The sequence below is a fragment of the Lentzea tibetensis genome, from assembly GCF_007845675.1.
GTDB classification, from domain to species: Bacteria; Actinomycetota; Actinomycetes; order Mycobacteriales; family Pseudonocardiaceae; genus Lentzea; species Lentzea tibetensis.
The window spans coordinates 172,464-229,190 of record NZ_VOBR01000002.1 but is presented as its reverse complement, the minus strand read 5'-3'; the positions used below and the strand labels follow the sequence as shown (position 1 = coordinate 229,190).

Sequence of the window (56,727 nt, the reverse complement as noted above, 5' to 3'; positions counted from 1 at the left end):
TACAACGCGGCGGCGGTCATCGGCGCGGACGGCACGCTGCTGCACGTGCACCGCAAGACCCACCTGTACGGCCAGTTCGAGCGCGACGAGTTCAGCGCGAGCGACGACCTGCCGGGCATCGTGGAGATCAACGGCATTCGGGTCGGCACGCTGATCTGCTACGAGACCGAGTTTCCCCCGCTGTACCAGCACTTCGCGGAGCAGGGCGCCCAGGTCGTCGTCGGCCCGACCGCGGCCGACGGCACGTACCGGCTCGCGGACGACCGCATGTCGCACATCCCGTACCCGGACATCACGCGCCACCAGATCCCGGCCATGGCGTGCTTCTGGGGCCTGTTCGTCGCGTACGCCAACCGGCGCGGCTGGGAGCGTCCGGCGCGCTGCACGTACGACTTCCTCGGCAACTCGGGCATCTGGGGTCCCGACGGCGAGGCGATGGTGGCGGTGACCGGTGCGGACAAGATGGTCGACAGCCTGCTGATCGCCGACTGCGTCCCCGCCACGCACCCGCGCTTCTCCCCGGAGGGCGACCGCGTGCGGGACAACAGGTTCCGCCTCGCGGCGACCATGAGCCCCGCAGTCTGACGATGGACGACCTGCTGTCGTTCGCACGGAGCTACGCGGACGAGTACTACCAGCACCGCGACACGGCACCGGTCCGCCCGACCACCGACGCGCAGCACCTGCGCGCGGTGCTCGGCGGGCCGCTGCCCGTGGCGGGCACCGACGCGATGGAGACGTTGCGCCTGCTGACCACCCACGGCCAGGCGGGCGTCGTCCCCTCCACCTCCGGGCGCTACTTCGGTTACGTGATGGGCGGCGCGCACCCGGTCGGCGTCGCCACCGACTGGATCACGTCGGTGTGGGACCAGGGCGGCACGATCCACGAGACGACCCTCATCGCGTCCGTGGTCGACGACATCTGCGCGGACTGGGTCGTCGACCTGTTCGGCCTGCCCGCGCACACCAGCGTCGGCATCACGTCCGGCTGCGCGCTGTCGAACCTCACGGCGCTCGCCGCGGCCCGCCACCACGTCGGCGGCGGGGACGTGCTGGTCAGCGAGGGCTGCCACGCCACGGTGCACCGCGCGCTGCGCCTGCTCGGCCTGGCCGACCGGGTCCGGCGCGTGCCCGTGGACGACCAGGGCCGGATGCGCCACGACGAGCTTGAGACGCTGCTCGGCGAGTGCGACGGCCCGCCGATCGTCTGCGGCCAGGTGGGCCACGTCGACACCGGTGCGAGCGAGGACGTCGAGCGCGTCGCCGCACTGACCCACCGCCATCAGGGCTGGCTGCACCTGGACGCGGCGTTCGGCATGTGGGCGGCTGCCAGCCCGGTGCTGCGCTCCCGCGTGTCCGGCCTGCACCTGGCGGACTCCTGGGCCACGGACGCGCACAAGTGGCTCAACGTGCCGTACGACTGCGGCATCGTGCTGACCGCGCACCCCGCCGCGCATCGCGCCGCACTGCACTGCCGCGCGCCGTACCTGCTCGACGACGAGCTGCCGCGCCGCGACCCGTTCGACTACATCATCGAGTGCTCGCGCCGCGCCCGGTCGCTGGCGTTGTGGGCGACGCTGCGCCATCTCGGCACGGCCGGTGTGGCGGACCTGGTGGAGCGGAGCTGCCGCCAGGCCGCGCACATCGCGGGCGCGCTCGCGGCGGCACCGGGCGTGGAGGTGCTCAACGAGGTGGTGCTGAACCAGGTCCTGGTGCGCTTCGGGGATTCGGACGAGCACACCGATGACGTCATCAGCTTCCTGCACGAGAGCGGCGTGGCGTTCGCGAGCGCGACGACGTGGCGCGGGCGCCGGGCGTTGCGCATCTCGGTGTGCAACTGGCAGACGACGGTGGCCGACTGCGACGCACTCGTCGGCGTGCTGCTGGCAGGCCACAGTGGACAAGTCCGCGATCTGACCGGGTGACGGCTCAACGCCACATCTGAGCGGTCTGTACCGTCGAAAGCCGGGACGGCCACATCTCGGACGAAAGGGGCCGACGTGCCGAGATGTCGGCGACGGACACTGATCGGGGCGCTGCTGGTGACGCTCGGAGCGTGCACTGCGACGCCGGCTCCCGCTCCCCCGGCCACGACGACGCCCCCGGCCAGCAGCACCCCGCCCGGTGAGCGCGTCTACGTGTCGCTGGGCGACTCGTACGCGACCGGGTACCGGCCGGCGCAGGCCAGCGGCACCGGCGACAGCTTCGCCCACCTCGTCGCCACGCGGTCGGGTATGCGGTTGATCAACCTCGCGTGCAGCGGCGCCACCTCCGCGCAGATGCGCGTCGACCCCGGCTGCGCTCCTGGCAACCGCGCGCCGGGCGGACCCGATCCGGCAGGCCGCACCCAGCTCGACGCTGCCGTGCAGGTGCTGCGCGAGAACCAGGGGCGAGTGGGCCTGGTGACGGTGGTGATCGGCGGCAACGACCTGGCACCGTGCGCGACGGCGCCGGAGCCGCTGGTGTGCACGTCCCGTGCCGTGGAAGAGATCAGGGCCAACCTGGCCGCCGTGCTGCCGGCACTCCGCGCGGCCGCGGGCGACGCCCGGATCGTGGGGCTGACCTACCCGGACGTGTTCCTCGGAGCGTGGGTGTCCCCCGACTTCCGGGACGGCAAGAACCTCGCCCAGCTGTCGGTGACGCTGTTCCGCGACGTCTTCAACGCAACGCTCAAGGCCGAGTACGAGAAGGTCGGGGCCGAGTTCGTCGACGTCACCGCCACGACCGGGGGCTACGGGCCGCTGACGGACGTGACCCAGGACCCGACCTACGGCCCGATCCCGACACCGGTGGCGAAGGTGTGCGCGCTGACGTACTTCTGCCAGCACACCGACGTGCATCCCACGCCGGCCGGCCACGAGGCGATCGCGTCCGCGGTGCTGGCGACCACCGGCCGCTGATCACGCGCATACGGCACCGCACACGAAAAGTGAGCAATGCTCACTCTCCGGGGTGGTTTCTAGACTGCAACGGCTCGTTTTCCTGTCCCGCACCGGCATTGTCCGAACTGCCAGGGAAGGAGAGCCATGGGAAGAACTCGCTGGTCGAGGTTCGTCGGTGTGCTCGGCGCCGGTGCCGTTGGTGCCGGGTTTCTCTTGTTCGGCATGTCGCAGGGAGCGCTGGCGGCCTCGTTCGCGGTCTCCGGCAGCAGTTTCAAGGTGTCGGCGGACGGCTTGCGCGGTGACGGGTTCGTCCAGTTCGGCAGCGTCGACGCGGGCTCGGGGCAGGCGCACGCGGTGGCGGTGAACGGGTTTCGCAAGGCGACGCTCGACTCGTTCTGCCAGTCGGTCTTCATGGGCAGCCTGCCGCTCGTCGGCGACGTCACCATGAAGATCACGGCGGCGGGTAACGGCAGCATGACGGCCGACAACCTCGTCGTCGGACTGACCGATCTCAACGGCGACCTGACGGTCACCAACCCGCAGATCGGCGTGGACGCGGGTCAGGTCGACAAGGGACCGGAGGGCCTGAAGGGCACGCCCGGCGCGTTCGCGCTGCAGGCCGACAGCGCGGTGATCGGGTCGGCGCGGCTGGTGGCGTGGAGCACGACCGCGCAGACGATCAGGTTCAAGGGCCTCGGCCTGTCCGTGCGCCAGGGGAAGCAAGAGTGCTTCTGACCGCGTGGCGCGCGTTTCTGCGGTGGCGGGCGGGCAGGCCCTTCGGGGCAGGCCTGCTCGTGACCGCTGCGGCATTGGTGATCCTCTTCCCTCCTTTCGCGAACGTGCGGCTGGGCGACGTGGTCATCTCGATCAGGACCATCGGTGGCGTTTCGGCGCTGCTGATCGGTGTCCTGCTGTTGATCTGCGCGTGCTCGCTCTGGCTGCGGCCGCAGTTCAGGCTGCCCGCGGGCGCGATGGCCGTGGTGCTGTCGCTCGTCGCGCTGGTGACCACGAACCTCGGCGGCTTCCTGCTCGGGTCCGTGCTCGGCCTGCTCGGCGGGGCGCTGGCCGTGGCGTGGACGGACCAGCCCCGCACACCGGTGGCCGGTGTCGCGGTGATCGCGCTGCTCCTGCTGCAGCCTGGCCACGCGGCGGTGACGCGGGAGTGGACGCTCACCGCGAGCAGACTGGACATCGAGGGCCTGCGCTACACCGGGATCGTCGACTCCGTTGTGGACGGTCGCGTCGTGAAGGTGCTGCGGTTCACCGCTTCCGTGCTGCGGGCGCGCGACCTCGTGCAGACCGGCGACCTCGGCAACGGCGCGAAGATCGTGACCCGCGCGGCGCCCGGTGCCGTGTCGACCGTGTCGCGCGGGCGGATCGAGCTGCTCGTCGTGCGGTTGCGGGCCAACCTGAACGTGCTCGGCGTGAAGATCCCCGTCGACTACTCCGCGAACTCACCGCCGCCGCTGATCGTGCCGTTCGTGATCTTCACCGAGGTGACGGTGCGGGCGACGGACCTGAAGGGCGGCGTGCTGCACGTTCCCGGTGCGGCGATCTCCGTGACCTGAGTCAGTCCGCGACGCCGAACTCCAGTGCCGTCCGTCCTTCGGCCACGGGACCTGAACCGCGGAGCGCGAGCCCGCAGCCCGCGGCCAGCCCGGCGAGCTCGTCGACCGTCCTCTCCCTGCCGCCGAAGCACACCAGCATGAACAGGTCGAACGCGGTGCTCGCGCCCTGCCCCCGCACCGGCTCGATCACCACCACGGTGCCGTTCGGCGCGGCGGCCCGGCGGCACCCGGTCAGGATCTTGCGGGCGTGGTCGTCGTCCCAGTTGTGCAGGATGTCGGACAGGACGTAGGCGTCGGCCCCCGCGGGCAGGGGGTCGAAGAAGCTGCCGGCAACGGCGCCGGCCCGGTCATCGAGCCCAGCCGCCGCGAACCTGCCGGCGGCAGCGGCCGCCGCCGGAGCCAGGTCCAGCAGCCGTCCGCGCACATCGGGATGGGCGTGCAGGATCGCGGCGAGCACCGGACCGTCGCCCCCGCCGACGTCGAGGATCTCGGCGAACCGGCTCCAGTCGAAGCGTTCGGCGATCTGCGGCGCCTGCACCTGGAACCGCCAGTTCATCTGGGCGTCGAACGAGCGCCGCAGCTCGGGCTCGGTGTCGAGGTCCGCCCAGAACTCGCGCCCGTACCGGTGCGCGTAGGCAGGTGCGCCGGTGGTGATCGTCCCGAGCAGGTCGACGAAGGCGAGGTCCGCGCGGCCGCCCGCGCAGTTGATGTCGAGCAGGGGCTTCACCCCTTCCGGGGAGTCCTCGCGCATCTGGGCGCCCAGGCCCGTGGGGCGATAGCGGCTCGACTCCGCGTCGAGGTCGAACACGCCGACCTCGACCAGGTGGTCGAGCAGGCGTCGCAGTGCAGGCGCGGAGGTCCCCGTCTCGGCCGCGAGCTGCTCCGCCGTCGCTCCCGCCCTCCCCGCGCGCTCCGCCAGGCTGAGCGTCGCGGCCACCCGGATGGCCATCGGGGTGGCGAGATCGGCCATGGCTCGAATCGACGGCGCCGCCGCAGGAAGATCCATTGGCCAAGGCTAGCCACGCGCCCCAGCCATTTCATCGAGCGAGCATCGCGACGGCGGCCTCGTCGAGTTGGCCGAGCAACTCGCTCGGGCGCAGCACGCGGCGGCACCCGTCCAGCTCGGCCGTCATCGTCCACCGCTGTTCGGCCGACGTGATGACGGCGAACCGGGTGTGCCGCGCCGTGCAGTCGAGTGCGGGCCCGGCGTTCTCCAGCGCGTCGGCCAGCCGGTCGTCGTCCGCGCGGCCGACCGCGCGTCCCGACACGAAGCGTCCGCGACCGTCGGAGGTGGCCACGTACTCGCACACGCGCAGGTGTGCGGGCCGCAGCCACACCGTCTCGGCGGGCCCCGGCGCGCGTGGCGTGAGGAACTCGTCAGCCAGTTCGTCCTCGCAGCCGAACTTGGTGGCCTCGCTGAACATCTGCTCGTCCAGCCGTTCGGACAGCGCGCGGAACGGCAGCGACTCCAACGCGGGGAGCACCCCGTCCGCCGGCCCGCCGTCGCACCAGTCCGCCGGCACCGTCGGCACCAGCACCCCGCCGTCGCGGTCGACGAGCGCGAAGTGGGGCACGGGCGCGAAGCCCGGACCGCACCCCATCCCGGCGACCGGCTGCTCCGTCGGCTTGCGCAGCTCGCGGAGCAGCGCCTTCGCCGTCGTGTCGGCCCGTTCCACGACCGTGACGCGCCACCGGCCGTTGCCGGGGATGTCGCGGATCTCCTCACGGCACCGCAGCACCCACGCCGCCTCGAAGCTCGCGGGGATGCCACCGCTGCGCGGCCTCTCCCCCGCGGCAGGGCATTCGGCCTTGCCCCACACCGGATCCGCCGCCGCCTCGAACGTCACCTCACCGCTCAGCGCGGTGCTCGCCGAGAGCGCGATCGCCAGGGCGAGCAACAGGAGGCGCATGTGCTGTAGACGCGACATGCGCACCCCTCGGTTCCAGCGCGCCTACGAGCAGCGCTTCCACGTGAAGTGATGTTCGGTCATGGGGCTGTCGGTCGCCAAGTAGCTGCTCTTCGCCGGGTTCGAACTGCCGAGGCTCACGCGCAGGTCCGTCCAGATGGAGACCAGGCTCGTCTGCCCGCACGGCAGCCCCGGCCCGTCGGGGTCGATCCGCTCCCAGTAGTCGTCGTCCGGTCCGGTGAAGCCGTAGCTGGTCTCGTGCTGTTCCCCGCCCTGGAACACGTGCGTGAACCGGGCGGTCGCCGTGGCGCCCGGTTCGAGGTGCACCCAGCCGCGGTACACGGCGGGGGCGAGTGCGTACGTGTAGCCCTGCGGCGCGTGGATGCGGAGCATGGACCGGCAGTTCTTCCGGGCGTCCGTCGGTCTCGCGGCGCCGCCGACCCAGACGATGACCTCGCCGTGGTCGAGGGTGAACCGGGAGTTGTCCGCGGCCACCGACACGACGGTCCCGCGCCCGCAGCCGTTGCCGGAGATGGTCACGACGTCGATCGGGACTCGTCCGGGCGGAGGTGGGTCGGCGTGCGGTGCGACGAGGGTGGCCAAGGCGAGTGCGGAGACCGCCAGCAGATGCATGACATGCCTTTCTGCGTCATGCGGCGGCGGTGACTTGAGAGCGTATCGCCGGGCCGCTGCACGGGTACCGGCAATGCGGCTAGGGCGGGTGTCGAAAGCGCCGGTCACAGCCACCCGTTGCTCTGCGGCAGGGGTAAACCGCTACTTCAGCGATGGATGTGGCCAGTACGGTGTGGCTGCGGCCGGTGATCGCGTGCAGCGGCGGTCACGGAGACGGACGCGCGGATGCGAAGGAGCGAATGGTGCCAGGCGCTGTACTGCGAGGGGTGACTCTGGACTGTGCCGACCCGCAGACGCTGGCGGGCTTCTACGGTGCACTGACCGGGATGCGCGAACTCTTCAGCACGGACGAGTTCGTCGCTCTGACGGACGACTCCGGCTGTGATCTGGGATTCCAGCGGGTTGACGGATACCGGGCTCCGCGGTGGCCGGGCCAGGACGTGCCACAACAGTTCCACCTGGATTTCCGCGCTGACGACCTCGACGCGATGGAAGAGCTGGCCCTGGAACTCGGCGCGGCCAAACCGGACCATCAGCCCGGCGACGGACGCTGGCGGGTACTCCTGGATCCGGCTGGCCACCCCCTCTGCCTGACGTCTTCCTGACATCACCGGCGTTGACAGGTATCCCCCGTCAGACGCGGTAGCGCTCAGGCTTGGGCGAGCGGTTCATCAGCTGCTGGCCGCCCCGGAGATGGCATGGCGTCAGATGTGCTGGTCACAGCCACTCGTTGATGGCCGCTACCAGGGCGGTTGCCCTAGCTGCGACCGAACCGATCAGGAATCGAGAAGCGCCGGTCAGCGAGCCGCACCTAGCGTGATCGCCGTGGACATCGCGTCCAGCACCGTCGTTCCGAGGAGGTCTCCCTTGAACAAGTGGACTCGACAGATCCACCGCTGGCTGTCCATCACTTTCACGGTGACGGTCATGGTCTGCTTCGCCGCACTGGCGCAGGAGGAGCCCGCCGCCTGGGTGTTCTACCTGCCGCTGCCGCCGCTCTTCTTCCTCCTGGTGTCCGGCCTGTACCTGTTCGCTCTGCCGTACACCACCAAGTGGCGCACCAGGCGACGCACCGCTTCGTGATCTTGACATTCCTCGAACATCCCTCGAACCAAAGGTGAGCCTGAACCCGGCATCGTTGTGCCCCGAACGACTTCCGACTGTGAGGGGCGATGACGTGAGGTTGACATCGGCAAGCAGACCTCGACGCAGGAGAGCCGCGGTGGGCCTGATCACCGCCGCTCTGCTGCTGGCCTGCGGCACACCGGCCAGCACGGCGAGCGCGCTCGCGCCCGGCCGTCTGTCGGTCTCCGGCGCGCAGGTGCTCGATCCGAGCAGGAACCCGATCGTCCTGCGCGGCTACAACTGGGGTCAGTGGGGCACCGTGCAGCCGCAGGACCCCGGCGACAACGCGGCCGCGGGCGCCAACTCGGTGCGGATCCCGTTGCGGTGGTGGGGTGTGTGGAAGGACGGCGTGGACAGCCGTGACCCCGACGCGCCGGGCCACATCGATCCGGACCACCTGAAGGTGCTCGACCAGACCATCGCGCAGGCGAGCAGCAACCACCTGTGGATCACGTTGTTCGTGGACTCGAACTACGGCCAGGGCGCGGGTGACAGGCCGGACAACTTCTGGACCAACCCCGAGATGAAGCAGCAGTTCGTCGAGGTGTGGCAGTTCCTCGTCCGGCGCTACCTGCGCACGCCCTACATCGGGGCGTTCGAGATCCTGCCCGAGCCCAACCCGGCCGGGGTGAGCGACGACGGGGTGCGGGAGTTCTACGACTCGATCATCCCGGTGATCCGCGCCATCGACCGGCGCACACCGGTCGTGGTCGGCCCCAACGACAACTACAACCTCAACCGCCTGCCCGCCGCACACACCACAGTGGACTCGAACGTCATCTACACCGGCAACTACTTCATCTTCGACAACGCGCTGAGCCGGATCCCCGACATCCTGGACTTCCAGCGCCGGTTCGACGCCCCGGTCTGGATCAACCAGGTCGGCATCCCCAGCGGCAACACCGACAGCAAGCCGAAGGCCCGCAGCGTGCTGAGAGCGTTCAACGACAACGGCATCGGCTGGGCGTGGTGGACCTACCGGATCAGCGGCACCAACCCGGACACGCACGGGATCTACTACCTGGACGCCGCCGACCCGGACCACTGGCTGGTCAAGAAGGACTGGCTCGCACTGGTGAACGGCTTCCTCCCGCAGACGTGACCGACCCCGCGGCGCGCGGATCTTAGCCAGTGCGCGCTACTCCGTACGGGTCTGTTTTTCCGGTCGTTGCAGGGGATTCCGGTATCGCACAAGACTGGGATCCCCTGCAACGAAAGGAAGAACCTGATGCGCAAGATGCTGTTCGGAGCGGTGGTCGCCTGCCTGGTCGCCCTCAGTCCGCCCGCGGGCGCCGACGTGAACCCGTCCATCGTCGGCGGCCGGGACGCGACCGAGAAGTACTCCTTCGTGGTTCACCTGGGCGGCTGCGGCGGAGTCCTGATCCACCCGCAGTGGGTGCTGACGGCGAAGCACTGCCTCGGCCTGGCACCGGTCGGCAAGTCGCTGCGGGTCGGCTCGATCGACCGCACCGCGGGCGGCACCATGGCGAAGGTTGTCCGTGCGGTCGGGCATCCGACGAACGACCAGGGTCTCGTGCAGCTCGCCGCGCCCGTGTCGCACCAGCCCGCCCCCGTCGCGGCGTCGGCAGCCGTCGGCACGCCGATCCGGCTGCTCGGCTGGGGCCGCACGAAGAGCCCCGGTCCCTCGCCCTCACCGACGATCCTGCAGGAGGTGGACACGAAGGTCGTGACGAGTCCCGAGAACTGCAGGCCGGACCCGGCGAGGATCTGCACCGACAACCCCGACGGGTGGCGAGGCGCCTGCTCCGGTGACTCGGGTGGCCCCGCGGTGACCAGGACCCGCACCGGGTGGGAGGTCGTCGGCACGACGATCGGTCAGCGCTACGTCGAACCGTTCAAGTGCGCCAACGTCCCCCAGCTCTACTCCAACGCGCCCTTCCACCGGGACTGGATCAAGAGCGTCATCGGCTCCTGAGGTGGTCCCTCAGTAATAGCCCTTCTGACCGTCGAGAAGCTCCCGGATGGTGTCCAGGTGACCGACGTGCCGGGCGGTCTCCTCCACCATGTGGATCAGCATCCACCGCAGGTTGGCGGCGGCGGAACCGAAGTCCGGGTGCTGACCGGTCTCGTCCAGTGCATGCGCGGCGACGATCTCGTTGGACAGCGCGCACTGCTTCGCGTACTCGTCGAGCAGCTGAGCGAGAGCGACGCCGTCGACCATCATGTCGCGGTCCTCGACGCTCTCGTCGAACTGCGGTCCCTCCGCCGGCCTGCCCAAGAAGAGCACCTCGAACCAGCAGTGCTCGACCCAGCGCAGGTGGGAGACCACACCCGCCATCGTCATCAGCGGCGAGGTCTCGAGCACCGGCCGGTGGGCGTCCGCTTCGGACAGTCCGTCGCACTTCCAGTGCACCAGGGCGCGTTGCAGATCCAGCCAGCCGACGAGCTGGGTCCGCTCGTCTGCCGCGAAGGGAGGACGGGTACGGGGAGGCATCATGCGCGCCGACGCTACGGGGTTTCGGCCAGTCCGTCGCGCGGGTTCTGGAAAGCTGGACGTGTGCGCGTGGCGTTGCTGGGCCCGACGAGGGTGGAGGCCGACGACGGCACACCGGTCGACATCGGTGGTGCCCGGCTCCGCATGCTCCTCGCCCGCCTCGCACTCGACCCCGGCCGTCCCGTCCCGGCCACCACGCTCATCGACGACCTGTGGGGCGACCAGCCGCCCGCGGACGCGCAGAACGCGTTGCAGTCGCTGGTCTCGCGGCTGCGCAAGGTCTGTCCGGCGGTCGCGCTGGAACCCGGCGGGTACCGGCTCGAGATCGCCGCCGACGACGTCGACGTGTTCCGGTTCGAACGACTGCGGGCCGCGGGCCTGCTGGACGATGCGCTCGGCCTGTGGCGCGGCGACGCGCTGGCCGACGTCCGGGACGCGCCGTTCGCGCTGGTCGCGGCCGCGCGGCTGGACGAGGCGCGCCTCTCCGCGGAGGAGGACCGGTTCGCGGACGGCGACCTCGACGTCGCCGAGCTCACCGCGATGCACGAGCGGCACCCGCTGCGGGAACGGCTGGCCGGGCTGCTGATGCGGGCGTTGTGCGCGCGAGGCAGGCAGTCGGAGGCGCTGCACGTCTACGCGGAGGTCCGGCGGGTGCTCGCCGAGGAGCTGGGCGTCGACCCGTCCCAGGAGCTGCGGGACGTCCAGCTCGCGGCGCTGCGCGGAGAGCTGGGACCGCGGGCCGTGGTCGACCGGTTGCCGGTGCGGCTCACCAGCTTCGTCGGGCGCGAGGACGCACTCGCCCGCGTGGCCGAGCTGCTCGGCGGGTCGCGGCTCGTGACCCTGGTCGGGCCGGGCGGGGCCGGCAAGACGAGGCTGGCCACCGAGTCCGCGGCCCGGCATCCCGCGCACGCCAAGGGCCGGGTGTGGTTCGCGCCGCTGGCGGGCGTGCGCGCGGCGGAGGACCTCACCGTCGCCGTGCTGGGCGCGTTCGAGCTGAGCTTCGCGGCCGATCCGATGCGCCGGTCGGCCGACGGGATGAGCCGGATCGTCGAGGTGCTGGCGGCCGGTGAGTCGCTGCTGGTGCTGGACAACTGCGAGCACCTGGTGGACGCGGCCGCCGAGTTCACCACGACGCTCCTGCGGCGCGTGCCGAACGTCCGCGTGCTCGCGACGAGCCGGGAACCGCTCGCGATCGACGGCGAGTCGTTGTGCCCGGTCGGGCCGCTCGCGGTGCCCAACGGGCAGACCGACGTCGCCGGGTTCGGCGCGGTGCGGCTCTTCCTGGACCGGGCGACCGCCGTGCGGCCGGGCTTCCGGCTCGACGAGTCCACCGCGGACGACGTGAAGCAGATCTGCCGCAGGCTGGACGGGATGCCGCTCGCGCTGGAGCTGGCGGCCGCGCGCCTGCGGTCGATGACGGTCCGGCAGATCACCCAGCGCCTGGACGACCGGTTCCGGTTGCTCACCTCGGGCAGCCGCACGGCCCTGCCGCGGCAGCGCACGCTGCGCGCGGTCGTCGAGTGGAGCTGGGACCTGCTGACCGACCCGGAACGCGAGCTCGCCCGGCGTCTCGCGGTGTTCCCCGCGGGCGCCGACCTCGCGGCGATCGAGGAGATGTGCCTTCCGGACGCCTTCTACGTGCTCACGTCACTCGTCGAGAAGTCCATTGTGGACGTCAGTGAGCACGGCGAGCCGCGGTACCGGATGTTGGAGACGATCCGGGTCTACGCGGCCGAACAGCTGGCGTCGTCCGGGGAGAGCCGGGAGATCACCGCTCGCTTCCGGCGGTACTACCGGGAGCTCACCGACCGGTGGGAGCCGCTCACCCGCACCGCGAGGCAGATCGAGGCGATCAACGTCTACGAGGCCGAGCACGACAACGTGGTGGCCGCGTTGCGCGGCGCGATCGACGACGGTGACGCGGAGCTGGCGGCGGGCCTGCTCGGCGGCATGTTCTGGTACTGGCTCGTGAAGGGCGACAGCAACCGCGCGTCGGCGTCGATCCGCGAGGTCCTCGCGTTCGGAGACCGGCTGCCCGCGGACATCTCCGCCGCGTTCGGCGCGCTGCGGCTGATGATGGACGCGGTGCCGGGCACACCGCCGAAGGACGAGGCCGCGGCCGCTATCGAGGACTGCGTGCGCACCGGTGCGATCACGAGCTTCCCCGCACTCGGCATGGTCCTGCCCATGCTCGCGTTCCTCAGCCAGCACAAGGAGCTGGCGTACCGCGAGGTGCGCCGGGCTGCGAAGAGTCCCGACGCGTGGACCCGAGCGGGCGCGGACTGGGCGTTGAGCTTCATCCTCAACGAGGACAGCGACCTCGACGGCGCCGAACAGGCCCGCGACCGCGCGTACGAGGGGTTCGCCGCCGCCGGTGACCGCTGGGGCTCGGCGATGACGCTGGGGATGAAGGCCCGCAGCGTCTCGGAGACCGGCGACAACCGCGCGGCGATCGCGCTGTACGAGCAGGGCCTCGCGCTGGCGCTGGAGCTGGGCTCGCAGGACGACCTGATCCAGCACCAGTGGCGGCTCGCCGTCGAGCACGCCCGGCTCGGCGACCACGCCGCCGCCGCGCGGGTGGTGGACGAGGCCGAGCGGTTCGTCCGGGAGATCGGCAACGACGAACTGGCGGCGATGGTGTTGTACGCCAAGGCAGAGGTCCGCCTCAGCTCCGGCGCGCCGGCTGACGCGCACGAGCTGAGCGTGCGCTTCAAGCAGGCCGCGAGCACGTTGTCGCTGCCGAGCGAGTTCGCCGCGGAGTGGGCGGCGACGCTCGACGCGCGCATCGCGCTCGCCGAGGGCAGGTACACCGACGCCGAGGAGGCCGTCGCGGTGGTGATCACGACGACCTCCGCACGCGGTGACATCCCGGACCTCGCCGCCACCACGGAACTGCTGGCCCAGATCCGGCACGCGCAGCAGGAGAACGACGTCGCCGCGCGGCTGCTCGCGCTGGCCCGGCTGGTGCGCGGCAGGCTCGACCTCGGCGACCCGGCCGTGCGGCAGCTCGTCGCCGAGCTCGGTGACCCGAAACCCGTTGACCTGGCGAAGAAGCAGGCCGTCGAAGAGATCCGCCGGGTGGCGGGCGTCGAGGACTGACGCCCGCCACCACGGTCAAACGCGCTTGCGGTAGGCCAGGGTCGCCAGCGGGAAGAACACCGCGACGGCGGCGACCATCCAGACCACCGAGCCCGCGAGCGGTCCGGCCACCGGGCCGCCGTTCAGCAGCCCGCGCAACGCGTCCGCCAGCAGGGACACCGGGCTGATGTCGGCCCACGCCCGCAGCCAGCCCGGCATCGTGGAAGTCCCGACGAACACGTTGCTGCCGAACGTCAACGGCATGATCAGCACGAACATCATGCCCTGCACCGCACCGGGGGTCTTCAGCAGCATGCCGACGAACACCGACGCCCAGCAGAAGCAGAGTCCGAACGCGAGCACCAGCGCGATCGCGATCACCAGCTCCACCGGGCCGGTCTGCACCCGGTACCCCATGATCGTGGCGACGACGAGCAGCACGACGACGCACATCAGGTATCGCACGACGTCCGCGAGCACCGCCCCGACCAACGGCGCCGAGCGGGCGATCGGCATGGAGCGGAACCGGTCGAACACCCCCTTGGAGACGTCGGTGTTCAGCTGCACGCCCGCCGTCATGCTGGCCTGCAGGATGTTCATGACCATGATCCCCGGCACGAGCATCTGCAGGTAGTCGTCGGTGCTGGACGCCAGCGCGCCGCCGAACAGGTAGGTGAACATCACCAGGAACACGATCGGCGCGATCGTGACGTCCGCCAGCTGTTCGGGGTTCTTGCGGATCTTCAGAATTCCTCGCCAGGCCAGCGAAAGCCCGTGCTGCAAGCCCTTGTCCAAGGCCACCGCGCTCACACCAGGCTCCCTTCTTCGGCCTTCCTGCCGGTCAGCGCGAGGAACACCTCGTCGAGGCTCGGCAGCCGCAGCGCCAGCTCGTCGGCGGTGATCCCGGCCTCGTCGAGTTTGCGGACCAAAGTGGACAGCAGCACCGGATCCGAGACGGCTGCGGTGAGCAACCCGGTGTCGTCGTCGCGGGTCGGCCGCATCCCGGTGAGGTCACCGAGAATCCGTTGCACTGCATCGAGATCGGCCAGCGACGTCGGCCGCACCTGCAACGTCTGCCCGCCGACGCGCCGCTTCAGCTCGTCGGCACGCCCTTCGGCCACCACCCGGCCGTGGTCGAACACCGTGATCGTGTCCGCGAGCTGGTCGGCCTCCTCGAGGTACTGCGTGGTGAGCAGCACGGTGGCCCCGTCCGCGACGAGCTTGCGCACGACCCGCCACACCTCGTTGCGCGCGTGCGGATCCAGCCCGGTGGTCGGCTCGTCGAGGTACAGCACGGCCGGGTTGCCGACCAGGCTGGCCGCGAGGTCGAGCCGTCGCCGCATGCCCCCTGAGTACGTGCGAGCGGGCCGTCCCGCGGCCTCGGTGAGCTCGAACTGCTCCAGCAGCTCGGCCGCCCTGGCCCGAGCCCCCGCTCGTGAGTGGTCCAGCAGGCGGGCGATGAGCACGAGGTTCTCCGTCCCGGAGAGGTCCTCGTCCACCGACGCGTACTGCCCGGTCAGTCCGATCAACGACCGCACCCGCACCGGGTCCTTCACCACGTCGTGGCCGCCGACCGTGGCGTGCCCGGCGTCCGGCCGCAGCAACGTGGCCAGCACCCGCACGGCCGTGGTCTTGCCCGCGCCGTTGGGCCCGAGCACACCCACGACCTTCCCCACCGGCACCTCGAGATCCACCCCGTCGAGGGCTTTGGTCTCCCCGTAGTGCTTGACCAGGCCTTCTGCCCTGATCGCTAGCGACATTGTGCGTTCCTCCCTGTGTCGGGACGAACTGTCCACGGTGGCGCTGGCAGGGCGCGCACAGCGAGCTGTCAGCCGCTGTCAGGCCAGCCACACGATCAGGACGGCGACCAGCACCCAGTGGAACAGCGCGGCGACTCCGAGCCGGGCGATCGGCCCGCGGGCGAGTGCCACCGCGAGGCCCGCGCTGGCGGGGACGGCCAGCAGCCCCACGAGGAAGTACGTGAGCGGCAACGGCCACAGCCCCTCGGCCACCGGGTGGTCACCGGCGGCCGTCACGAAGTAGGTGGCGATGAGGCCCAGGATGAACGCGCAGAGGTGCGCGGCGTACCTCGGCGCGACGAGGAGGAGCGCGGCGGGCAGTGCCGCCAGCGCCCAGCCGCTCAAGGCGAGCGGCAGGGCGTAGCAGTCCGCGGGCCCGCAGTACAGCGTGCCGAACAGTGCGCCGACGGGCACGTGGGCGAACCCGCCGATGATCACGCCGGCGAGCAGGAAGCCGAACGCCAGCCAGACGACGCCGTCGTACGTCTCTTGTTCGGGGTTCTCCCTGCGCATGCGTTCCCGATGCGCGCGTCGTCGTTCACCGAGGTCCACGACCATCAGACGCGCGGTGGCCGGGTTTTGTGCAGTTCAGCTGGTGATTCCGTCGACGTGCAGGGTCGCGCCCGCCACCAGACCGAAGCCCGCCAGACGTCCCCTCGGCACCTCCACGGCGTAGCGGTACGACCGGGGCGGCGGATGGCCGGGACAGTCGGCCCGGTCGCCGCAGGGCTCCATGTCGGCGGTGAACACGACGCGGCCGAGCGCGTCGAGGTAGGCGATCGACAGCGGCATCGGGGTGTTGCGCATCCAAAGTGAGAGCGTGTCCACGACGCAGCGGCACGTGCCGATCGGCACGTGACCTCCGGCCAACGCCGGGTGCGGACAGGCACTGATGGCGGGCACTCCGCGGCTCCTACGGTCGGGCTGTCCCCGACCCCAGGAGTCCCCATGTTGTCGCGATTCAGCGCGGTGTCCGGTGTCCTGCTCGGCCTGTCGATCGCGGTGCCGGGCGCGATCGAGGCGTTCACCGGCGAGACGGCCTCGACCAGCCTCGTGCTCGGCATCGGCGCGGCGTTCGGCGCGCCCGCCCTGCTCGGGTTCCACGAGCTGCAACGCGAGAGATCCGGGAGGTTCGGCGCGTTCGCGTTCGCGGTCAACCTCGTGGGGCTCGGGCTGTTCACCGGGGTGGCGTTCACGCTCAACGTCACGCTGTTCTTCCTCGACGGCGTCACCGTGCCCACGACCACCAAGGCCGTGCTGCTCGGCAGTGCCGTGGTGTTCGTGGTCGGCACCGTCCTCTTCGGAGCGTCCATGGTGCGCGCCAAGGTGTTCCCCGCCCTGCCCTCGTGGGGCTATCTGGTCGCGCTCTCGCTGATCGCCGTGCTCGCGCCGCTGCCGGACAGCGTGTGGACGAGCGCGCTGCACGTGCTGGGCGGCGCGTCGCTCGTCTGGCTGTCGGCGGTGCGCTGGGCGCGGCCGTAACGTGCCTGCCATGTCCTCGACGCGACCGGCGGCCTGGGTGTCACCGGTGCTCTGCGCCGCGGTGCTGGCGGCCGGGTTGTACGCCGGGTTCGCGGGCCTCGGCACGACGCGGCTGCCGCTGTTCCTCGGCGGGCTGGCCGCGCTGGTGGTGCTCGATCTGGCCGAGCACCACCGCTACCCGGCGGGCACTCCGCGGTGGCCGGCTGCCGCCCTGCTCGCGGCCAGGACGGCGTTGTTCTTCGTCGTGGTGTCCGCGGACGGGGCCGGGGTGTCCAGGGCGTTGTTCGTGCTGGTGCCGTTCACCGCGTACTTCGCGTTCGGGCGGACGGTGGCCATCGGGCTCGGCGCCGCGTGCGTCGGGCTGGCGGCGGCCACCGCGCCGCACTGGTACTCCGACGCCGAGCAGGTGTCGGACCTGGTGATGCTGTCGCTCGGGCTGGTGCTCGCGATCGCGATGGCCGCCGTCGCGGTCGAGGAGCGCCGGGGGCGGGAGCGGCTCGCCGAGCTGTCGGCGACGGCCGAGCGCAACAGGGTCGCGCGGGACATCCACGACGACCTCGGCCACCACCTCACCGCCGTCGTCGTGCTGCTGGAGAAGGCCTCCGCCTTCCGTTCCCGGGACCCGGAGGCCGCCGACCGGGCCGTCACGGACGCGGAACGGTCGGCGCGACGTGCGCTCGACGACGTCCGACGGTCCGTCCGGGCGTTGCGCGCCGAGCGGTTCCGGCTCTTCCCCGCGCTGCGCGAACTGGTCGCGGACCAGGCCGACGTCGCGCTCGACCTGACCGGTGACGAGGAGGGCTTCTCCGCGACGACGCTCGGCACGCTCTACCGCGCGGCTCAGGAGGGCGTCACCAACTCGCGCAGGCACGCCGACGCCCGGCGCATCACGGTGACCGTCGACCTCAGCACCTCGCACGCCCGGCTCGTCGTCGGCGACGACGGCCGCGGCTATGCGGAGGGCGAGGGTTTCGGACTGCTCGGCATGCGCGAACGGGTCCAGCTCGCGGGCGGCAGCGTCGACATCGCGGGCTCGCCTGGCGAAGGCACCCGGCTGACCGTCACCATTCCACGGTGAACGTTCGCGTGCTGGTGGTCGACGACCAGGAGCTCGTCCGCGAGGGCATCGCGTCGCTGCTGGCCATCCAGCCCGGCATCGAGGTGGTGGGCACCGCGGCCGACGGCCTCGGCGCCGTCGAGCAGGCGGTCGCGCTCGCACCGGACGTGGTGCTGATGGACATCCGGATGCCCGGCGTGGACGGGGTCGAGGCCGTCGCCCTGCTGCACCGGCAGGCGCCCGCGTGCCGGGTCGTCATGCTGACCACGTTCGACGACGAGGAGTACGTCGTGCAGGCGCTGCGCGCGGGCGCTTCGGGCTACCTGCTCAAGGACCTGCCGTCCGCGGAGCTCGCCGCCGCCGTCCGGCTGGCCCACGCGGGCGTCGCGCAGTTCGACCCCGCGGCCACGGCACGTCTGGTCACCGCGCTGTCCCGGCCGGCGGGCGGCGGTCCGGCCAGGGGGAAAGTGCTGACGGACAAGGAGACCGAGGTGCTGCGGCTGGTCGCGGGCGGCTCGACCAACCGGGAGATCGCCGGCCTGCTGCACCTGAGCGAGGGCACCGTGAAGAACCACCTGTCGCGCATCCTCACCCGGCTCGGGCTGCGGGATCGCACCCAGGCCGCGCTCTACGCCCGCGACCACGGGCTGCTCTGACCCGTCCGGCAGTACCGCTGAACGGAACGCCGGTCACGTCAGCGCCTCCGCGCCGTGAGGGCCCGTGAATACTCGGCGCAGCGCCCTGACCTGGAGGAGCCCCCGCATGGATCCCTCGCCCCGGCACCCGGTCGACCAGGTGCTGCCGCCCGCCCGGCTCGGGTTGCTCGGCCTTCAGCACGTGCTGGCGATGTACACCGGATGCGTGACGGTTCCGCTGGTGTTCGGAGCCGCCGCCGGGCTCGACACGCACACCATCGGCCTGCTCGTGAACGCCGACCTGCTGGTGGCAGGTCTGATCACGCTGCTGCAGGCGCTCGGCATCGGCCGCGTGCTCGGCATCCGCCTGCCGGTCGTCGCGGGTGCGACGTTCACCGCGCTGACGCCGATGATCCTCATCGCCGGCCAGTACGGCGTGCAGGCGGTGTACGGGTCGATGATCGCCGCGGGCGTGTTCGGGCTCCTGATCGCCGTGCCGTTCGCCCGCGCGGTGCGCTTCTTCCCGCCCGTGGTCACCGGCTCGGTGATCGCCGTGATCGGCTTGTCGCTGATCGGTGTCGCGGCCGGACTGATCACCGGCCTGGACCCGGCCGCCCCGGACTACGCCGCGCCGAAGCGTCTCGCGCTCGCCGCGGGCATCGTGCTGCTCATCATCCTGGTCGGCCGCTTCGCCAGGGGCCTGCTCGCTCAGCTGGGCGTGCTGGCGGGTCTGGTCGGCGGCACCGCGGCGGCGGTCCTCATGGGACTGACCGACTTCTCCTCGGTCGGCGGCGCCGACTGGCTGGGCGTCGCGGCACCGTTCCACTTCGGCGCACCGCAGTTCCCCGTGGCGGCGGTGATCTCGATGTGCGTCGTGATGCTGGTGACGTTCACCGAGTCCACCGCGAGCATGCTGGCGGTCGGCGAGATGACCGGCCGTCCGGTCACGTCGCGCGACCTCGCCCGAGGCCTCGCGGCGGAGGGCGTGTCGGGCGTGCTCGGCGGTGTCATGAACGGCTTCATGGACACCGTGTTCGGTCAGAACGTCGGCCTCGTCGGCATGACGAAGGTCCGCAGCCGCTACGTGACCGCCGCCGCGGGCGGGTTCCTCGTGCTGCTCGGTCTCGTCCCGAAGCTCGGCGAGGTCGTCGCGTCCTTGCCCGGCCCCGTGGTCGGTGCGGCGGGGCTGGTCATGTTCGCCACCGTCGCGGCCGTGGGCATCGGCATCCTGCGCGCGGTGGAGTTCGAGAACACGGCCAACCTGCTCATCGTCGCCGTGACCATCGGCGTCGGCATGCTGCCCGTCGTCACGCCGAAGATCTACCACGCGTTCCCGGCGTGGGCCCAGGTCATCGGCGGCAGCGCCATCACCAGCGCGGCGCTGACCGCCTTCGTCCTCAACCTGCTCTTCAACCACACCGTCAGGCAGCGCGAGCCCGCACGCCGGACATGAGCGCTGCCAGGCAGAACACACAGGCGAGCAGGCCCACCTGAGCCCACGGCACGCGCACGCCCAGTCCGATGAGCGCCATCGGCGGGATCGCGATGACGCAGGCGAGCACCACGCTCACCACTACGGCCACACCGCTTTCGACGAGCAGCACTTGCCGGATCCACCGGCGGCTCACCCCGATCGCGGTCAGCCGCGCCGAGTACCCGCGCGACGTCCGCGCCTGCGTCCTGGCCACCGTCGCGGCGCTCACCACCGCGATCAGTGCCAGCCCGATGACGACCGCGTAGAGCGATGCCGGGATGAACGCGGGCTCCGGCGGCCGGTGCACCAGCACGAAACCGTGGCCCAGCCGGGCATCCAGCACGGCCTGCTGCGCCGCGACGGCGTCGTCGTCGGGCACGTTCGTGAACACGACGGCCGCGTCCACCGCTCCCCCGGCGTGCTGGGCGAGCACCACGCCTGCCGCCGATGCCCGCCACGTCGGGTCGGTGAACGTCAGGATCCGGCCAGCGCGCAGACCGTCCACTTCGGATGGTGTGAGCGGGCGGCCGTCCAGTGCGGCGACGTCTTCTGCCGAGTCGACGACGAGCAGGTGGTGGTCCGCGACGAACCGGGTGCGGATCGCGGTTCCGGAGAGCCGGGTGGTGACCGCGGCGAGCACCTCGGCCGGTGGCGCGTGCCCGATGCCGTTGCGTCCGCTGACCACGACCTGGTGCGGCGCCGCGTCGGGCACCGTCTTGGCTTCCTGGTTCGCGATCTCGGTGGCGAGCAGCGTCATCATCGCCAGTGGTGGAGCGAGCACCGCGGTCAGCACGGCGACGGCGGACACGCCGCGGTCGCGCAGCCGGTGACCGCCCAGCCGCAGCCGCGGGTCCCGGCGTGGCAGCAGGCCCGCGAGGTAGCGCACCACGTCCGGCGCGAGCAGCAGCACGGCCGCGCCGACGGTCGCGGTGAGGAGCATGGCGCCGACGACGCCGCCGGTGCGCGCGATCTGGAAGACGATCACACCGCCGAGCAGGATCGCGAGGCAGCGGCGGGTCGTCGTCCACGAGCCCGCGGTCCGCGAACGCGGGCCGGTCCGGAAGTACAGGGCACACGCGACGAGGGTGACCAGCAAGATCTGGGACACGGGTGCCAGCAGGCCGGGCAGCGGGGAGAGCGGTTCGTCCCGGTCCCGCGCGAGGATCGGCCGCACAACCATCCCGATGCCCACCCCGGCGAGCGAGCCGAGGACGGTCCAGATCATGGTCCACGCGGTCGCCGCGACACCGACGGCGTACGTCTGGCGCACGCCGATCGAGTGCAGCAGTGTCGCGGTGCGCCGCGACCACGCGAGGGTGAGCCCGAAGATCGCCAGCACCGACAGCAACGGCAGCGCGAGCGCCGGAATCCGGTACGCCAGCGGGTAACGCTCGACCCACGACCGCGGCTGGTGCCCCTGCCGGGTCACGACCGGACCGCCCAGCGCGGCACCCGCGTCGGCGGGCCCGTTCCAGTACACCGACCGCGTGGCGCTGACGCCGGCGGCGCTGAACCCGGCCCAGGTGCCCGGAGCGGCGAGGATCGTGTTCCAGCCGGAGTACCGGTCGTGCACGACACCCACGACCCGCAACGTGGCGGACGGCACGGCCAGCGTGTCGCCGCCCTTCCTGTTGAGCACCACTTCGCCCGGCTGCTCCGGCCAGCGCCCGCTGACCAGCGAGTACCGCACGGGGAACGGCTCGGCCGTCCAGTCCGTCTCGACGTAGCTCGTCACCGGCGCGTCGACCACCGACGGCCGGATGTCCAGTGAGGACAGGGAAACCGCGACGTCCCGCCCACCGGCCCCGCGCACCGACGCGAGGTCGGGTGACGCCTCCGCGCTGAGATCGATCTTGGCGTCGAACCGGCCGAGGTCGCGTTCGGCGACCTGCTCCTGGGTGAGCGCGAACGCCTGCACCGCGATGAACAGGCCGACCAGCACCGCCGCGGTGACGAACATGATCGCCGACGACCACGTCAGCGTCCTGTTGCGCATCAGCCTGACCGCGAACCTCATGCCGGCACCCCCGCGGCGGCGTGCAGCCTGCCGTCGACCATCTCGTACACGGTGTCCGCGATCTCCCGGCACATCGGGTCGTGCGAGCACACGACGGCCAGCACGCCGTCGTCGCACAACGACCTGATCAGCTCGAACAGCTCGCGGGAACCGCGGGAGTCGAGCGCGCCGGTCGGTTCGTCGGCCACCAGCACGCGCCGGTCGCCGACCAGCGCCCGCGCGATGCCGACCCGTTGCCGCTGCCCACCGGACAGGTGGCGCGGCAGCCGGTGCGCCACGTCCGCGAGGCCGACCCGGTCCAGCTGTTCGAGCGCCCGCCGCCGTCCTTCTCGACACTGTGCCCGCGAATTTCGGGTGGCCTCCAACGGCAAGGCGACGTTCTCCAGCGCGGTGAACTCCTCGATCAGGTTGTGGTCCTGGAAGACCACGCCGATCGTGTCCAGCCGCAGCCGGGCGCGCCGGCTCTCGCCGAGCAGGCCGAGTTCGGCCTGCCCGACGAGGATCCTCCCGGCGTCCGCGGTGTCGAGTCCCGTGATCAGGTTGACCAGCGTGGACTTGCCGGACCCGCTCGCCCCGAAGACGCACACGAACTCCCCCGCGTGCGCGACCAGGCTGGCGTCCCGCACCGCCGGAACAGCGTCGGCGGCGGAGACGAACGTGCGGCTCACGTTCTCGACCACGAGCAACCGGGAGGACATGTCAGCACCGACCCTGGGTGTTCCAGGACGAGAGCTTGTTGTCGTCCCGGACGCTGATGTCGTTGTCCGACGTGCCGGCGTTCATGGTCACGCACCGGCCGCGGCCGCCGCCGTCGTGGTACCAGCGCGCGTCGACGTTCGTGAGGTTGCGCCACGACGACATCAGGTTGTCGAAGGTGCTGGACACGGTGTAAGTCGGCTTGAGCGGCTCGCGGACGCCGAACCGGCCGATGAAGTTGTTGTCCTTGTAGATGCAGACGCGGTCCGGCGTGCAGGCCTCGGCCTGGATGCCGATGTCCGCCGACGCGACACCGATGCCGCCGAGCACGACAGCCCCCACGACGGCCGTTCCGACCGCCAGTTTCGTGAACTTCATGGATCCCCATTCCTTCGATCTGGCCTGCTCTCCCGGCAGGCAGGTGAACTTTCGCCGGCACGTTGCCCAGATCCCGCCCAGATCGAGTAGCGGAGCGGGCACAGTGTGTACGTGGAATTCCGGGTACTGGGGCCTCTCGAGGTCCGCGACCGAGGTACGGCCGTCCCGGTGGGAGGTTCGCGGCAGCGGGCGGTGCTGGCGGCACTGCTCCTGCGGGCGGGTGAGACGGCGAGCATCAGCTACCTGGCCGACACCGTGTGGGACACGCCGCCCGCGACACCCGCGTCGAACCTCCGCACCTACGTCTCCGGGCTGCGGCAGTGCCTGGGAGCGGAGCGCGTCGCCACCCGGCCCGGCGGATACGCGCTGGTCGTGGCGCCGGACGAGCTGGATCTCAGTGAGTTCACCGCGCTGAGCGCCGCCGGTGACGAGGCGCTGCGCTCGGGCGATCTCCCCGCTGCCGCCGCCACGTACGGACGGGCGTTGAACCTGTGGCGCGGCAACGCGCTGGAAGGGCAGCCGGTGGGCGCGGGGCTGCGGGCCGAGCTGACCCGGCTGAACGAGCGGCGGCTGGTCGTCGTCGAGCGGCGCGTCGACGTCCGGCTGGAGCTGGGCCTGCACGCCGACCTCGTCGGTGAGCTGCGCAAGCTCGTGGCCGACCACCCGTTGCGCGAGCAGCTGTGGGGGCAGCTGATGGTCGCGCTGCACCGGTCCGGCATGCGTGCCGAGGCGTTGCGCACCTACCAGGAGGTCTACCGGCTGCTCGCAGCCGAGCTGAGTGTCAGACCAGGTCAGGAGCTGCGTGATCTGCACGCGAAGCTGCTCGCCGACGCCCCCGCGCGGCCCGCGCCGACCGACCGGTCACCCCGGCAGCTGCCGCCGGAGGCCGATCACTACACCGGCCGCGAGGACGCGCTCGCCGAGCTGGCCGAACTGGTCAGCCGGTCGCCTGTGCTCCCGGTGGTCACGGTGACCGGCAAGCCCGGTGTCGGCAAGACGGCGTTCGCGGTCCGGGCCGGTCACCGGCTCGCCACGGCGTTCCCGCACGGGCAGCTGTTCGTCGACCTGCGCGGCGCGGACTCGCGGCCGCGCTCGCCGGACGAGGTGCTGGCCCGGTTCCTGCGCGACCTCGGGGTGTCCGGTGTGGACGTTCCGGGGTCCGCCGAGGAACGGGTGATCATGTTCCGCGACCGGCTCGCCGGCCGGAAGGTGCTGATCATCCTGGACAACGCGGCGTCCGAGGAGCAGGTCAGGCCGTTGCTGCCGGGTCACGCGGAGTGCTGCGTCGTGGTCACCAGCCGCAGCAGGCTGACCGGGCTCGACACCACGAAGCGCATCGCGCTGGGCGCACTCGGCCCGGCCGATGCCGTGCGCCTGCTGGACGAGCTGGCGGGCGCGGGCGAGGACCCCGAGGCGCGGCGCCTCGCCGAGCTGTGCGGCGGACTGCCGCTCGCGTTGCGGATCGTCGGCACGAAGCTGCGGTCGTTGCCGCACCTCACGGCCGGTGCGCTGGCGACGAGGCTCGAGGACGAACGGCACCGGCTGGACGAACTCGTCGCGGGCGATCGCGAGGTCCGGGCGGGCTTCCTGCTCAGCTACTCCGGCCTCGACCCGGCGACGCAGCGGGCGTTCCGGCTGCTGGCGCTGCTGCCGGGACGGACGTTCCCGTCCTGGGCGGCAGCGGCGGCGCTCGGCGTGGACCTGCGCGCCGCCGAGCGGCTGCTGGACCGGCTCGTCGAGGCCAACCTGCTGGAATGCGCGGGTCGCTACCGGTTCCACGACCTGCTCCGGCTGTTCGCGGTGGAGCAGGCCGGTTCCGACGAGGAGCGCGCCACGTCGTCGCGCCGGGTGGTGGACGCCTACCTGCACATCGCGCAGCAGGCGGACGCGCGGCTCGAGTTCGGCGGCCTGCACCGGTTCGACGCGCCCGCACTGGATCTGGGCGCACCCGGCCTGGTCGACTCGCTGCTCACCGACGCGGGCCGCTGGCTCGACGCCGAACGCCGCTGCCTGGTCGACCTCGTCGAACGGACCGTGCGCGACGGGCTCGACGAGCTGACCTACCACCTCGTCGCGACCTTGGGCGCCTACTGCGAGCTGCGCGGCCGCTGGGACGACATGATCGCCCTGATGGAACCGGCGCTCGCCGCCGCGCGCAGGCGGGGCAGCGCCTACTGGCAGGCCTACGCGTTGTTCGGCTGGGGTTTCGCGGCACGGGAGAAGCACGAGTTCTCCCTTGCGGAGCAACAGTTCCGGGAGTGCTTCCAGGTGCTGCCCGCCGCGGGCGACGCGCGGCTGGAGGTGGTCGTGCTGCTGTCCGTCGGCGTCGGGCACCGGCTGCAGGGCAGGTGGACCGAGGCGGCCGCCTGCTTCGCCGACTGCCTCGCCCGACTGGACACTTTGGACGAACCCCGGTGGCTCGCCTACACGTTGCGCGAGATGGGTGTCCTGTACCGGTACCAGGAGAAGTGGGACGAGGCCGAGGTGTGCCTGCGGCAGGCGGTCGACGGCTTCGGCCGTCTCGGTGACCGGCGCTGGCGTGCGGCGTCGTTGCGGGACCTGGCGATCGTGCGACGGGAGAACGGCGACCCCGACAGCGCGCTCGAGATGCTGACCGTCTGCCGCGACGTCTTCGTCGACGTCCACGACCAGCGCCGCGAGGCGGGGAGCTGGCGCAGCCTCGCGTTCCTGCACCTCGGCGCCGGCGACCTCGACCAGGCGCTGGCGTGCGCGGTGCGCAGCCGGGAGCTCTTCGCACTCACCCTGGACGAGCACGGCTCGGCGTGCACCGAGGTGTGCCTCGGCGAGATCCACCTCGCACTCGGACAGCACGAGCGGGCGCTCGCGTTGCTGCGCGGCGCTGTCGCGTTGTTCCAGCTCCTCGGTGACGCCCGCTGGCACGCCAGGGCGGCGCGCAGCGTGGAGCTGTGCCTCACCGGTTCGTGAGGCCGACCACCAACGCACGAGCTCGCCCTGGTGCGGGACATGTGTCCGTGAGATTCGTCGGGACGGCCGGCCAGGAAGGTGCTCAGCTGCGACGCCTCATCCGTTTCGTGAGGTCCAGGTCGTGCACGTAGCCCGGATACGGGTCGTCGCCCGCGGCGGCGAGCCGGTCGGCGATGCCTTTGGCCGCGGCGAGTATCGGCGGCGCCAGCCGATCGGGTTCCACCCGCACGGTGTGCACGACGACGCCGACCGCCGCGATGGGGCGCCCTTCGGCGTCGAGGATCGGGCATGCGACCGAGCAGTTGCCGAGCGTCATCTCCTCCTGCGTCGTCGCGTAGCCGCGTGATCGGATGCGCTGGAGGTCCTTGCGAAGCCTGCCCGGCTCGGAGATCGAATAGCGCGTCAGTCGCGCCAACGGGTGTGCCAGGTACTGGTCGACGTGGTCGCAGGTCTCCCACGCCAGCAAGGCTTTGCCGACACCGGTGGTGTGCAGGGGCAGCCTGCCACCGGTGCGCGAGACGATCGGCACCGACCGGTGTCCGCTCAGCTTCTCCACGTACAGCGCCTCGTTCCCGTCGCGGACGGCGAGGTGGACGTTCTCCCTGGTCGCTTCGTAGAGACCTTGCAGGAACGGCATCGCGATCTCACGCAGCCGGGTGTGCAACGGACCGAGCAGACCGGCTTCCCAGAGCCGCAGGCCGATGCTGTACCGGCCGTCCTCACCGCGCTCGAGCGCACGCCACTCGGTGAGCTCACCGACCAGCCGGTGCGCGGTCGTCAGCGAGAGGCTCGCGCGCCGGGCGATGTCGGACAGCGTCAGCCGGGGGTGCTCGATGTCGAACGCGTCGAGGATGCCGAGCACCCGCGAGGTCACCGATCGTCCGTCGTCGCCGGTGTTGCCGGACATCGTCGGCCTTCCGCTGAGTGGAAGAACTGTCTACCACCACCGACGTGACGACGGCCACCATTCCTGCATTCGCCGCAGGAACAGGAGCGTCACATGTCAGCGACGACCCCGACGACGTCCGCTCAACGCACGCACGGCCGATGGCCGGTGTTCCTGTGCTGGCTCGCCGTCGCGCTGGACGGGTTCGACCTCGTCGTGCTCGGCGCCGTGATCCCCGTGCTGGACAAGAACAAGGCCCTCGGCTTCGACGCGGCGTCGCTGACGCTGGTCGCGACGGTCGGCCTGGTCGGCGTGGGAATCGGTGCGGTCGCGGTCGGACCGCTCACCGACCGGTTCGGCAGGCGAACGACGCTGATGGCCTGCATCGCGGCCTTCTCCGTGCTGACACTGGCCATCGCGTTCGCGCCGAACGTCGCTGCGTTCGGTGTGCTCCGCTTCCTCGGCGGCCTCGGCCTCGGCGCCTGCCTGCCGACCGCTCTGGCGTTCATGACCGAGTACGCACCACGAGGCCGCGGGGGCTCGGCGGTGACCATGATGATGACCGGCTACCACGTGGGAGCGGTGCTCACCGCGTTGCTGGCGATCGTGGTGATCCCCGAGTTCGGCTGGCAGGCGATGTTCGTCATCGGCGGGGTGGCCGGCCTGCTCACGCTGCCGCTGATGTGGATCAAACTCCCGGAGTCCGCGGCCTTCCTTGCGGTGGAGCGGCGGCCGGACGTCTCGGCGACGTCGAAGGTCGTACGCGGTCGCTACCTGCGCATCGGCATCGGCATCTGGGTCGCGTCGTTCATGGGACTGCTGCTGGTCTACGGCCTCAACACGTGGCTGCCCAAGATCATGGGGCAGGCCGGCTACTCACTCGGCGCCTCGCTGGGCCTGCTGCTGACGCTGAACCTCGGCGCGGTCACCGGCCTGCTGGTGGCAGGGCGGGTCTCCGACGCGCGGGGGAACAAGCCGACGGTGCTGGTGTGGTTCGGCGTGGCCGCGGTGTTCCTCGCCCTGCTTTCGATCAGGATGCAGACGCAGGTGCTGGTGTACGCGGCGGTGTTCCTCGCGGGCGTCTTCGTGTTCAGCGCCCAGGTGCTGGTGTACGCCTTCGTCGGCCACCTGTACCCGAGCGAGGTCCGCGGGACCGCGCTCGGCCTCGCCGCGGGGGTCGGGCGGATCGGCGCGATCATCGGCCCGTTCCTCGGCGGCGCACTGGTGTCAGCGGGACTAGCCTATCCGTGGGGCTTCTACGCGTTCGCGTTCGCGGCCGTGCTCGCCGTCCTCGCGTTGCTGACCGTTCCGGCACACGGGCACACCGCGTGAGCGCGCCACGTTCCCGTTGAAGGAAGGCACCATGTCCCGCATCGTCTCCAGCACCACGGTCGGCATCGTCGGGGGCGGACCGGCCGGACTGATGCTCTCCCACCTGCTCCACGTCGCCGGTGTCGAGTCGGTCGTCGTCGAGTCCCGTTCCCGCGACCAGATCGAGCACACCCACCGGGCGGGCATCCTCGAGCGCGACAGCGTGCGACTGCTGGTCGACTCGGGTGTGTCGGACCGCGTGCTGCGCGACGGCCACGAGCACCAGGGCATCGACCTGCGCTTCAACGGGGTCAGCCACCGGATCGACTTCCAGGCCCTCGTCGGCGCGTCGACGTGGCTGTACCCGCAGACCGACGTGTTCGCCGACCTCGCGGCCGCGCGTGAACGCGACGGCGGCGACGTCCGGTACTCCGTGACGGACACCGCCGTGGTGGACGTGACGAGCGACCGCCCCGCGATGCTCTTCACGGACAGCAAAAGCGTGCGGCACGAGGTGCGGTGCGCGGTGCTGGTGGGCGCGGACGGTTCGCACAGCACGACGCGCGCTTCGGTGGCGGACCGCAAGGAGTACTTCCGGCAGTACCCCTTCGCGTGGTTCGGCATCCTGTGCGAGGCTCCGCCGAGCGCTCCCGAGCTGATCTACTGCCGGTCCGAGCGCGGTTTCGCACTCGTCAGCCGGCGCACCGACGCGATCCAGCGGATGTACTTCCAGTGCTCGCCTGACGAGTCGGCCGACGACTGGTCCGAGGACCGGATCTGGTCGGAGCTGCAGGCGCGGCTCGCGGGCGAGGACGACTTCGCGCTGACCGAGGGACGGATACTCGCCCGGACCGTGCTGCCGTTCCGGTCCTACACGTGCGAGCCGATGCGGCACGGGAACCTGCTCCTCGCCGGCGACGCCGCGCACACGGTGCCGCCGACCGGCGCGAAAGGACTCAACCTGGCGCTGGCGGACGTGCGCGTGCTCGCCGAAGTGGTGGAGCGCGCGGTGCTCAAGCACGACTGGTCGGCACTGGACACCTACACCGGCCGGGCGGTCGACCGGGTCTGGAAGGCGCAGCACTTCTCCTACTGGATGACCACGATGCTGCACGCGTTGCCCGGCGCGTCGGACTTCGACGTGCACCGCCAGCTCGGCGAGCTGGCGGCGGTCGTCGGGTCGGAGCACGGCAAGCGCTACCTCGCCGAGGCCTACACCGGCTGGCCCAGGTCGTGAACGAGCAACCGAAAGCCGGCGCAGCGCGATCGCCGACCAGCTCGGCCTCGAGCTTGTCGACCAGGCGCTGGTGAGCCGCCTCGGGATCACCGGCGCCGAACGCGCACCCCGTTGCCCGGCACCAGTCGAGGAACCGCCCGAGCGCCTGGTCGAGCGCGCCGGTCCTTCGCCGCCCGCACGACGTCCACAGCGGACCCTCCTGGCCCGCCGGGGTTGACGAAGAGCGAGCCGATCCGCCGTGCGGGATCGGCCGCGGGCAACCGGATGACCGGCAACGCCGTGCTGCCGTCCTTCGGTTTCTTGTAGTCGAGCGCCGACCGTTCGTTTCCTCATGTCATCCCCAGTTCCGTGCCGCGCGGCACCTCAACTGCCGCGAACCGAGCGCGAGGGTAGGGAGGCCGTCTTTCAGAACGCTTGCAGCTGGTTCAGGCCCACCGCCCAGCGGTGTGCCCCGTCGATGACCTCCTGCAGCTCCTCGGCACACCAGTTCCACGACGGGTCCGGCGTGCCGCAGGCACCGTCGGAGAACCCCAGAACCGTTGGGGCGTCAGCGAAACCGAGCGGCACGGGCAGACCGATCCGGCGCCGCAGGGTGTCCCAGCCCCGCGTCAGCTCACGACTCCGCTCCCCGTCACCGAGATCGGCCGCGACGAGCGCGGCCGCCAGCGCCCCGGTGAACCCCACCCGCAGATGCGTCCGGCGGACGGCCTGCGAGAGCGCCTTGGCGAGGGAGTCGCGGGCCTGCTCGGGATCGCCTGCCCGCCGTTGCGCCTGCGCCAGCAGCACACCGAGGTGCGCACTGCCGCGCGCGTGCTCGGGCGGGTAGCGGCGGTCGAGCTCGGAGATCGACTCGGTGAGGAACTCGGCGGCCGCCTCGTTCTCGCCGGTGGTCAGGAGAATCAGCGCGATGGCACGACGGGCGGGCTCCTGTTCCAGCGGACTGCCCGCACCCGGCAGCTGCTCGGTCAGCAGGCGCGACCAGGAGACCGCCTCGTCGATCGCGCCCGTCCCCATCGCGATCTCGGCCCTGACCACCTGATGGCTCACCGAGAACGGCGTGCCGCGCCGGGCCGCTCGGGCCGCGTACCTCGCGCACAGCTCGACCGCGTCGGCGAAGCGGCCCCAGGTGCCGTACGCCCCGGCGCAGGCGGTGAGAGCGGTCGACGGCTCGTCGCCGTCCAGGTCCCCCGGCAACGCGACGAGCGTGGCCGGGATCTGTTCGAGGACAATCGGGTTCAGCACGAACCGGCCGTTGGTCACGAGGGACACCAGGCCGTCGCGGTACTCGCGCTGCCGGTTCGCGGCGATCCTCGGCAGCGCGGCGGCCATCTCCTGCCGCGCTCCGACGTAGTCCTCGCGCAGCGCCCGCCGCACCGCCGACTGGTAGGTCAGCAGACCGCGGACCTCCGGTGTGCAGAGCCCGGCGTGCTCGATCGCCTGCCGCATGCGGACTTCGCTGCTGCCGAGGTGGGCGCGGTTGGCCAGCCAGAACGACGCCAGCCTGACCACGGTCTCGGCGGCGTCGGCCTGCCGCGTGCCACCGAAGCCGTGGTCGAGCGCGGCCCTGATGTTCTCGCCGTCGTCCATCAGCGCCCGCGCCCGCTCCATGCGGTCGCGGTAGTGGGGCAGCGCGTCGACCGCACGGCCCTCCGCGAGCCAGTGGTCGAGCAGGCGGTCGTGCGTCGCGTCGCGGTCGGCCAGGCGGTCGGCGGCGAACTCTCGCACCGCGGCCAGCAGGACGTACCGGCGTTCGGATCCGTTGGTGTCGCGGGCCAGCACCAGTGAGCGTTCGACCAGGGAGACGAGCACCGGTAGCACGTGGTCACCGCACACGGCCTCGGCTGACCGCAGTGAGAAGCTGCCGCGGAACACCGACAGCCTGGTGAGCAACCGCTGCTCGTCCTCGGTCAGCAGCCGGTAGGACCAGTCGATCGTCGCGGTGAGCGTCCGCCCAGGACCGTCCAAAATGGACAGGTTGTCCGTCAGCCGGTGCACGAGCTGGGCGATGGACAACGCCCGCAGTCTGGCCGCCGCCAGCTCGATGGCCAGTGGCAGGCCGTCCAGCCCCCGGCACAGTCTGCCGACCAGCTCGAGGTCGGAGTCGCTCGCGTTCAAGGTGGGCAGCGCCTCGAGCGCACGCCGGAGGAAGAGAGCCACGGCGGGTGTGCCGGGATCGACCCGCGTGCCCTCCGCGGGCACCTCCAGCGTGCCCAGCGGCCAGACCCACTCCTCCACGACGCCCAGCGGCAGTTGTGAGGTCGCGAGGACGACGACCCGCGGTGCGTGGTCGGCGATCAACCGCGTGAACCGCGCGCACTCGGCGGCGAGGTGTTCGCAGTTGTCCAGGACGATCAGCAGGTGCCGCTGGGCGAGCGCGTGCGTCAGCGCCGCCGCGGTCTGGTCGATCGTCGGGGCGGACACGTCCATCAGCGACGCGAAGGCGGTGACGATCTCGTCGAACGACCTCAACGACGCGAGGCAGACGACCGCGACGCCGTCGGTGAACCGCGGCTCGGCCTTCTTGGCGAGATCCATGGCCAGCGCGGTCTTGCCGCACCCACCGGGTCCGGTGACCATGACGAACCTGCGGTGGCCGAGCGCGTTCTCCAGCGCCTGGCGATCGCGGTCCCGTCCGACGAGCGCGGCCACGTCCGGCCGCGGACCACGCCAGCGGACCGCGGGCGGTGTCTCTCGCACGACCCGGACCTCGGGCATCGCCTGCTGGCGGAGCACCAGCAGTTGGGCCTCGCGAAGGTGCTCGCCCAGGTCGATGCCCAGCTCGCTGGCGAGCCGCTCGCGGGTGCGTTCGATGAGGTGCAGCGCCTCGCTCTGCCTGCCGCTCCCCGCCAGCAGCAGCGCGCATGCGGCGTGCAGCCGTTCGTCCAGCGGATGCGCGGCGGCCAGTTCGATGACGCACGGCAGGGCCCGCTGCGGCCGGCCGGTCGCCAGCGCGGCCTCGCTGAACCCGAGTGCGGCCCCGACCCGGAGCGCGTCGGTCTGCACGGTCAGCGCGTCGTCGTGCAGCGCGGCGGCCACGTCGGCCAGTGCGGGGCCGCGCCAGAGCGCCAGCGCCTCGTCCCACAGGTCGGCCTGCCTCGCCGAGCTGTCCGCCGCGGTCGCCTCGGCGTGCAGTCCGCGGAACGTCAGCAGGTCGACGCACTCCTCCGCGGCCCGCAACAGGTAGCCGTCCGTCTGCCGGGACACGGTCACCGTCTGGTCGGTGGCCTTGGCCAGCCACGTCCGCAGCCGGGACACCACCACGTGCACCCATGCGCGCGCGTCGTTGAGGCCGTCCCCCTGCCGGAGCACGGCGACCAGGCGGTCGGTCGACAGCGGCCGGTTCTCCGCGAGCAGCAGCACACCGAGCAGGGCGCGCTGGGTGGCCGACGTGGGCGTGATGACCTCACCGTCGCGCCAGACCGTCACCGGCCCCAGCACACCGAATCGAACTCCACGCATCTCTCCCCCAGATGACCGTCACGAGCTTCGAGTCGACTACTACTCCTGTTCGAGCCCGGCGACACGCGCCAGCAGGTCGTCGAGCAGGTCTTCCACCGGAGGCCACGGAAACGACGGGCGGGCCTGGGTGAGGGTCGCAGTGCCGTGCAGCGCGATCCACAGCAGCCTGGCCACGTCCTCCGGGGCACCCGGCGGGATCGCTCCGACCCGCTGACAGCCGGTGACCCCGCGGACGAGCGCGCCGAAAGCCGGTCCACCCGACTGGGCGCCCAGGTCCGCGTCGTCGAACGACATCGCCGAGCGCCCGCCGAACAGCACCCGGTACGAGCCGGGGTCCTCGGCAGCGAAGCGCAGGTACGCGAGGCAACCGGCGCGCAGCGACACCACCGGGTCCGGCACTCCGGCGGTCGCGTCGCGCAGCCGGATCAGCAACGCGGTGAAGCGATCGGTGAGCACGGCGTCGACGAGCGCCTCCTTGTTCGGGAAGTGCAGGTAGACCGCGGGCGGCGTGACACCCACCCGCCGCGCCACCTCGCGCATGGACAGGCCGTTCTCGTCCCCCGTCTCGCGCAGGGCCGCCGCGGCCGCGTCGATCAGCTCCTGGCGGAGGAGCTCACCCTGCCCCTTGCGGTTGCGGCGGCGTGGTTCGGTGCTCATCGGTCGACACTATAACTGAACACCCGTTAACTTAACGCCTGTCAACTCAGGGGGGGCGTCATGCTCGTTCGCATCACCGCGCTCGTGCTCGGCGTGTTCTTCGCCGGGCTCGGCGCCATCAGGCTGTTACCCGTCGAGTTCGACCAGGAGATGTTCGCCGGGTGGGGTGTGCCGATGTGGCTGCGCACCGGCGCGGCCATCACCCAGCTGCTGTCGGGCGTCCTGCTGCTCGTCCCGCGGACCCGAGCCGTCGGGGCGGTCGGCATCTTCACGATCATGGTGTCCGCAGGCACGGTCCACGCGATGCTCGGCCACGACATGGCGTGGGCGACGCTCTACTGCGGACTCCCCGCGGTGGCCGCCGCAGCGGTCGCGTGGGCGTGCCGCGGCGATCTCGCGACACTCGGGACGGCATCGGCCCACGCGTGATATCCACTGCCGTGTGATCGTGCGAGTGCAACGCCAGGACATCTGGCACCGCAAGCCGGAGAACGGCCACCCGGACCAGGCGTACCGGGTGATCCGCATCCAGATGGACGTGGTCGAGGAGCTGCGCGACACGCCTCGCGACACCTGGCCTCAGCGGGATGCGCTGCCCCGCGCGCTCAACTTCCTCGGCGAGTCCTACGAGGAACTGGGCTGGGACGATCTCGCCCGGCGCGCGTACTTCGAAGAGCTCGAGCTGCGGCGTGCGTTCGAAGACCGGCAGGCCTTGCGGTCGGTGCTCAAAGCCTTGCGCACCACCCTGATCCGGCTGAAGTTGTACGAAGAGGCGTTGCCGATCGCCGAGGAGGAGCGGCGGGTCAGCGTGGAGCTCTCCGCCCCCGGAAAGTACAGCGTCGAGACCGCCAACTCGGCCAAGTACTGGATCACCCACATCCTCGGCGAACTCGGCAGGCACGAGGAGTCCGCGCGGTCGGCCGGCGAGTCGGTCGCCGAGCTGCGCGAGCAGAAGCCGATCAAGAAGGGCGCGCCTCCCGGCTACGGCCTGGCGCACGCGCAGGCCGAGCACGCCCGTCGGCTCGTCGTCATCGGCGAGTACGCGCTGGCGTGCGATGCGGCGGCCGAAGCCGCGGCGTTCTGGCGCCAGCAGCCGTGGGAGGAGGCGGTCCGCTGCTACACCGCGCTCGGCGAGCTCAGCATCCTGCAGCTGCGCCTTGGCAGGCTCGACGAGGCGCGGACGTCGCACACCGAGGGCGTGCGGATCATTCGGCAGCGAGCCGAGCGCAAGGGTGAGCCGGAGTTCCTCGGTCATCTCGCCGGCGTGCTCAACAACCACGCCAACCGGCTGCGCGCGCTGGGACTCGACCACGAGGCGCTGGCCGCGGCGCAGGAGTCGGTCGACCGCTACCGCGCACTCGTCGCGAACGCCGAGGGCCGTGCCGTGGTCATGAAGACCGAACTGCGGCTGGCAGTGGCGCTGATCGGCCTCGGCTCGCGGCTGCACGACCTGGACCGGCTCGACGAGGCACTCGCGGCGAACACCGAGGCCATCACGATCGCGCGGAAGTACGAGCACACCTCGATGGGACGCACGGAGCTCGCGCGGGCGTGGACCAACCGGGCCAGCGCACTGCTCAGCCGCAACGCGGACCAGGAGGCCGTCGACGCGGCGGCGAAAGCCGTTGAGCTGTACGAGAAGCCGGAGAGCCTGGCATTGGCGCGCAACACCTTCGGCGTGGCCGCGGCGCGGGTCGGCAGGCTCGACGAGGCGCTGGCCGCCTCGCTGCGCTCACTCGCCGAGTACCGGGAATGGCACGCCGCCGACCCGTACGAGTACGCCCCGCTGCTCGCCGACGCGCTGACCGACCACGCCATCGTCCGGTCCAAGCGCGGAGAACACGCCGAGGCCCAGGCGGCCGCCGCCGAGTCGGTCGAGATGCACCGGCGGCTCGTCGCGATCAACCCCGACCGCTACACACGCGAACTCAACCGCGCGACCACGACCGCGAACGAGGTCCGCACAGCGCCAAGTGGACACTGACTGCGACTGTCAACCGGTCACCGCTCGGCCGCTGCGGCGGGAACGGACAAGCGCCAGCCCACCGAGGCCCATGCTGATGAGCCCCACCACCAGGGCCACGAAACCCCCGACTATTCCGTAGCCGGTGCCAGGACCACCCTCGGCGGCGGCCACGACCAGCCCACCGATGACCGCGCCTGCCAGCCCGGCCACCAGAGCCACGACGGCCCGGCGCCGCCAGGAGGCGGGACGCGCCAGCGCCAGTACTCCGACGACCACCCCGGCCAGCCCCAGCAGCGCGGCCACCAGTGACCAGAGACGCCCGGCGGTCAAGGTGTAGGCACCGACCCCGGCCGGCTGGACCAAGGCCTGCGCGGCCGCCGGTGTGGCGAGCACGAGAAGTCCGACGAGGGCGACGGCGGTGAGCAGGCGACGGACGGACATGAGGTGCTCCTTCTCCTCCTACGACTGGACGCCCCTGATCCTGTCCGCGGGCACCAACGCTCGTCGTTGTGCGGACGCAGGCAATTCGCGCTCCCACCGACGCCGCAGGAGCCGCGAAAGTACTGCGTGCGCGGTATGCGGTTGATCATCCGCGCGCAGGAGTCGCCCGCCCGGACATGTGGCTAGGGTGCACGCATGAGCAGGGGACGGATCGCCGTCAGCGACTGGGCGATCGCCGTCGGCGTGGCGGCGATGCTGCTGTTCTCCGCGCTGTCCGGCCACCACCCCGCCACGAACTTCGCCCCGCTGGGCTACGTGTTGCTGACAGCCGGCGGCCTGGCGCTGGCCGCGCGCCGGTGGGCTCCGATCACCGTGCTGGCCGTGACCGCGGCGTGCGCGCTGGGTTACCAGGCCATCGGCTTCGACGTGCCTGCCGTCGCGTACCTGTTCGCCGTGTACTTCGCTGTTCGGGCGGGACACCGCGTCGTCGCGGTGGCGGGTTCGGTGATCATGCTGGCCGCGCTTCCGCTCGCGCTCCTGCTCTCGCCCCGCGGCCTGCCCGTCGGCGAGGCGTTCACACAGGCTCGCGACGCCCTGCAGCTGGCCTGGCTGATCGCCGCCGGTGCGGCGGGTGAGGCGCTGCGGCAGGCCGAGCACCGGGCGGACGAGGCCGAGCGCACCCGCGAGGAGACCGCGCTGCGGCGCGCCGACGAGGAGCGGCTGCACATCGCGCGGGAGTTGCACGACTCGCTCACCCACCAGATCTCCGTCATCAAGGTGCAGGCCGAGGTCGCCGTCCACCTGGCCCGCAAGCGGGGTGAACAGGTGCCGGACGCCCTGCTGGCGATCCGGGAGGCCGGTCGTGAGGCGGCCAGGGAACTGCGCGCGACCCTGGAGGCGCTGCGCGACGACGACAAGAACCCTCCGCACGGGCTCGACCACGTCCCGGAACTCGTGCAACGGGCCCGGACAACCGGCCTGGACGCGACGCTGACGATCGAAGGACACCGAAACGACGTGCCGGCCGCGGTGGACCGGACCGCTTACCGGATCGTCCAGGAGTCGCTGACCAACATCGCCCGTCACGCCGCCGCGGCCACCGCGTCGGTCCGGATCGACTACCGTCCCGGCGCCCTGGTCATCCAGGTCGACGACGACGGCAGCGCCACTCCGGACACCGCGCCGGTGCCCGGCGTCGGGCTGCTCGGGATGCGCGAACGGGTCACCGCACTCGGTGGTGACCTGCGGGCGGCACCGCGCAGTGAGGGCGGCTTCACCGTCCAAGCCGAACTCCCCGTGGATCCAGCGCCGTGATCCGCGTCCTGCTGGTCGACGACCAGCCGCTCATCCGCAGCGGATTCCGCGCACTCCTCGACGTCGAGGACGACATCGAGGTGGTGGCCGAGGCAGCCGACGGCGGCCAGGGCCTGGCGCTGGCCAGGGAACACCTGCCCGACATCGCGCTCATCGACATTCAGATGCCCGTCGTCGACGGCATCGAGGCGACCCGGCGCATCGCCGCGGACCCGGCCCTGGCCGGTGTGCACGTGGTCATCCTGACCAACTACGGCTTGGACGAACACGTCTTCAACGCGCTGCGCGCCGGCGCCGCCGGGTTCCTCGTCAAGGACATCGAGCCGGAGGACTTCCTGCACGCCATCCGCGTCGCCGCGCGAGGTGACGCCCTGCTCGCACCGTCGATCACCCGCAAGCTGATCGACCGGTTCGTGAGCCAGCCGCTCGACACCGGTACCCGCGCGGGGCTGAAAGAACTGACCAACCGCGAACGCGAGGCCGTCGTCCTGGTCGCGCAGGGCCTGTCCAACAGCCAGATCGCCGACCGCATGGTGATCAGCCCGCTGACCGCGAAAACCCACGTCAACCGAGCCATGACCAAGCTCCACGCCCGCGACCGCGCTCAGCTCGTGGTCCTCGCCTACGAGTCCGGCCTCGTGGTCCCGCACAGCTCCTGACGTCCGCAGCGTGTCGCCGCCGTTGTTCCCGCCCCGCCGCTACTGTCCTGGCCGATGAAGACCTCGCTGCTGCTGTCGGCCGTCAACCGGCTCGCCGCCTCGGTGGTCGTCGGCACGCTGACGGGTGTGCTCGTCGGCGTCCTCAACGACGTGCCGCTGGGCGTCCTCGCCGGTATCGCCGCGACCGAGACGATCTTCGTGGTGGCGGGCTGGGTCGTGCTGTGGCCGATGAACGCCACCGCCACCCGCCGCACCGTCGAACGTGAGGACTTCAGGCCCGTCAACGATGAGATCGCCGTGGTCGCGGTCGCTCTCTGCGGCCTCGTCGGCATCGTGGTGCTGCTCTTGCGCGGTCACTCCGCCACCGCTCAGGCCGCGGCGGGCACCGCGCTCGCCGGCGTCTTCATGGCGTGGGCGGCGCTGCACCTGATGTACGCCACCCGCTACGCGCACCTCTACTGCACGTCCGCGGGCGGGATCGACTTCAACTCCCACGCCACGCCGGCCTATCGGGACTTCCTCTACTTCAGCTACAACCTCGGCATGACCTACCAGGTCTCGGACACGGCCGTCTCGAGCTCGACGATCCGCGCCGTCGTGCTGCGGCACACGCTGCTGTCCTACGTGTTCGGCACCAGCATCCTGGCCACCACCATCAACCTCGTGGCCGGCGAGGTCGCCCGCTGAGCGGGCACACGGGTTAGGTTGGCGCACATGGAATCCCGGCCGACGCTGTACGAGTTCGCCGGTGGCGGGCCCGCGTTCGTCGAACTGGCGCGGGCACACCACGCGCGGTGCCTGCGCGACCCCGAGCTGAACCACCCGTTCTCCCACCCCGACCAGCACCCCCAGCACGTCGAACGGCTGGCCGCGTACTGGGCGGAGGTCATGGGCGGGCCACCCACCTACAGCGCGGAGTGCGGCGACCACTCGGGCGTGCTCGTGATGCACTCCGGCAACGGCGACATCAGCGATCTCGGCCGCCGGTTCGTCGAGTGCTTCGTGCTGGCCGCCGACGACGCGGGCCTGCCCGGCGACCTCGAGTTCCGCGCCGCGTTGCGGGCGTACATGGAGTGGGCGGTGGCCGAGGTCCTGTCGTATCCGGAACCGGACACCGTGTCGCCGGGCAGGCCGATGCCGCGGTGGTCGTGGGACGGTCAGGTCCCGAACACCTCGATCTCGTAGATCCGGGCCGCACCTCCGCCGTCCTGCTCGGGCGCCAGCACGCGCACCCGGACGTACCGGCCGCTCGCGGTCACCGCGTGCGTCGAGACGTTGGCGGAGTTGCCGCGCACCGCGGCGATCGTCGTCCACGTCGTGCCGTCGCCGGACGCCTGGACGTCGAAGTCACGCGTGTTCCACTCGGCAGCTTCGCCACCCGCGGCCGCGTGGTGCAGCCGCACCGAGGACAGCGTTCGGGTCTGTCCGAGGTCGACGCGCCACCACTTGTCGGCGCCCAGGGAGCACCACTTGTCGTTCACGCTGCCGTTGTTGGCCATCGGCGCCGACTCGCTCGACGCGCACGCCGAGTCGGCGGTCGCCGGCTTGTTCAGCGCCAGGTTCGTCGGAGACGGGCCACCGCCGGTGTCGAACGACGGGGGCGCGTCGGCGGGCGCGCTGCCCCACGACGTGTCGGGCGTGGTGCCGAGCGTGAAGTCGGCCGTGCCGCCCGCGAGGAACGACTCGGGCAGCCACGGCTTCGTGGACACCGCGCCGTTCACCCGCAGCCCGCGGATGTACTTGTTGTTCGGGGCCGCTCCAGGAGCGGACAGGGTGAGCGTGGCCCCGTTGCCGCGGTGCACGACGATCCGCGGGAACAGCGGCGCGGCCAGCAGCATCTCGGCCCGGCCGGGCGTCAGCGGGTGCATGCCCATGGCCGCGAAGACGTACCACGCGGACATGGCGCCGAGGTCGTCCTGGCCGGGGATGCCACCGGGGCTGTTGGACCACAGCGTGTTCACGACCTCGCGGATCGTCTCCTGGGTCTTGTACGGGCTGCCGGAGAAGTTGTAGAGCCACGGCGCGGTGACCGACGGCTCGTTGTCCATCTCCGCCTTCAGCCCGCCCTTCCCGGTCAACGCCCAGCTGCCGTCGACGTCGTGGAAGAAGTTGTCCAGCCGCGTGGTCGCGGCCGCGTTGCCGCCCATCAGGTCGAACAGGCCCTTGGGGTTGTGCGGCACCATCCATGTGTACTGCGCCGAGCTGCCCTCGGCGAAACCGTTGTCGCTCGCCGGGTTGTGCGCGGGCCACGTGCCGTTGGTGTTGCGGTTCTGGATGTAGCCGCGGGCCGGGTTGAACGTGTTCTTCCAGTACTGACCGCGGGCCAGGAACTCCTGGTGGCGCGACGAACCGAGCCGTTGCGCGAGCTGGCTCAGCGCGAAGTCGGCGACCGAGACCTCCAGCGTCTCCCCCGCGCCGCCCCACGCGTTGCCGTTGGTCGGGATGTAGTGGATCGAGAGCCACTTGTCGAGCGACGGCCGTTCGCCGACGACCATGACGTTCCAGCCGTCGCGGCTGAGGTCCTCGGGCGTGACGTTGGTGGCCGCGTGGATCATCGAGTTCAACGCACCCGACGCGTCGAAGTTCGTGCCGCCGAACGCGTAGATGCTCGGCAGTGACGCGTGCGCGGGATCGCCGGTCATGACGTGCGTGCCGCCCTGGTTGTGCGTCCACCTGTCCCACACGCCGTTGTTCTGGGTGGCCTGGTTCAGCAGCGACTGGGCGACGTCACCACCCACGTCCGGCCGCAGCAGCGTCACCAGCTGCAGCTGGCCGCGGTAGACGTCCCAGCCGGAGAAGTTCGCGTACTGCGCCCGCTGCCCGCCGGACACCGCGTGCACCTGCTGGTCCATGCCGGTGTACTGGCCGTTGACGTCGCTGAAGACGTTGGGATGCAACAACGAGTGGTACGCGGCCGTGTAGAACGTGGTCTGCTGCGCGGTCGTGCCGCCGGTGACCTCGAGCCTGCCCAGCTCGGTGTTCCACGCGTCGTGCGCGCGCTGCCGGACGCTGTCGAACGTCGTGCCCGCCGGGTTCTCGGCCGCGAGGTTCGCTCGCGCGTTGGCGAGGCTGACGTACGAGATGCCGACGCGCGCGTTGACCGTGCGGCCGGAGCTGAGGTCGAACGTCACGTAGCCACCGGAACCCTGACCGGCCACCGGCCAGCCGTCCGTGCCGTACGTGGTGCCGCCCGACGCGCTGGTCGTGCCCGGTCGCAGGCTCGAGTTCTGCCAGGTTCCCGTGGTGGAGAACGGTTTGTCGAAGGTGACGGTGTAGTGCAGCGTGTAGTAGCTGCGCCTGCCGATCTGGTTGATGTAGCCGCAGAAGTTGCCGCTGGTGACCGAGCCGCTGATGGTGCGGTTCGCCGCGTCGATGTTCGTGACCGCCGCGCTGCTGCCGACCTCCGAGTTGGACGTGCGCAGCAACATGCTCGCGGTGCCGTCGGGGTAGGTGAACCGGCCGGAGCCGGTGCGCGTCGTGGCGCTCAGCTCGACGTCGACGCCCGAGTTCAGCTTCACGCGGTAGTAGCCGGCCTTACCGGATTCGTTGGTGTGCGAGAAGTTGCTCGCGTAGACCGCGTCCCTGGTGTCCGCCGTCGGCGACGAGCTGACCTCGCCGACGAACGGCAGGAACGGCACGTCACCGGACGCGCCCGCGCACCCGGTGCCGGACAGGTGGGTCAGCGCGAAGCCTCTGATCCTGGTGGCGTCGTAGGTGTAGCCGCCCGGTGAGGTGGTCCGCGTCTGGTTCCCGTTGGTGTTCTCCGGGCTCCACTGCACCATGCCGAACGGGGTGTCCGCGCCGGGCCAGGTCTCACCGTTGTTGGAGGTGCCGATGAGCGTGTTGACGAGCCCGGCCGGGTTGTCGACCGGTGCCGCGCCCGCGGTGGTCACCGGAACCACCGCGCCGAGTGTCACGACGAGTCCCGCGATCGCGAGTCGTCGCAACAGGGAGTTCGTTGAGAGCATCCGCCGCCGCCTCTCCGAGTTTGCCCCCCGTCTCGGTCGTACTCGCAGGCGTCTCTTGTCCGTTAGGACAGAATTTTCCCTGGCGGTGAACGCTTACCCCCAACCCCGTAGTCAGCTGCGGCATTCGCAGTCATCGTTGTCATCCACCGCTCTCCCGCAACGGGATCGAGACCTCGACACCGACCGCCTCCCCGTCCTCGATCACCCCGATCTGCCGCAGCCGCGCGAGGTCGGCGTCGACGCCGCGCTCCTCCGCGTCGGCCAGCAGCGCGAGCACCGCCGGGTGCGCTGCCCCGTCCACGAGCGGCACCGGGTCGTCGTGCCGCCACCGCACCACCAGCTCGGGACCCGCAGGCAGCGTCCCCGACTCCACGACGAGACCGGGCACCTCCCAGCCCTGCTCCACAGGTCGCGCGACCGGCCAGCAGCACAGCAGCTCGACCGTCTCCCCGGCGGCGCGCATCGACGACCAGAACGCCCCGGCCGGCGCGTTGCCCTGCGCCGCGAGCGCCTTCCACAGCCCGGCGAACGCCTCGTTGGCCTGCTCGGTGTCATCGTCGTCTTCTTCGATCTTCATCACCACGCCCGCCCAATGCTGCGCAGGCGCCTCTCGCTCCTCGGCGCGCCACGCCGTCCGGCCGTCCAGCAACGCCTCCAGCGCGACCAGTGCGGCGTCCTGCCGCTCCCGCTCCTCGGCCAGCCGCCGCCGGTGCTCGCCGAGCACGTCCTCCCCCGCGAGCAGCCTCTGCGCGTCCACCAGACTCACGCCCGCCGCGCGCATCGCCTTGAGCCGCACCGCGTCCGCCAGTTGTGCGCCCGCGTAGCGGCGGTACCGCGACCACTGGTCGACCTCGGCCGGCACCAGCAGCCCCTGCTCGTCGTACAGCCGCAGCGCCTTCACGCTGAGGCCGGTCAGCTGCGCGAACTCCCCGATGGTCATCACGCGCCCAGTGTGGAGTCTCCCCCTGGGGCGGAGTCCAACCGGCATCACAGCCCCGGCCAGCGCGAAGCGGAACGACGTCCGGCGACACATGGTCGAGAGGTCGCCGATCACACGGCTGACCGCGTTGGAGCGCTTCGACGACCTGTACGCCACGATGAGCCCATGACCGTCGACCTGAGAGCGTTCCCCCGCGTCGCACTGGGCCACTGGCCCACCCCGCTGGAGGAGGCGCCGCGGCTGACCGAGGCGCTCGGCGGCCCGCCGGTGCTCATCAAGCGGGACGACGTCAACGGGCTCGGCGCGGGCGGCAACAAGCTCCGCAAGCTCGAGTTCCTGCTCGGTGCGGCGATCGAGGAGGGCGCGGACACGGTCATCACGTTCGGCGCGCTGCAGACCAACCACGGCAGGCAGACGGCGGCCGCGTGCGCGAAGCTCGGCCTGCGGTGCGTGCTGATCCTGACGGCCAAGGTGCCGCGCACGGGGGACGCGTACGAGCAGTCCGGCAACATCGTGCTCAAGCGCTTCTTCGGCGCCGAGGTGCACATCTGCCGCACCGCCGACGAAGCCGACGAGGTCTACCGGAAGATCAACCACGACAGGGCGGTCACGCTGCCGGTCGGCGGGTCCAACGGACTGGGCGCGCTCGGGTACGTGGCGGCCGCCGTCGAGCTGGTCGGCCAGCTCGGCGAACGAGGCATCGACCGGGCCAAGGTGTACGTGGCGCAGGGCAGTGGCGCGACGGCCGCGGGCATCGCGCTCGGCACCGCGTTGCTCGGGTGGCCGGGCAGGGTGCACGCGGCGAGCGTGTCGCACCCGGTGAGCGATACGGTGGCCGAGCTCAACGGCCTCGCTCGGGACGCGGCCGAGTTGCTGAAGACGCCGATGCCGGATCTCGGCCACGTCGAGTTCAGCGACGACACCGTCGGCCCCGGCTACGGCGTGCCGACCGACGACATGTGGGCCGCGCTGCGGTTGTTCGCGCGGACCGAGGGCGTGCTGCTGGACCCGGTCTACTCGGGGAAGGCAGCGGCGGCGCTCGCCCGGCGTGCGGCGGGCGAGGAGCTGCCGATCGTGTTCCTGCACACCGGCGGGTTGCCCGGTTTGTACGGCTACCTGCCGGACGCGATCACGTCCGCCGAGGCGTGAGCCCGCCCGGTGGCGAACCGGACGGGTGAATTACTCGTGACTTGGGTATCCCCACGGACACGCAGAACCACGAGTTGACCACGGAGAGTCCGCACTGTGCCCGAAGACACGTCAACTACTTTACGTAATGAGACGCTTTGCTCGTGTCACCACCGTGGGAGTTAACACGGCTCTGACGTCGCAGAAAGTGTTTGCAAGCACAACTGGCAACCGGCTTATCGTCGGTGGACTAGGCCGATAGAGTGATGGATCAACGCACAAGCTTGATAACGCGTCACGATCCTGTGGCGATCGCATCCATTAGTAGGAAGCCTTCGTTGACGAGTGAAAGACGTCACTGTGGGCGACCATGAGAAGCGAGCCGGGAACGAACGGAGCAATCCGGGCGTTGCACTCGGTGAGCACGAAGCCTGGGCCCCGGCCCTGAGCCGAGCGAAAGGACACCGCCATGGCCGACCGCGTTCTACGTGGTAGCCGGCTCGGAGCAGTCAGCTACGAGACCGACCGCAATCACGATCTCGCTCCGCGCCGGGCAGCGCGGTACGCCTGTCCCAAGGGGCACGACTTCGAGGTGCCGTTCTCGGACGACGCCGAAGTCCCCGCGATGTGGGAGTGTCGTCTGCACGGCTCCGAGTCCAAGATCATCGACGGCCTCGAGCCCGAGGTGAAGAAGACCAAGCCGCCGCGCACCCACTGGGACATGCTGCTGGAGCGTCGCACGATCCCTGAGCTGGAGGAGCTCTTGGACGAGCGGCTGGAGGAGCTCCGCGGCCGCCGCACCCGCACGGCGTAACCACAGACACGAGGGCCGCCCCGGTGAGATGCCGGGGCGGCCTTTTGTGTGCCCTCACGAAGCCGCGGCGAGCTCCGCCTCCCGGAACGAGGCGGGCGACAGGATCCGCCACACCAGCGCCAGCCCGACTGCGAACAGCACGCCCTGCATCACCCACACCGACCGCAGCCCGAACTCCGCGGCCACGAACCCACCGGCCAGCGCACCGAGCGGAATCGGCCCCCAGGCGAGCATCTTGTGCCCGGTCAGCACCCGCCCGAGCAGCGGAGCGGGCGTGAACCGCTGCCTGCTCGACTGCGAGCAGACGTTCCACACCAGCGTGGTGCTGGTCACCGAGAAGAGCACCAGGCCGACCAGCCACGGCCACGGCGGCACGGCTGCGAGCAGCCACGCGTGCAGGATTCCGCTGGCCTGCGCGACGCGCATGGACCACGCGTAGCCGAAGCGCGTGACGATCCGGTCGACGAAGAACGACATCACCACCCACCCGGCGGCCATGCAGGCCAGCAGCACGCCGTACCCGAAGTTCCCCAGGTGCAGGATCTCCTTCGCGTAGAGCACCAGCACCGCGGTGGTCGCGCTCGTCGCGAACGACCCGACGGCGACCATGAACGTGATCGACCGCAGCAGCCGGGTGCGCACCAGGTACCGCAGACCCTCGGTCATGTCCCGCAGCGGATGCCGGTCGGACGGCACCGCGGGCGGCGACGGGACGCCACGGGTCAGCAGGAAGGCCGCGACCGCGGCCAGAAGAGCGATCCACGCGGGCGCACCGGCACCGAACGCGAGCACGAACCCGGTGGCCGGCGGCACGACGAAGTGCACGAGCCCCTGGTCGATCACGAGCAGCCGGGCGTTCGCCCCCGGCAGCCGGGCCGGTTCCACCACCGACGGGATGAGCGCGCCGGTCGCCGACTCCCCCAGCACCTGTGACGTCGACACCAGGAACGCCACCACCAGCAACAACGAGATCGACAACCCCGACACCGCCAGCACCAGCGCGGCACCGGCGAGCACAATCCACGCGAACGCGAGCACATACGTGCGCCGCACCCGGTCGATCAACACCCCCACGAACAACGACAGCAGCAGCCACGGCGACTGCCCCACCGCCTTCACCAGCGACACCGTCCGCGGATCCGTCGTGAGCGACGCCGCGAGCAACGGCAACGCCGTCATCAGCAACCCCTGACCAACCGAACTCGACACCGCCACGGCCTGCAGCCGCCCCCAGGCATTCATGTCATGAGGGTGCCGAAACCGGTGGCGGACTCGAACGTTTTAGGGTCAGCTCAAACGATGGCCCTGCGCTTCTCCGTCTCGCCGCTGTGGGAGACCGTCGCCGCGCTGCGCGTGCTCGCCGCGCCGGACCGGTCGCCCGCGCACCACCGGTGGGTCGAGTGGGCGGAGCCGAGGCTCGACGCGCTGGACGTCGCGTTGCTGCACGGGATGGTCGCGCAGCCCGTCGTCCCCGAGTACCTGATCCCGACGCCGCACAAGCGGCTGGTCACCATCGACTCCGAGATCACCGCACTGAACCGCGTTGCGACGCCGGAACGGATCAGGGCGGCGAACGACGAGTACAGCCACCTGCTGCTCACCGACCGCGCGAACACGATCAGGACGCTGCAACGACAGCTGCGCGCCGCGCACGAGGCGATCATCGCGCCGGTCTGGTCCCGGCTGGAAGGCGTGCTCCAGGGCGACCTGGAGCGGCGTGGCCGCAGGCTCGTCGAGGCGGGCGGGCAGGCCGTGCTGTCCGAGGTGCACGCGGACGTGGAGGCGCTGGGGCCGGTGGAGATCCGGGTCGGCGGGCAGCGCGTCCTGATCGGCGACCGCGACCTGGTGCTCGTGCCGTCGGCGTTCATCTGGCCGCACTGCTACCTGCGCGACAGCCCCGTCCGGCTCGCGCTCTGCTACCCCGCGCACGGCTTCGGCTCGCTGTGGGAACGGCACGAGGTCGAGCCCTCGCTCGCGCAGCTGGTCGGCGCGACCCGCGCGAAGCTGCTGCACGAGCTGGAGCGGCCCAGCACGGTGTCCGAACTGGCGCAGCGGGTCGGTGTCACGGTCGGCGCGGTGTCGCAGCACCTGGCCGTGCTGCGGGCGTCCGGGCTCGTCGTCAGTCGCCGTGACGGACGTGAGGTGGTGTCGCTGCGGACGGCACTGGGGCTGGCGCTGGTGCGCGGTGAGATCCGGTGAGCAGGTGCCGTCCCAGAGCCGTCAGTGCCAGCAACGCGAGCAGCCCGCACACGCCGAGCCAGCCGAACAGCCCGTACGACCGCGCGCCCAGCCACGAGCCCGCGGCGCCGCCCAGGTACGCGCACACCATGTACGCGGTGTTGAGCCGGCTGCGAACCTCGGGGCGCAGCGCGTAGATCCGGATCTGGTTGGCGATCATCCCGGACTGCATCGCCACGTCCAGCAGCAGCGTGCCGAGCACCAGCGCGACCATCCCGGTCACGCCGCCGAGCGCTCCGGGCACCAGCACGAACGCCGACAAGAGCACGCCGGCCATGGTCACGGTGTTGACGAAGTCCGAGCCGCGCCGGTCCACCAGCCGTCCCGCGAACGGCGCGGCGATCATGGTCGCCGCGTTGACCAGTGCCAGCGCCCCGACCGTCTGCGCGCCGAGCCCGAACGCCGGGCCGGTGATCAGCAGCGCCACGCTCGTCCACACCGCGGAGAAGCCGCCGAAGGTCAACGCCTGGTAGAGGCACGACTGCCGCAGTGCGGGCTCGGTCCGCAGCAGCCGCAACGGTTCCAGCACCAGCCGCGGGTACGGCTGGCGCGTCGCGGGCTCGTTGCGGCGCAGCACGAACACCAGCACCAGCGCCATCAGCAGGGAGAGCACCGCCGCCACGAGGTACGGCGCCCGCCAGCCGAGCCATTCGCCGAGCACACCGCCGAACGTCCGCGACAGCAGCATGCCGCCGATCGACCCGGCGAGCATGATCCCGCTGACCGCGCCGCGCCGGTCGGGAGCGACCAGACCGGCGGCCATCGGACCGATGATCGGCGCGATCACCGTCGTCACGCCGACGAGCACGCCCGCGCCGAAGAGAGGCGGCAGGGCGGACGTGCTGCTCGCGGCGAGCAGTCCGAGCCCGGTGAGCCCGAACAGGGTGACGATCAGCGTCCGGTGCGGGACCCGATCGCCCAGCGGCACCAGCAGGAGGATGCCTGCGGCGTAGCCGAGCTGCGCCGCGGTCACCACCAGTGCCGCCGAGTCGGGCGGGATGCGCAGGCCGTCAGCCACCAGCGGGCTGATGGCCTGCGGGAAGTACACGTTGCCGACGGCCACGCCGCAGGCCAGTGCCAGCAGCATGATCACCCGTCGACTCATGCCGGCCAGCGTCGCGAGGGGCCGCTGGACGGCGCAAGCCGATTACTCGGTCACGCCGGGATCTCCGAGCGACAGCTTGCCGACGTAGGACAGCGTGGACTCCGGCGTGAGCGGGTGGAACTTGCCCGCCCGCACGTCGCGGAAAGCGCGCTCCAGCGGTGACCGCTTGAAGAACGCCCGCCCGCCGAGCACGTCCATCGCGAGGTCGACGACCTCGATCGCCGCCAGCACCGCCTCGCGCTTGGCCACCATCACGGTCGCCTGCGTCGACGGGCTCGCGGCGTAGTCGTCGCCCAGCTCGTCCACGGCGCCCATCAGCGACCACCACGCGACGCGCAGCCGGGCGTCCATGAGCCCGACCTGACGCTGCACGCGGCCGAGCAGCGCCTGCGGCTGCGGTCCCCTGGCGCCACCGGTGGCCGCCTCGACAGCGAGGTCACGCGCGCCGGCCGCGATGCCGTAGTAGGTGGCGCCGACGACCGGTGCGAAGTGGACGACGGCGGCCAGCAGCGGTCCGCCGAACTCACCGTACGGGCGGCGTCCGGCGATCTTGTCCGCGGGCACGTACACGTCGTCCATCACGACGTCGTGGCTCGCGGTGCCGCGCATGCCGAGCGTGTCCCAGGTTTCCTCGATGCGCACGCCTTCGGCCGCGAACGGCACGCTGAAGTGCAGCACCTCGTCGCCGAACGTCGCGCAGGTCGCCACGACGGTCGCGCCGGGCGACTGGCTGCAGAACGCCTTGCGCCCGCTGATCCGGTACCCGTCGCCGTCGGCCACGGCGGTGGTGGTCGGCCACAGCCAGTCGGACCCGCCGCTGGTCGCGATCACGATGCCGTCGGACGCGACACGCCGCAGCACGGCCTCGGCGTCCGCCGCTCCGTTGCGTCTGCGGAAGCGCTGCACGAGCGTCAGGTACTGGTGCATGGCGACGGCGAGTCCGGTCGCGCCGTCGTGGCGGGCCAGCTCGGCCTGCGCGTAACAGACCTGGCGGATCGTGGCGCCCAGTCCGCCGAGCTCCTCGGGTACGGCGAGCGCCAGGTAGCCCTCGGCGCGCATCGCGTCGTAAGCCTCGCGGACGAACGTCGCGTCGCGGTCGTGCTCCGCCGCGTGCTCGGCGGCGATCGCGCCGATCTTCGCGGCGAGGCCGACGAAGCGGGTGTCGTCCGAACGGACGGAGGTCGGGTAGGTCCCCGACCCGCGCTGCATTGGTTCAGTCGTCAGTGTCATGCCACGACGCTAGGAACAGCTCGCGCCGTGAGGTAGTACAACAACTGAACCTGGGAGGTGCGCGATGAGGACCTACGCCCAGTACTGCCCGATCGTCCGCGCCGTCGAGCTGCTCGGCGACCGGTGGACGCTGCTGATCGTGCGGGACATGCTGGTCGGCGCGCACCGGTTCAACGACCTTGCGCGCGGTCTGCCTGGCCTGTCGCGCGCCCTGCTGTCCCGCAGGCTGCGGCAGCTCGTCAACGACGGTGTGGTCGTGCGCACCGAAGACGGCTATGCGCTCACCAAGGCCGGTGAGGACCTGCGCCCGCTGGTGTTCGGGCTGGCCGACTGGGGCGCGCGGCACGCGTTCGGCGACCCGCGGCCCGAGGAACTGGACCCCGAGGTGCTGATGTGGTGGATGCACGGCCGCATCGACACCACCGGCCTCGACAAGCGCGCGGTCATCCAGGTCGAGATCTCCGACCGGCGCCGCAAGTACTGGCTCGTGCTCGAACCGGGTGACGCGTCGGTCTGCTACACCGACCCCGGTTTCGACATCGACGCCGTGCTGACGTCCGATCTGCCGACGCTCTTCCGCATGTGGGAGGGCGAGATCGAGCTGATCGACGCGGTGCGGGCGGGGAGGATCGGACTGACCGGTCCGAGGTGGATCGTCCGCGGCCTGCCGAACTGGCTGCGGCTCAGCCCGGTCGCTCCCCACGTTCGCGCCGCGCGTGCTCAGGCGACGTAGCTGCGCGCCACGTCCACCCCGACGACCTTCGGCGAGCCCTGCGGCTCGGGTCCGAGCACCGCGGCGAGCGCCGGGCCGAGGATCCTCGAGAAGAACGCGTCCGCGTGCTGCTTGCTCTGCCACAGCGCGATGACCTGCAGCTCGCCGTCGGCGGTCGTACCCGCGTAGCGGGCGACGAGCCCCTCCGGTGCGGCGACACCGCTGGTCATCTTGTCGAACTTCTCCAGCTCACCGAACGGCGGCGTCGCGATCGTGATCCACTCCATGACTTCCTCCTCAGATCCGCGTTGTTGCGCAGGTCAAAGCTAGGAAGTTCGCGCCGCCCCGCCATCCGCCACACCACTCACCGGGGTACTCATCCGGACCGACCACGCCGCGATCTGGCTGCGGGTGGCGAAGCCGAGCTTGGTGAGCACGTGCTGCACGTGGTTCTGCGCGGTGCGCTCGGAGATGTAGAGCCGCTCGGCGATCTGCCGGTTGGTCAGCCCGTCCGCGACGAGCGCGGCGACCTCGGTCTCGCGCGGGCTCAGCACGCTCGGCTGTTTCGCGAGGTGCCTGCGCGCCTCCGCCGCGAACCCCGGTGCGCCCGCCCGTTCGGCCATGGCGAGCCCCGCCGTCAGGTCCGCCGCCGCGCGCTCGTGGTCGCCCAGCGCGGCGGCGCCGATGCCGAGCGCCAGGTCCACCGGGCCCATGTAGGCGACGCCGAGCCCGATGGCGTGCGCGCCGCGGAACGGTTCGAGCAGCTGGAGCAGGCTGGCGAGGTCGTCCTTCAGCCCGAGACCCGCCGTGACGAGCACGCCCATCACGTGCGCGGGGACCTCGAAGAACGCGGGCAGCTCCCAGTCCTCGATCCGCCCCAGCCGCCGGTAGACCTCGGCTGCCTCGTCCGGGAAACCGCCGGTCAGCAACAGGAACGAGCGCGACACCAGCGCCATCATCCGGAACCGCGGCGGCGGTTCGAACGGGGCGCGCGCGTGCGCGATGCTCTCCTCGTCAGGGCCCTGCATCCGGGCCAGCGCGCACCGCAGCGCCATGTACGCACCCCGCGCGGGCGCGGGCTCGATCGTCCGCATCCGCTCGAACGCGCCGCGGGCGACGTCTCGCGCTTCGTCGTAGCGGCCCTGCGCCTGCGCGACGCACGCGGTGACCACGCCGAGGTGCCACGCGCTGACCGGGCCACCGACCCTGGCCACCGCGAGCCTCAACGCCGGCAGCAGCTCAGCGGCGGCGGCCAGGCTCCCGCTCTCCAGCAGCGCCTGGATGCGCCACAGCTCACCCCACATCGCGGTGCGCGGGCTGTTCGTGCGCACCGCCAGCGCCCGCATCTCCGCCGCCAGGTCGAGTCGCTCGGCGATGCCGTGCGGGCCTGGGCACGCCTCCTGCCTGGCCCGCAACGCGTCGACGAGCGCGCGGTCGTCACCGGACGCGCGGGCCAGCTCCAGCGCCTCGGTGCTGAGCGCGTCGAGCCGATGCTGCTCGCCCGCGTAGAACGCGAGGTGAGCGCGTTGCGCGAGCAGGCGGGCCCGCAGCGCCCCGGTCGGGTTCACGGCCAGCGCTTCCTCGCACAACGGCGTGGCGGCGGCGTTGAGCCCGCCGTCGGCCGCGGCCTCCAGCACGAGCGCCGCCTCGCCCAGCAGTTCCGGCTTCCCGACGGCGCGTGCCGCGTCCGCCGCTCGCTGAGCCGCGTCGACGCACGTCGCCAGGTCACCGGCGAAGTAGGCGGCGCGACCGAGCGCGATGCGCAGGCGCGCGCGTTCGGTGTCGCCGGGATCCAGCGCGAGCGCCGCCTGGTAGAGCCGGACACCCTCCTCGTACGCGAGCCGCCGCACGGCCTCCTCAGCGGCCCGCACGGTCCACGCACGGGCCGTCGCGGCCTCGCCGCAGGGTGCGAGCACCGCCCAGTGCCTGGCGATGTCCGTGACGTGCTCGGCGAGGTCGCCTGCGAACCTGGCCTGCGTCGCCTCGGCGACGGCGCGGTGCAGCCGGATCCGGTCGGCGGAGCTGAGCGACGCCTCGACCGCGTCACGGGTCAGCGCGTGCACGAACCGGTGGCCCTCATCGGCAAGGCCCATCGCGACCGCTTCGTCGAAGAGCGGCAGGCACTCCTGCACTGACCTGCCGATCGCGGCGGCGACCACACCGAGGTCGAAGTCGCGGCCTGCGATCGCGGCCGCCTGGACCAGCGCGCGGCAGTCCGCCGACACCAGGTCCAGCCGCGCGGTCACCACGTCGAGCACCGTGCGCGGCGGCCGGTCCGGGCGCCACGTGCCGTCGGCCATGGCCAGCGCGACCTCGCGGACGAACAGCGGGTTCCCGCCGGTCAGCTCCAGTATCGCGGCCGCGTCGCCGGGGTCGGTGAGCTCACGCACCTCAGCCAGCCCGAAGCCGCGCAGGTCGAGCCTGCCGACGTCCGGTGACCGCAACAGGTCTGGCAGCACACGCTCGCGGTACGCCGCGAACACCAGCAGCTTCGCGCCGGTCAGCTGGTCGGCGAGGTGCCGCAGCAGCCGCTGCGACGGCTCGTCCGCCCAGTGCAGGTCGTCGAGCACGACGACCAGCTCTCCCCTGCCGGTGAGCAGGCGCGCCACGTCGTCGAAGATCCGGAACCGGTCCTCCGGCTCGGCGTTGCCCGCGAACACGGCGTCCGGGTCCGCGCCGAGCGAGCGCAGCACCTGCCGCCACGGCCAGAACGCGGGCGCGCCCTCGGTCTCGACGCACCGGCCCCAGGCCACCGCGGTGCCACCGGCCAGCGCGAGACCGGCCAGCTCCTGGGCCAGCCTCGTCTTGCCGATGCCCGGCTCGCCCGAGCACAGCACCAGCCGTCCCGCACCGGCGCGCGCGCCGTCCAGCCACGCCGCCAGTGCGTCCAGCTCATGCCGCCGCCCGACCATCCGGTCGTTCACGACACCCACGCCAGGAAGTATCACTCCCGGCGGCGGGTGTTACGGGCACCACAGGCGCGCCTACTTGGCGCCGAAGAGGCCCTTCACCTGGGTGTAGCGGCGGCGCAGGCCCCACTTCGTCACGCGGACCAGTGCCTCGCGGACGATGTTGCCGCTCATCTTCGACTCGCCGAACTCGCGCTCCTGGAACGTGATCGGCACCTCGACCACCTTGAAGCCCAGCTCGAGCGTGCGCCACAGCAGGTCGATCTGGAAGCAGTACCCGGCCGACGCCACGGTGGACAGCTTGAGCTTGCGCAGCGTGTCCGCGCGGAACGCCCGGTAGCCACCGGTCATGTCCCGCAGGTTCGTGCCGAGCGCGATGCGCGAGTAGAGGCTGCCGCCGCGCGAGAGGAACTCGCGGTGCTTCGGCCAGTTCACGACGGAGCCGCCGGGGACGTAGCGGGAGCCCAGCACCAGGTCGGCCTTCGGCAGCGCGTCGAGGAGGCGGTGCAGCTGCTCGGGTGCGTGCGAGCCGTCGGCGTCCATCTCGCAGATGACGCCGTAGTCGCGCTCGAGGCCCCAGTTGAAGCCCGCGATGTAGGCGGCGCCGAGGCCGGCCTTCTCCGTGCGGTGCAGCACGTGCACGCGCTCGTCCGCCGCCGCCATCTCGTCCGCGAGCTGGCCGGTGCCATCGGGGCTGCCGTCGTCGACGACCAGCACGTGCGTCTTCGGCAACGCGGCGTGCAGTCGCTTCACGATCTTCCCGATGTTGTCCCGCTCGTTGTAGGTCGGGATCACCACCAGCACGGGCCCGAGCTCCTGGTCAGGCTGCGCCTGCTGGTCCGTCATCCGTGTCCTTCCGTCGTCGTGCGTACAAGCTCAGCGCCAATGCCAAGACGCCCGCAGCGGTCAACACCCACTCGGGCCAGGCGCCAATTCGAGTGGCCAGCGTAGTCTCCCCGCGCAGCGGCAGTGTCGCGACCAGCGCATCCGGCGTGAACAACTCAGTCCGCTGGGTGACAGAACCGTTGGGCTGAACGATGGCGGAGACGCCGGAAGTGGCGGAAACCACGACCGCGCGGCCGTGCTCGACGGCCCGGACGCGGGACATGGACAACTGCTGGTAGGTCATCTCCGTGTAGCCGAACGTGGCGTTGTTCGTCGGGATCGCGATCAGGTTCGAGCCCGCCAGCACCGAGTCGCGCACCACACCGTCGAACGCGACCTCGTAACACGTGTCGATCGCCACCTTCGCCGGTCCCATCGCGAAGCCCTCGGGGTCGCTGCCCGGCTGGAACACCCCCGCCCGGTCCACGGTCTTGCTGAAGATCCGGAAGAACGAGCGGAACGGCATGGTCTCGCCGAACGGCTGGAGCTGCCGCTTGGTGTAGGTGTCGATCGGGCCCTTCTCCGGGTCCCAGAGCACCACGGTGTTGCGCGGCAGGTTGTCGTTGCGGTCGATGACGACCGCGCCGACCGCGATCGGCGCCTTGATCGCCCGCGCGGCCTTGTCGATCTCGTCGGCCGCGTCGACGTTGCGGAACGGGTCGATGTCCGACGAGTTCTCCGGCCAGATCACCAGGTCCGGCTGCTTCGCCTTGCCGGCCGCGACGTCCTGCGCGAGCTCCAGCGTGCGCTTGACGTGGTTGTTCAGCACCGCGCGGCGCTGGGAGTTGAAGTCGAGCCCGGCGCGCGGCACGTTGCCCTGGATCGCCGCCACCGTCGCGGTCCCCGCGCTCGGGTTCGTGCCGACGAGCGGCGTCGCGGCGAGGCCGGCGACCAGCGGCAGCACCGCCAGCGGCACGCCCAGCTTCCAGTTCCGCACGGCCCACGTGAGGCCGAACCCGGTCAGCGCGACCGCGAAGCTGATCAGCGGGGCGCCGCCGAGCGACGCGAGCGGCAGGTACCACCCCTCCGGCTGGCCGAACGCGATCTTGCCCCAGGGGAAGCCGCCGAACGGGAACACCCCGCGCAGGGCCTCGTCCGCCACCCACAGGCACGCCATCCACAGCGGCGCGAGGCGCGTCTTCGACACCACCGCCATCGCCGCGGTCGAGATGCCGATCAGCACCGCGCACGCCAGCGCGAGCGGCAGCCACGCGACCAGCCCGACGAACTCGCCGGTCCAGCGCAGCAGCGGCGTCATGAACCCGAGCCCGAACAGCACGCCGTAGCCGAACCCGGCCCGCGCGCGCCGCTCGTTCAGCACGTACCCCAGCAGCGCGAACCCGAGCGGCGCGAACCACCAGAGCGGGCGCGGCGGGAAGCTCAGGTACAGCAGGCCGCCGCCGGCCACTGCGAGCGCCATGCGGAGCAACGGCAGACGCACGCGTCTGCGCGCGGGCGCGTCGGGCGCGTCCGGCGTGATGGGGGGTGCAACCACTCGATCAGCGTACGAGGGCACCCGGTAGACAGAACGCATGACCTACGTGGACGGCGTCCTGCGCGTGCTCACCACCGAGCCCGACCGGGAAGTTCTCATCGGCGGCGATCGGCGTCTCACCCGTGCGGAAGCCCGTGACCTGCTGCTGCGCTACGCAGACGGCCTGCATCAGCGGGGTGTCCGGCCCGGCGACGGTGTCGCGGTGTTCGTCGGCAACACCCCGGAGTCCGTGCTGCTCAACCTGTCCGTGCACCTGCTCGGCGGCCGGCTGGTGTTCGTCACGCCGGAGCGGACCGAGGACGGCCTGCGCACCCTGGTCGCGGAGGCCCAGGTCAAGGGCGTCGTGGTGGACGACCGGTTCGACGACCGCTTGGACGGCTGGCCCATCGCCGAGCTGCCGGGCGAGCCGGTGGAACGCGCGGGCGAGCCGGGCTTCAGCACCGTGCTCGCCACCGGCGGCACGACCGGCGTTCCCAAACACCCGGTGCACGGCGACCTGATGTACGAGGTGCTGGCCGCACGTGCCGCGTTCCCACCGGCGAACGTGCTGGTCAGCACGCTGGTCACGCACGGGACGGGACACATCCACTCGACCATGGGCATGGTGACGGGCAGCAAGGTCGTGATGCTGCCGCAGCCGTTCGACGCGGGTGTCTTCATCGAGACCGTGCGCGCGGAGCAGATCACCGTGACGAACCTGGTGACCCCGATGCTCTTCGACGTGCTCGACCACCCGGACTGCCCCGGCCCCGGCGTGCTGCACCGGATCGGCATCGGCGGCTCCCCCATCTCCCCGGTCCGGCTGCGTCAGGCGCTGGAGCGGTTCGGCCCGGTGGTGTGGCAGGGCTACGGCCTCAGCGAGGCGCTGGGCGTCGCCATGATGAACCCCGCCGACATCGACTTCGACCGGCCCGAGACGCTGCTGACCTGCGGCCGCCCGTTCCCCGGCATCAAGCTGGAGATCCGCGACGGCGTCGTGTGGCTGGGCGGGCCGACCGTGATGCGCGGGTACTGGGGCCAGCCGCCGCTGGACGGGATGCTCGACACCGGCGACATGGGTCACCTGGACTCCAACGGCTTCCTCTACCTCGTCGACCGCAGCAAGGACGTGATCGTGACCGGCCCCGCCGCGGGCAACGTGTACTCACGCCTCATCGACGACTTCCTGGTCACGCTCCCCGGCATCCGCGCCGCGGCGGCCGTCGGCGCACCGGACGAGCGCTACGGCGAGGCCGTGCACG

At 71.4% G+C, this 56,727-nt stretch carries 52 protein-coding genes (2 of these 52 running past the window's edge); 28 read left to right on the top strand and 24 right to left on the bottom strand.

Annotated elements, in window-relative coordinates; all coding sequences use genetic code 11:
• From FKR81_RS03060 to FKR81_RS43260, 5 genes are all read left to right on the top strand, one after another.
• Positions 1–585: the 3' portion of a nitrilase-related carbon-nitrogen hydrolase gene (locus tag FKR81_RS03060; protein ID WP_146349346.1), read on the top strand. Its footprint begins 387 nt before the window's first position; 585 of the gene's 972 nt are visible here — the last part of the coding sequence; the start codon falls outside the window, past its left edge; its stop codon occupies positions 583–585.
• A gap of 2 nt (positions 586–587) precedes the next feature.
• The gene (locus FKR81_RS03055) at positions 588–1,925 is read left to right on the top strand and encodes a pyridoxal phosphate-dependent decarboxylase family protein (protein WP_146349345.1); all 1,338 of its coding nucleotides are present in this window, start codon (positions 588–590) and stop codon (positions 1,923–1,925) included.
• A 117-nt stretch (positions 1,926–2,042) separates the two neighbouring features.
• Positions 2,043–2,900: a GDSL-type esterase/lipase family protein gene (locus FKR81_RS03050; protein WP_222598162.1), complete on the top strand. Its 858-nt coding sequence runs from the start codon at positions 2,043–2,045 to the stop codon at positions 2,898–2,900.
• Positions 2,901–3,026: 126 nt separating this feature from the next.
• A complete protein-coding gene (locus tag FKR81_RS03045) occupies positions 3,027–3,617 on the top strand; it encodes a DUF6230 family protein (protein WP_146349343.1) in 591 nt (196 codons plus the stop codon).
• Positions 3,608–4,450 carry a DUF6114 domain-containing protein gene (locus FKR81_RS43260; RefSeq protein WP_186762723.1) on the top strand — a complete coding sequence of 281 codons (843 nt, stop codon included), beginning with the start codon at positions 3,608–3,610 and terminating at the stop codon, positions 4,448–4,450. The genes FKR81_RS03045 and FKR81_RS43260 overlap by 10 nt, the downstream gene beginning before the upstream one ends.
• A gap of 1 nt (position 4,451) precedes the next feature.
• Here the strand turns inward: FKR81_RS43260 and FKR81_RS03035 are convergent, their stop codons facing one another.
• From FKR81_RS03035 to FKR81_RS03025, 3 genes are read right to left on the bottom strand one after another with little or no spacing between them, the layout of a single operon-like run.
• Entirely contained in the window at positions 4,452–5,456 is a 1,005-nt protein-coding gene (locus tag FKR81_RS03035; RefSeq protein ID WP_146349342.1) for a methyltransferase, read from the bottom strand.
• A gap of 31 nt (positions 5,457–5,487) precedes the next feature.
• A complete protein-coding gene (locus tag FKR81_RS03030) occupies positions 5,488–6,378 on the bottom strand; it encodes a hypothetical protein (protein WP_146349341.1) in 891 nt (296 codons plus the stop codon).
• Between the two features lie 24 nt (positions 6,379–6,402).
• Positions 6,403–6,990, bottom strand: a complete 588-nt coding sequence (locus FKR81_RS03025; protein ID WP_146349340.1) for a DUF4360 domain-containing protein — start codon at positions 6,988–6,990, stop codon at positions 6,403–6,405.
• 152 nt (positions 6,991–7,142) lie between these two features.
• Here FKR81_RS03025 and FKR81_RS03020 point away from each other — a divergent pair, with 152 nt between their 5' ends.
• From FKR81_RS03020 to FKR81_RS03005, 4 genes are all read left to right on the top strand, one after another.
• Positions 7,143–7,595: a VOC family protein gene (locus FKR81_RS03020; protein WP_235921254.1), complete on the top strand. Its 453-nt coding sequence runs from the start codon at positions 7,143–7,145 to the stop codon at positions 7,593–7,595.
• A gap of 262 nt (positions 7,596–7,857) precedes the next feature.
• Positions 7,858–8,073: a hypothetical protein gene (locus FKR81_RS03015; protein ID WP_146349339.1), complete on the top strand. Its 216-nt coding sequence runs from the start codon at positions 7,858–7,860 to the stop codon at positions 8,071–8,073.
• Positions 8,074–8,212: 139 nt separating this feature from the next.
• Positions 8,213–9,217, top strand: a complete 1,005-nt coding sequence (locus FKR81_RS03010) for a glycoside hydrolase family 5 protein (RefSeq protein ID WP_186762722.1) — start codon at positions 8,213–8,215, stop codon at positions 9,215–9,217.
• Positions 9,218–9,343: 126 nt separating this feature from the next.
• Positions 9,344–10,051: a S1 family peptidase gene (locus tag FKR81_RS03005; protein WP_146349337.1), complete on the top strand. Its 708-nt coding sequence runs from the start codon at positions 9,344–9,346 to the stop codon at positions 10,049–10,051.
• A 9-nt stretch (positions 10,052–10,060) separates the two neighbouring features.
• On the opposite strand, the gene FKR81_RS03000 is transcribed toward FKR81_RS03005, so the two are convergent.
• Positions 10,061–10,573, bottom strand: a complete 513-nt coding sequence (locus FKR81_RS03000; RefSeq protein ID WP_146349336.1) for a DinB family protein — start codon at positions 10,571–10,573, stop codon at positions 10,061–10,063.
• A gap of 66 nt (positions 10,574–10,639) precedes the next feature.
• Here FKR81_RS03000 and FKR81_RS02995 point away from each other — a divergent pair, with 66 nt between their 5' ends.
• Complete coding sequence (locus FKR81_RS02995) at positions 10,640–13,669, top strand: BTAD domain-containing putative transcriptional regulator (protein ID WP_235921253.1); 3,030 nt, start codon at positions 10,640–10,642, stop codon at positions 13,667–13,669.
• Between the two features lie 15 nt (positions 13,670–13,684).
• On the opposite strand, the gene FKR81_RS02990 is transcribed toward FKR81_RS02995, so the two are convergent.
• From FKR81_RS02990 to FKR81_RS02975, 4 genes are all read right to left on the bottom strand, one after another.
• Entirely contained in the window at positions 13,685–14,458 is a 774-nt protein-coding gene (locus FKR81_RS02990) for an ABC transporter permease (protein ID WP_146349334.1), read from the bottom strand.
• On the bottom strand, positions 14,455–15,408 hold the full coding sequence (locus FKR81_RS02985; RefSeq protein WP_146349333.1) for an ATP-binding cassette domain-containing protein: 954 nt from the start codon (positions 15,406–15,408) through the stop codon (positions 14,455–14,457). Before FKR81_RS02985 ends, FKR81_RS02990 begins: the two co-directional genes overlap by 4 nt.
• 78 nt (positions 15,409–15,486) lie before the next feature.
• Positions 15,487–16,005 (bottom strand): hypothetical protein, encoded by a 519-nt coding sequence (locus tag FKR81_RS02980; RefSeq protein WP_146349332.1) that lies wholly within the window; start codon positions 16,003–16,005, stop codon positions 15,487–15,489.
• Between the two features lie 30 nt (positions 16,006–16,035).
• Complete coding sequence (locus tag FKR81_RS02975; protein ID WP_146349331.1) at positions 16,036–16,350, bottom strand: DUF192 domain-containing protein; 315 nt, start codon at positions 16,348–16,350, stop codon at positions 16,036–16,038.
• A 45-nt stretch (positions 16,351–16,395) separates the two neighbouring features.
• Here FKR81_RS02975 and FKR81_RS02970 point away from each other — a divergent pair, with 45 nt between their 5' ends.
• The 4 genes from FKR81_RS02970 (at position 16,396) to FKR81_RS02955 (ending at position 20,074) form a co-directional block, all read left to right on the top strand.
• On the top strand, positions 16,396–16,929 hold the full coding sequence (locus tag FKR81_RS02970; protein ID WP_146349330.1) for a hypothetical protein: 534 nt from the start codon (positions 16,396–16,398) through the stop codon (positions 16,927–16,929).
• Positions 16,930–16,939: 10 nt separating this feature from the next.
• Positions 16,940–18,007 carry a sensor histidine kinase gene (locus FKR81_RS02965; RefSeq protein WP_146349329.1) on the top strand — a complete coding sequence of 356 codons (1,068 nt, stop codon included), beginning with the start codon at positions 16,940–16,942 and terminating at the stop codon, positions 18,005–18,007.
• Positions 18,004–18,642 (top strand): response regulator, encoded by a 639-nt coding sequence (locus FKR81_RS02960; RefSeq protein ID WP_146349328.1) that lies wholly within the window; start codon positions 18,004–18,006, stop codon positions 18,640–18,642. Before FKR81_RS02965 ends, FKR81_RS02960 begins: the two co-directional genes overlap by 4 nt.
• Before the next feature lie 106 nt (positions 18,643–18,748).
• Positions 18,749–20,074, top strand: a complete 1,326-nt coding sequence (locus FKR81_RS02955; RefSeq protein WP_146349327.1) for a nucleobase:cation symporter-2 family protein — start codon at positions 18,749–18,751, stop codon at positions 20,072–20,074.
• On the opposite strand, the gene FKR81_RS02950 is transcribed toward FKR81_RS02955, so the two are convergent.
• Genes FKR81_RS02950 through FKR81_RS02940 form a run of 3 tightly spaced genes read right to left on the bottom strand, consistent with a single transcriptional unit; the run spans position 20,043 to position 23,186 of the window.
• Positions 20,043–22,112 (bottom strand): hypothetical protein, encoded by a 2,070-nt coding sequence (locus tag FKR81_RS02950; protein ID WP_146349326.1) that lies wholly within the window; start codon positions 22,110–22,112, stop codon positions 20,043–20,045. The genes FKR81_RS02955 and FKR81_RS02950 overlap by 32 nt on opposite strands.
• Positions 22,109–22,810, bottom strand: a complete 702-nt coding sequence (locus tag FKR81_RS02945) for an ABC transporter ATP-binding protein (RefSeq protein WP_146349325.1) — start codon at positions 22,808–22,810, stop codon at positions 22,109–22,111. The genes FKR81_RS02950 and FKR81_RS02945 overlap by 4 nt, the downstream gene beginning before the upstream one ends.
• Before the next feature lies 1 nt (position 22,811).
• Positions 22,812–23,186, bottom strand: a complete 375-nt coding sequence (locus FKR81_RS02940; protein WP_146349324.1) for a peptidase inhibitor family I36 protein — start codon at positions 23,184–23,186, stop codon at positions 22,812–22,814.
• A 111-nt stretch (positions 23,187–23,297) separates the two neighbouring features.
• On the opposite strand from FKR81_RS02940, the gene FKR81_RS02935 reads away from it, so the two are divergent.
• A complete protein-coding gene (locus tag FKR81_RS02935; RefSeq protein WP_186762721.1) occupies positions 23,298–26,132 on the top strand; it encodes an AfsR/SARP family transcriptional regulator in 2,835 nt (944 codons plus the stop codon).
• An 82-nt stretch (positions 26,133–26,214) separates the two neighbouring features.
• Here FKR81_RS02935 and FKR81_RS02930 read toward each other — a convergent pair whose 3' ends face one another.
• Positions 26,215–27,039 carry an IclR family transcriptional regulator gene (locus FKR81_RS02930; RefSeq protein ID WP_146349322.1) on the bottom strand — a complete coding sequence of 275 codons (825 nt, stop codon included), beginning with the start codon at positions 27,037–27,039 and terminating at the stop codon, positions 26,215–26,217.
• A gap of 93 nt (positions 27,040–27,132) precedes the next feature.
• Between FKR81_RS02930 and FKR81_RS02925 the strand changes: the two genes are divergently transcribed.
• Both FKR81_RS02925 and FKR81_RS02920 read left to right on the top strand, forming a co-directional pair.
• Complete coding sequence (locus FKR81_RS02925) at positions 27,133–28,350, top strand: MFS transporter (protein ID WP_146349321.1); 1,218 nt, start codon at positions 27,133–27,135, stop codon at positions 28,348–28,350.
• 31 nt (positions 28,351–28,381) lie between these two features.
• Entirely contained in the window at positions 28,382–29,566 is a 1,185-nt protein-coding gene (locus tag FKR81_RS02920) for a 4-hydroxybenzoate 3-monooxygenase (protein WP_146349320.1), read from the top strand.
• Between the two features lie 405 nt (positions 29,567–29,971).
• On the opposite strand, the gene FKR81_RS02915 is transcribed toward FKR81_RS02920, so the two are convergent.
• Together FKR81_RS02915 and FKR81_RS02910 are read right to left on the bottom strand one after the other, a co-directional pair.
• Positions 29,972–33,025, bottom strand: coding sequence for an ATP-binding protein (locus FKR81_RS02915; protein ID WP_146349319.1), 3,054 nt, complete (start codon positions 33,023–33,025; stop codon positions 29,972–29,974).
• Between the two features lie 39 nt (positions 33,026–33,064).
• On the bottom strand, positions 33,065–33,682 hold the full coding sequence (locus tag FKR81_RS02910) for a TetR/AcrR family transcriptional regulator (protein ID WP_146349318.1): 618 nt from the start codon (positions 33,680–33,682) through the stop codon (positions 33,065–33,067).
• A gap of 60 nt (positions 33,683–33,742) precedes the next feature.
• Here FKR81_RS02910 and FKR81_RS02905 point away from each other — a divergent pair, with 60 nt between their 5' ends.
• On the top strand, positions 33,743–34,111 hold the full coding sequence (locus FKR81_RS02905) for a DoxX family protein (RefSeq protein ID WP_146349317.1): 369 nt from the start codon (positions 33,743–33,745) through the stop codon (positions 34,109–34,111).
• A gap of 19 nt (positions 34,112–34,130) precedes the next feature.
• Positions 34,131–35,666 (top strand): tetratricopeptide repeat protein, encoded by a 1,536-nt coding sequence (locus FKR81_RS02900; protein WP_146349316.1) that lies wholly within the window; start codon positions 34,131–34,133, stop codon positions 35,664–35,666.
• Positions 35,667–35,675: 9 nt separating this feature from the next.
• Here the strand turns inward: FKR81_RS02900 and FKR81_RS02895 are convergent, their stop codons facing one another.
• Entirely contained in the window at positions 35,676–36,089 is a 414-nt protein-coding gene (locus FKR81_RS02895) for a DUF6223 family protein (protein ID WP_146349315.1), read from the bottom strand.
• A 195-nt stretch (positions 36,090–36,284) separates the two neighbouring features.
• Here FKR81_RS02895 and FKR81_RS02890 point away from each other — a divergent pair, with 195 nt between their 5' ends.
• Genes FKR81_RS02890 through FKR81_RS02875 form a run of 4 tightly spaced genes read left to right on the top strand, consistent with a single transcriptional unit; the run spans position 36,285 to position 39,247 of the window.
• Entirely contained in the window at positions 36,285–37,403 is a 1,119-nt protein-coding gene (locus tag FKR81_RS02890; protein ID WP_146349314.1) for a sensor histidine kinase, read from the top strand.
• Complete coding sequence (locus tag FKR81_RS02885) at positions 37,400–38,062, top strand: response regulator (protein ID WP_146349313.1); 663 nt, start codon at positions 37,400–37,402, stop codon at positions 38,060–38,062. Before FKR81_RS02890 ends, FKR81_RS02885 begins: the two co-directional genes overlap by 4 nt.
• A 54-nt stretch (positions 38,063–38,116) precedes the next feature.
• A complete protein-coding gene (locus FKR81_RS02880; RefSeq protein WP_146349312.1) occupies positions 38,117–38,749 on the top strand; it encodes a DUF1345 domain-containing protein in 633 nt (210 codons plus the stop codon).
• A 27-nt stretch (positions 38,750–38,776) separates the two neighbouring features.
• Positions 38,777–39,247, top strand: a complete 471-nt coding sequence (locus tag FKR81_RS02875; RefSeq protein WP_146349311.1) for a group II truncated hemoglobin — start codon at positions 38,777–38,779, stop codon at positions 39,245–39,247.
• Here FKR81_RS02875 and FKR81_RS02870 read toward each other — a convergent pair.
• Positions 39,220–42,030 carry a GH92 family glycosyl hydrolase gene (locus FKR81_RS02870; RefSeq protein WP_146349310.1) on the bottom strand — a complete coding sequence of 937 codons (2,811 nt, stop codon included), beginning with the start codon at positions 42,028–42,030 and terminating at the stop codon, positions 39,220–39,222. The two genes, FKR81_RS02875 and FKR81_RS02870, sit on opposite strands and share 28 nt — an antisense overlap.
• 139 nt (positions 42,031–42,169) lie before the next feature.
• Positions 42,170–42,970 carry a MerR family DNA-binding transcriptional regulator gene (locus FKR81_RS02865; RefSeq protein WP_146349575.1) on the bottom strand — a complete coding sequence of 267 codons (801 nt, stop codon included), beginning with the start codon at positions 42,968–42,970 and terminating at the stop codon, positions 42,170–42,172.
• Between the two features lie 165 nt (positions 42,971–43,135).
• Between FKR81_RS02865 and FKR81_RS02860 the strand changes: the two genes are divergently transcribed.
• Positions 43,136–44,119, top strand: coding sequence for a D-cysteine desulfhydrase family protein (locus tag FKR81_RS02860; protein WP_146349309.1), 984 nt, complete (start codon positions 43,136–43,138; stop codon positions 44,117–44,119).
• Between the two features lie 448 nt (positions 44,120–44,567).
• On the top strand, positions 44,568–44,912 hold the full coding sequence (locus FKR81_RS02855) for an RNA polymerase-binding protein RbpA (protein WP_146349308.1): 345 nt from the start codon (positions 44,568–44,570) through the stop codon (positions 44,910–44,912).
• Between the two features lie 54 nt (positions 44,913–44,966).
• Here the strand turns inward: FKR81_RS02855 and FKR81_RS02850 are convergent, their stop codons facing one another.
• Complete coding sequence (locus FKR81_RS02850; protein ID WP_146349307.1) at positions 44,967–46,154, bottom strand: MFS transporter; 1,188 nt, start codon at positions 46,152–46,154, stop codon at positions 44,967–44,969.
• Positions 46,155–46,211: 57 nt separating this feature from the next.
• Between FKR81_RS02850 and FKR81_RS02845 the strand changes: the two genes are divergently transcribed.
• Positions 46,212–47,111: an ArsR/SmtB family transcription factor gene (locus tag FKR81_RS02845; protein WP_146349306.1), complete on the top strand. Its 900-nt coding sequence runs from the start codon at positions 46,212–46,214 to the stop codon at positions 47,109–47,111.
• Here FKR81_RS02845 and FKR81_RS02840 read toward each other — a convergent pair.
• Positions 47,032–48,255, bottom strand: a complete 1,224-nt coding sequence (locus FKR81_RS02840) for an MFS transporter (RefSeq protein ID WP_146349305.1) — start codon at positions 48,253–48,255, stop codon at positions 47,032–47,034. The two genes, FKR81_RS02845 and FKR81_RS02840, sit on opposite strands and share 80 nt — an antisense overlap.
• A gap of 42 nt (positions 48,256–48,297) precedes the next feature.
• Positions 48,298–49,485: an acyl-CoA dehydrogenase family protein gene (locus FKR81_RS02835; RefSeq protein ID WP_146349304.1), complete on the bottom strand. Its 1,188-nt coding sequence runs from the start codon at positions 49,483–49,485 to the stop codon at positions 48,298–48,300.
• A gap of 64 nt (positions 49,486–49,549) precedes the next feature.
• Between FKR81_RS02835 and FKR81_RS02830 the strand changes: the two genes are divergently transcribed.
• Positions 49,550–50,218, top strand: a complete 669-nt coding sequence (locus FKR81_RS02830) for a winged helix-turn-helix transcriptional regulator (RefSeq protein WP_146349303.1) — start codon at positions 49,550–49,552, stop codon at positions 50,216–50,218.
• Here the strand turns inward: FKR81_RS02830 and FKR81_RS02825 are convergent.
• From FKR81_RS02825 to lnt, 4 genes are read right to left on the bottom strand one after another with little or no spacing between them, the layout of a single operon-like run.
• The gene (locus FKR81_RS02825; protein ID WP_146349302.1) at positions 50,206–50,484 is read right to left on the bottom strand and encodes a hypothetical protein; all 279 of its coding nucleotides are present in this window, start codon (positions 50,482–50,484) and stop codon (positions 50,206–50,208) included. The genes FKR81_RS02830 and FKR81_RS02825 overlap by 13 nt on opposite strands.
• A gap of 39 nt (positions 50,485–50,523) precedes the next feature.
• A complete protein-coding gene (locus tag FKR81_RS02820) occupies positions 50,524–53,130 on the bottom strand; it encodes an ATP-binding protein (protein WP_222598161.1) in 2,607 nt (868 codons plus the stop codon).
• Between the two features lie 51 nt (positions 53,131–53,181).
• The gene (locus FKR81_RS02815; protein ID WP_146349301.1) at positions 53,182–53,952 is read right to left on the bottom strand and encodes a polyprenol monophosphomannose synthase; all 771 of its coding nucleotides are present in this window, start codon (positions 53,950–53,952) and stop codon (positions 53,182–53,184) included.
• Positions 53,927–55,486, bottom strand: coding sequence for an apolipoprotein N-acyltransferase (gene lnt / locus FKR81_RS02810; RefSeq protein ID WP_235921252.1), 1,560 nt, complete (start codon positions 55,484–55,486; stop codon positions 53,927–53,929). Before lnt ends, FKR81_RS02815 begins: the two co-directional genes overlap by 26 nt.
• A gap of 37 nt (positions 55,487–55,523) precedes the next feature.
• Between lnt and FKR81_RS02805 the strand changes: the two genes are divergently transcribed.
• Positions 55,524–56,727: the 5' portion of a class I adenylate-forming enzyme family protein gene (locus FKR81_RS02805; RefSeq protein WP_146349299.1), read on the top strand. The gene runs 173 nt beyond the window's last position; 1,204 of the gene's 1,377 nt are visible here — the first part of the coding sequence; its start codon is at positions 55,524–55,526; its stop codon lies off the right edge, out of view.

Coding starts and splice junctions, on each gene's coding strand:
- FKR81_RS03055 (WP_146349345.1), top strand. CDS start 588: ATGGACGACCTGCTGTCGTTCGCACGGAGCTACGCGGACGAGTACTAC.
- FKR81_RS03045 (WP_146349343.1), top strand. CDS start 3,027: ATGGGAAGAACTCGCTGGTCGAGGTTCGTCGGTGTGCTCGGCGCCGGT.
- FKR81_RS03035 (WP_146349342.1), bottom strand. CDS start 5,456: ATGGATCTTCCTGCGGCGGCGCCGTCGATTCGAGCCATGGCCGATCTC.
- FKR81_RS03030 (WP_146349341.1), bottom strand. CDS start 6,378: ATGTCGCGTCTACAGCACATGCGCCTCCTGTTGCTCGCCCTGGCGATC.
- FKR81_RS03025 (WP_146349340.1), bottom strand. CDS start 6,990: ATGCATCTGCTGGCGGTCTCCGCACTCGCCTTGGCCACCCTCGTCGCA.
- FKR81_RS03020 (WP_235921254.1), top strand. CDS start 7,143: ATGGATGTGGCCAGTACGGTGTGGCTGCGGCCGGTGATCGCGTGCAGC.
- FKR81_RS03005 (WP_146349337.1), top strand. CDS start 9,344: ATGCGCAAGATGCTGTTCGGAGCGGTGGTCGCCTGCCTGGTCGCCCTC.
- FKR81_RS03000 (WP_146349336.1), bottom strand. CDS start 10,573: ATGATGCCTCCCCGTACCCGTCCTCCCTTCGCGGCAGACGAGCGGACC.
- FKR81_RS02985 (WP_146349333.1), bottom strand. CDS start 15,408: ATGTCGCTAGCGATCAGGGCAGAAGGCCTGGTCAAGCACTACGGGGAG.
- FKR81_RS02980 (WP_146349332.1), bottom strand. CDS start 16,005: ATGGTCGTGGACCTCGGTGAACGACGACGCGCGCATCGGGAACGCATG.
- FKR81_RS02970 (WP_146349330.1), top strand. CDS start 16,396: ATGTTGTCGCGATTCAGCGCGGTGTCCGGTGTCCTGCTCGGCCTGTCG.
- FKR81_RS02965 (WP_146349329.1), top strand. CDS start 16,940: ATGTCCTCGACGCGACCGGCGGCCTGGGTGTCACCGGTGCTCTGCGCC.
- FKR81_RS02955 (WP_146349327.1), top strand. CDS start 18,749: ATGGATCCCTCGCCCCGGCACCCGGTCGACCAGGTGCTGCCGCCCGCC.
- FKR81_RS02950 (WP_146349326.1), bottom strand. CDS start 22,112: ATGAGGTTCGCGGTCAGGCTGATGCGCAACAGGACGCTGACGTGGTCG.
- FKR81_RS02945 (WP_146349325.1), bottom strand. CDS start 22,810: ATGTCCTCCCGGTTGCTCGTGGTCGAGAACGTGAGCCGCACGTTCGTC.
- FKR81_RS02940 (WP_146349324.1), bottom strand. CDS start 23,186: ATGAAGTTCACGAAACTGGCGGTCGGAACGGCCGTCGTGGGGGCTGTC.
- FKR81_RS02930 (WP_146349322.1), bottom strand. CDS start 27,039: ATGTCCGGCAACACCGGCGACGACGGACGATCGGTGACCTCGCGGGTG.
- FKR81_RS02925 (WP_146349321.1), top strand. CDS start 27,133: ATGTCAGCGACGACCCCGACGACGTCCGCTCAACGCACGCACGGCCGA.
- FKR81_RS02920 (WP_146349320.1), top strand. CDS start 28,382: ATGTCCCGCATCGTCTCCAGCACCACGGTCGGCATCGTCGGGGGCGGA.
- FKR81_RS02915 (WP_146349319.1), bottom strand. CDS start 33,025: ATGCGTGGAGTTCGATTCGGTGTGCTGGGGCCGGTGACGGTCTGGCGC.
- FKR81_RS02910 (WP_146349318.1), bottom strand. CDS start 33,682: ATGAGCACCGAACCACGCCGCCGCAACCGCAAGGGGCAGGGTGAGCTC.
- FKR81_RS02905 (WP_146349317.1), top strand. CDS start 33,743: ATGCTCGTTCGCATCACCGCGCTCGTGCTCGGCGTGTTCTTCGCCGGG.
- FKR81_RS02895 (WP_146349315.1), bottom strand. CDS start 36,089: ATGTCCGTCCGTCGCCTGCTCACCGCCGTCGCCCTCGTCGGACTTCTC.
- FKR81_RS02890 (WP_146349314.1), top strand. CDS start 36,285: ATGAGCAGGGGACGGATCGCCGTCAGCGACTGGGCGATCGCCGTCGGC.
- FKR81_RS02880 (WP_146349312.1), top strand. CDS start 38,117: ATGAAGACCTCGCTGCTGCTGTCGGCCGTCAACCGGCTCGCCGCCTCG.
- FKR81_RS02875 (WP_146349311.1), top strand. CDS start 38,777: ATGGAATCCCGGCCGACGCTGTACGAGTTCGCCGGTGGCGGGCCCGCG.
- FKR81_RS02870 (WP_146349310.1), bottom strand. CDS start 42,030: ATGCTCTCAACGAACTCCCTGTTGCGACGACTCGCGATCGCGGGACTC.
- FKR81_RS02865 (WP_146349575.1), bottom strand. CDS start 42,970: ATGACCATCGGGGAGTTCGCGCAGCTGACCGGCCTCAGCGTGAAGGCG.
- FKR81_RS02860 (WP_146349309.1), top strand. CDS start 43,136: ATGACCGTCGACCTGAGAGCGTTCCCCCGCGTCGCACTGGGCCACTGG.
- FKR81_RS02855 (WP_146349308.1), top strand. CDS start 44,568: ATGGCCGACCGCGTTCTACGTGGTAGCCGGCTCGGAGCAGTCAGCTAC.
- FKR81_RS02850 (WP_146349307.1), bottom strand. CDS start 46,154: ATGAATGCCTGGGGGCGGCTGCAGGCCGTGGCGGTGTCGAGTTCGGTT.
- FKR81_RS02845 (WP_146349306.1), top strand. CDS start 46,212: ATGGCCCTGCGCTTCTCCGTCTCGCCGCTGTGGGAGACCGTCGCCGCG.
- FKR81_RS02840 (WP_146349305.1), bottom strand. CDS start 48,255: ATGAGTCGACGGGTGATCATGCTGCTGGCACTGGCCTGCGGCGTGGCC.
- FKR81_RS02835 (WP_146349304.1), bottom strand. CDS start 49,485: ATGACACTGACGACTGAACCAATGCAGCGCGGGTCGGGGACCTACCCG.
- FKR81_RS02830 (WP_146349303.1), top strand. CDS start 49,550: ATGAGGACCTACGCCCAGTACTGCCCGATCGTCCGCGCCGTCGAGCTG.
- FKR81_RS02825 (WP_146349302.1), bottom strand. CDS start 50,484: ATGGAGTGGATCACGATCGCGACGCCGCCGTTCGGTGAGCTGGAGAAG.
- FKR81_RS02815 (WP_146349301.1), bottom strand. CDS start 53,952: ATGACGGACCAGCAGGCGCAGCCTGACCAGGAGCTCGGGCCCGTGCTG.